At 73.0% G+C, this 55,689-nt stretch carries 54 protein-coding genes and 1 pseudogene (1 of these 55 cut by a window edge); 24 read left to right on the top strand and 31 right to left on the bottom strand.

Annotated features, from left to right (window positions below; all coding sequences use genetic code 11):
• Positions 1-142: 142 nt before the first annotated feature.
• The 3 genes from ACZ4XJ_RS04695 (at position 143) to ACZ4XJ_RS04685 (ending at position 2,447) form a co-directional block, all read left to right on the top strand.
• Positions 143-505, top strand: coding sequence for an STAS domain-containing protein (locus tag ACZ4XJ_RS04695; protein ID WP_362875790.1), 363 nt, complete (start codon positions 143-145; stop codon positions 503-505).
• Positions 506-571: 66 nt separating this feature from the next.
• Positions 572-1,033, top strand: coding sequence for an ATP-binding protein (locus tag ACZ4XJ_RS04690; RefSeq protein ID WP_362875791.1), 462 nt, complete (start codon positions 572-574; stop codon positions 1,031-1,033).
• A gap of 364 nt (positions 1,034-1,397) precedes the next feature.
• Positions 1,398-2,447 (top strand): enoyl-CoA hydratase/isomerase family protein, encoded by a 1,050-nt coding sequence (locus tag ACZ4XJ_RS04685; RefSeq protein WP_468495308.1) that lies wholly within the window; start codon positions 1,398-1,400, stop codon positions 2,445-2,447.
• Between the two features lie 19 nt (positions 2,448-2,466).
• On the opposite strand, the gene ACZ4XJ_RS04680 is transcribed toward ACZ4XJ_RS04685, so the two are convergent.
• Positions 2,467-3,210, bottom strand: coding sequence for a TetR/AcrR family transcriptional regulator (locus ACZ4XJ_RS04680; RefSeq protein WP_362875793.1), 744 nt, complete (start codon positions 3,208-3,210; stop codon positions 2,467-2,469).
• Between the two features lie 75 nt (positions 3,211-3,285).
• Positions 3,286-5,553 (bottom strand): ATP-binding cassette domain-containing protein, encoded by a 2,268-nt coding sequence (locus tag ACZ4XJ_RS04675; protein ID WP_468495307.1) that lies wholly within the window; start codon positions 5,551-5,553, stop codon positions 3,286-3,288.
• Positions 5,554-5,651: 98 nt separating this feature from the next.
• Between ACZ4XJ_RS04675 and ACZ4XJ_RS04670 the strand changes: the two genes are divergently transcribed.
• Positions 5,652-6,410 (top strand): TetR/AcrR family transcriptional regulator C-terminal domain-containing protein, encoded by a 759-nt coding sequence (locus tag ACZ4XJ_RS04670; RefSeq protein WP_468495306.1) that lies wholly within the window; start codon positions 5,652-5,654, stop codon positions 6,408-6,410.
• 48 nt (positions 6,411-6,458) lie between these two features.
• On the opposite strand, the gene ACZ4XJ_RS04665 is transcribed toward ACZ4XJ_RS04670, so the two are convergent.
• The gene (locus ACZ4XJ_RS04665; protein ID WP_362875796.1) at positions 6,459-7,382 is read right to left on the bottom strand and encodes an SDR family oxidoreductase; all 924 of its coding nucleotides are present in this window, start codon (positions 7,380-7,382) and stop codon (positions 6,459-6,461) included.
• A 101-nt stretch (positions 7,383-7,483) separates the two neighbouring features.
• Here ACZ4XJ_RS04665 and ACZ4XJ_RS04660 point away from each other — a divergent pair, with 101 nt between their 5' ends.
• The gene (locus ACZ4XJ_RS04660) at positions 7,484-8,776 is read left to right on the top strand and encodes a cytochrome P450 family protein (protein ID WP_468495305.1); all 1,293 of its coding nucleotides are present in this window, start codon (positions 7,484-7,486) and stop codon (positions 8,774-8,776) included.
• A 71-nt stretch (positions 8,777-8,847) separates the two neighbouring features.
• Here ACZ4XJ_RS04660 and ACZ4XJ_RS04655 read toward each other — a convergent pair whose 3' ends face one another.
• The 4 genes from ACZ4XJ_RS04655 to ACZ4XJ_RS04640 form a co-directional block, all read right to left on the bottom strand.
• Positions 8,848-9,612, bottom strand: a complete 765-nt coding sequence (locus ACZ4XJ_RS04655; RefSeq protein ID WP_362875798.1) for an anti-sigma factor — start codon at positions 9,610-9,612, stop codon at positions 8,848-8,850.
• Complete coding sequence (gene sigK / locus ACZ4XJ_RS04650) at positions 9,612-10,181, bottom strand: ECF RNA polymerase sigma factor SigK (protein WP_468495304.1); 570 nt, start codon at positions 10,179-10,181, stop codon at positions 9,612-9,614. Before sigK ends, ACZ4XJ_RS04655 begins: the two co-directional genes overlap by 1 nt.
• Complete coding sequence (locus ACZ4XJ_RS04645; protein ID WP_468495303.1) at positions 10,174-10,422, bottom strand: hypothetical protein; 249 nt, start codon at positions 10,420-10,422, stop codon at positions 10,174-10,176. Before ACZ4XJ_RS04645 ends, sigK begins: the two co-directional genes overlap by 8 nt.
• Positions 10,423-10,693: 271 nt before the next feature.
• The gene (locus ACZ4XJ_RS04640; protein WP_468495302.1) at positions 10,694-12,400 is read right to left on the bottom strand and encodes a ricin-type beta-trefoil lectin domain protein; all 1,707 of its coding nucleotides are present in this window, start codon (positions 12,398-12,400) and stop codon (positions 10,694-10,696) included.
• Positions 12,401-12,581: 181 nt separating this feature from the next.
• On the opposite strand from ACZ4XJ_RS04640, the gene ACZ4XJ_RS04635 reads away from it, so the two are divergent.
• A complete protein-coding gene (locus tag ACZ4XJ_RS04635; protein ID WP_468495301.1) occupies positions 12,582-13,232 on the top strand; it encodes a TetR/AcrR family transcriptional regulator in 651 nt (216 codons plus the stop codon).
• 98 nt (positions 13,233-13,330) lie between these two features.
• Positions 13,331-14,275 carry a serine/threonine dehydratase gene (locus ACZ4XJ_RS04630; RefSeq protein ID WP_468495300.1) on the top strand — a complete coding sequence of 315 codons (945 nt, stop codon included), beginning with the start codon at positions 13,331-13,333 and terminating at the stop codon, positions 14,273-14,275.
• A 17-nt stretch (positions 14,276-14,292) separates the two neighbouring features.
• Here ACZ4XJ_RS04630 and ACZ4XJ_RS04625 read toward each other — a convergent pair whose 3' ends face one another.
• The gene (locus tag ACZ4XJ_RS04625) at positions 14,293-14,736 is read right to left on the bottom strand and encodes a universal stress protein (protein ID WP_362875804.1); all 444 of its coding nucleotides are present in this window, start codon (positions 14,734-14,736) and stop codon (positions 14,293-14,295) included.
• Between the two features lie 201 nt (positions 14,737-14,937).
• Between ACZ4XJ_RS04625 and ACZ4XJ_RS04620 the strand changes: the two genes are divergently transcribed.
• From ACZ4XJ_RS04620 to ACZ4XJ_RS04590, 7 genes are all read left to right on the top strand, one after another.
• Positions 14,938-15,297 carry a hypothetical protein gene (locus ACZ4XJ_RS04620; protein ID WP_362875805.1) on the top strand — a complete coding sequence of 120 codons (360 nt, stop codon included), beginning with the start codon at positions 14,938-14,940 and terminating at the stop codon, positions 15,295-15,297.
• Positions 15,298-15,641: 344 nt separating this feature from the next.
• Positions 15,642-16,982: an ABC transporter substrate-binding protein gene (locus ACZ4XJ_RS04615; RefSeq protein WP_468495299.1), complete on the top strand. Its 1,341-nt coding sequence runs from the start codon at positions 15,642-15,644 to the stop codon at positions 16,980-16,982.
• The gene (locus tag ACZ4XJ_RS04610) at positions 16,979-17,893 is read left to right on the top strand and encodes a carbohydrate ABC transporter permease (protein WP_468495298.1); all 915 of its coding nucleotides are present in this window, start codon (positions 16,979-16,981) and stop codon (positions 17,891-17,893) included. Before ACZ4XJ_RS04615 ends, ACZ4XJ_RS04610 begins: the two co-directional genes overlap by 4 nt.
• On the top strand, positions 17,890-18,801 hold the full coding sequence (locus ACZ4XJ_RS04605) for a carbohydrate ABC transporter permease (protein WP_362875807.1): 912 nt from the start codon (positions 17,890-17,892) through the stop codon (positions 18,799-18,801). The genes ACZ4XJ_RS04610 and ACZ4XJ_RS04605 overlap by 4 nt, the downstream gene beginning before the upstream one ends.
• A 90-nt stretch (positions 18,802-18,891) precedes the next feature.
• Positions 18,892-21,915 carry an alpha-mannosidase gene (locus tag ACZ4XJ_RS04600; protein ID WP_468495297.1) on the top strand — a complete coding sequence of 1,008 codons (3,024 nt, stop codon included), beginning with the start codon at positions 18,892-18,894 and terminating at the stop codon, positions 21,913-21,915.
• A gap of 201 nt (positions 21,916-22,116) precedes the next feature.
• A complete protein-coding gene (locus ACZ4XJ_RS04595; protein WP_362875809.1) occupies positions 22,117-24,141 on the top strand; it encodes an NADPH-dependent 2,4-dienoyl-CoA reductase in 2,025 nt (674 codons plus the stop codon).
• A 62-nt stretch (positions 24,142-24,203) separates the two neighbouring features.
• The gene (locus ACZ4XJ_RS04590; RefSeq protein WP_362875810.1) at positions 24,204-24,617 is read left to right on the top strand and encodes a PaaI family thioesterase; all 414 of its coding nucleotides are present in this window, start codon (positions 24,204-24,206) and stop codon (positions 24,615-24,617) included.
• Between the two features lie 43 nt (positions 24,618-24,660).
• Here the strand turns inward: ACZ4XJ_RS04590 and ACZ4XJ_RS04585 are convergent, their stop codons facing one another.
• Positions 24,661-25,593, bottom strand: coding sequence for an SDR family oxidoreductase (locus ACZ4XJ_RS04585; RefSeq protein WP_468495296.1), 933 nt, complete (start codon positions 25,591-25,593; stop codon positions 24,661-24,663).
• Between the two features lie 110 nt (positions 25,594-25,703).
• Here ACZ4XJ_RS04585 and ACZ4XJ_RS04580 point away from each other — a divergent pair, with 110 nt between their 5' ends.
• Positions 25,704-26,396 (top strand): TetR/AcrR family transcriptional regulator, encoded by a 693-nt coding sequence (locus ACZ4XJ_RS04580; RefSeq protein ID WP_468495456.1) that lies wholly within the window; start codon positions 25,704-25,706, stop codon positions 26,394-26,396.
• 83 nt (positions 26,397-26,479) lie between these two features.
• Positions 26,480-26,950 (top strand): SRPBCC family protein, encoded by a 471-nt coding sequence (locus ACZ4XJ_RS04575; protein ID WP_362875812.1) that lies wholly within the window; start codon positions 26,480-26,482, stop codon positions 26,948-26,950.
• 248 nt (positions 26,951-27,198) lie between these two features.
• Here the strand turns inward: ACZ4XJ_RS04575 and hypE are convergent, their stop codons facing one another.
• The 16 genes from hypE to ACZ4XJ_RS04495 form a co-directional block, all read right to left on the bottom strand.
• Positions 27,199-28,263 (bottom strand): hydrogenase expression/formation protein HypE, encoded by a 1,065-nt coding sequence (gene hypE, locus ACZ4XJ_RS04570; RefSeq protein ID WP_362875847.1) that lies wholly within the window; start codon positions 28,261-28,263, stop codon positions 27,199-27,201.
• 46 nt (positions 28,264-28,309) lie between these two features.
• Positions 28,310-29,452: a hydrogenase formation protein HypD gene (gene hypD / locus ACZ4XJ_RS04565; RefSeq protein ID WP_362875813.1), complete on the bottom strand. Its 1,143-nt coding sequence runs from the start codon at positions 29,450-29,452 to the stop codon at positions 28,310-28,312.
• Entirely contained in the window at positions 29,449-29,802 is a 354-nt protein-coding gene (locus ACZ4XJ_RS04560; RefSeq protein ID WP_468495295.1) for a HypC/HybG/HupF family hydrogenase formation chaperone, read from the bottom strand. The genes hypD and ACZ4XJ_RS04560 overlap by 4 nt, the downstream gene beginning before the upstream one ends.
• Positions 29,771-32,158: a carbamoyltransferase HypF gene (hypF, locus tag ACZ4XJ_RS04555; RefSeq protein WP_468495294.1), complete on the bottom strand. Its 2,388-nt coding sequence runs from the start codon at positions 32,156-32,158 to the stop codon at positions 29,771-29,773. Before hypF ends, ACZ4XJ_RS04560 begins: the two co-directional genes overlap by 32 nt.
• Positions 32,158-33,003 carry a hydrogenase nickel incorporation protein HypB gene (hypB, locus tag ACZ4XJ_RS04550; protein ID WP_468495293.1) on the bottom strand — a complete coding sequence of 282 codons (846 nt, stop codon included), beginning with the start codon at positions 33,001-33,003 and terminating at the stop codon, positions 32,158-32,160. Before hypB ends, hypF begins: the two co-directional genes overlap by 1 nt.
• A 3-nt stretch (positions 33,004-33,006) precedes the next feature.
• Positions 33,007-33,408 carry a hydrogenase maturation nickel metallochaperone HypA/HybF gene (locus tag ACZ4XJ_RS04545; protein WP_362875817.1) on the bottom strand — a complete coding sequence of 134 codons (402 nt, stop codon included), beginning with the start codon at positions 33,406-33,408 and terminating at the stop codon, positions 33,007-33,009.
• A gap of 129 nt (positions 33,409-33,537) precedes the next feature.
• Complete coding sequence (locus ACZ4XJ_RS04540) at positions 33,538-33,642, bottom strand: DUF6893 family small protein (protein WP_383998126.1); 105 nt, start codon at positions 33,640-33,642, stop codon at positions 33,538-33,540.
• The gene (locus ACZ4XJ_RS04535; protein ID WP_468495292.1) at positions 33,639-34,208 is read right to left on the bottom strand and encodes a hydrogenase maturation protease; all 570 of its coding nucleotides are present in this window, start codon (positions 34,206-34,208) and stop codon (positions 33,639-33,641) included. The genes ACZ4XJ_RS04540 and ACZ4XJ_RS04535 overlap by 4 nt, the downstream gene beginning before the upstream one ends.
• Complete coding sequence (locus tag ACZ4XJ_RS04530; RefSeq protein ID WP_468495291.1) at positions 34,205-35,650, bottom strand: hypothetical protein; 1,446 nt, start codon at positions 35,648-35,650, stop codon at positions 34,205-34,207. The genes ACZ4XJ_RS04535 and ACZ4XJ_RS04530 overlap by 4 nt, the downstream gene beginning before the upstream one ends.
• Positions 35,647-36,369: a DUF6084 family protein gene (locus ACZ4XJ_RS04525; protein WP_362875820.1), complete on the bottom strand. Its 723-nt coding sequence runs from the start codon at positions 36,367-36,369 to the stop codon at positions 35,647-35,649. Before ACZ4XJ_RS04525 ends, ACZ4XJ_RS04530 begins: the two co-directional genes overlap by 4 nt.
• Positions 36,366-37,040 carry a DUF5947 family protein gene (locus ACZ4XJ_RS04520; protein ID WP_468495290.1) on the bottom strand — a complete coding sequence of 225 codons (675 nt, stop codon included), beginning with the start codon at positions 37,038-37,040 and terminating at the stop codon, positions 36,366-36,368. Before ACZ4XJ_RS04520 ends, ACZ4XJ_RS04525 begins: the two co-directional genes overlap by 4 nt.
• Positions 37,037-37,591, bottom strand: a complete 555-nt coding sequence (locus ACZ4XJ_RS04515; RefSeq protein WP_468495289.1) for a hypothetical protein — start codon at positions 37,589-37,591, stop codon at positions 37,037-37,039. The genes ACZ4XJ_RS04520 and ACZ4XJ_RS04515 overlap by 4 nt, the downstream gene beginning before the upstream one ends.
• The gene (locus tag ACZ4XJ_RS04510; protein WP_362875823.1) at positions 37,588-39,375 is read right to left on the bottom strand and encodes a nickel-dependent hydrogenase large subunit; all 1,788 of its coding nucleotides are present in this window, start codon (positions 39,373-39,375) and stop codon (positions 37,588-37,590) included. Before ACZ4XJ_RS04510 ends, ACZ4XJ_RS04515 begins: the two co-directional genes overlap by 4 nt.
• Before the next feature lie 63 nt (positions 39,376-39,438).
• Complete coding sequence (locus ACZ4XJ_RS04505) at positions 39,439-40,494, bottom strand: NADH-quinone oxidoreductase subunit B family protein (protein WP_362875824.1); 1,056 nt, start codon at positions 40,492-40,494, stop codon at positions 39,439-39,441.
• 84 nt (positions 40,495-40,578) lie between these two features.
• Positions 40,579-42,396, bottom strand: coding sequence for a hydrogenase maturation protein (locus ACZ4XJ_RS04500; protein ID WP_468495288.1), 1,818 nt, complete (start codon positions 42,394-42,396; stop codon positions 40,579-40,581).
• Between the two features lie 225 nt (positions 42,397-42,621).
• Positions 42,622-42,993 carry a hypothetical protein gene (locus ACZ4XJ_RS04495; RefSeq protein WP_362875826.1) on the bottom strand — a complete coding sequence of 124 codons (372 nt, stop codon included), beginning with the start codon at positions 42,991-42,993 and terminating at the stop codon, positions 42,622-42,624.
• Between the two features lie 100 nt (positions 42,994-43,093).
• On the opposite strand from ACZ4XJ_RS04495, the gene ACZ4XJ_RS04490 reads away from it, so the two are divergent.
• Entirely contained in the window at positions 43,094-43,603 is a 510-nt protein-coding gene (locus ACZ4XJ_RS04490; RefSeq protein ID WP_362875827.1) for a hypothetical protein, read from the top strand.
• Between the two features lie 20 nt (positions 43,604-43,623).
• Here the strand turns inward: ACZ4XJ_RS04490 and ACZ4XJ_RS04485 are convergent, their stop codons facing one another.
• On the bottom strand, positions 43,624-45,045 hold the full coding sequence (locus tag ACZ4XJ_RS04485) for an NAD(P)/FAD-dependent oxidoreductase (RefSeq protein ID WP_468495287.1): 1,422 nt from the start codon (positions 45,043-45,045) through the stop codon (positions 43,624-43,626).
• 398 nt (positions 45,046-45,443) lie between these two features.
• Between ACZ4XJ_RS04485 and panD the strand changes: the two genes are divergently transcribed.
• The 4 genes from panD (at position 45,444) to ACZ4XJ_RS04465 (ending at position 48,775) form a co-directional block, all read left to right on the top strand.
• Complete coding sequence (panD, locus tag ACZ4XJ_RS04480; protein ID WP_468495286.1) at positions 45,444-45,863, top strand: aspartate 1-decarboxylase; 420 nt, start codon at positions 45,444-45,446, stop codon at positions 45,861-45,863.
• A gap of 14 nt (positions 45,864-45,877) precedes the next feature.
• Complete coding sequence (locus ACZ4XJ_RS04475) at positions 45,878-46,219, top strand: GNAT family N-acetyltransferase (RefSeq protein WP_468495285.1); 342 nt, start codon at positions 45,878-45,880, stop codon at positions 46,217-46,219.
• Positions 46,213-46,830 carry an aspartate/glutamate racemase family protein gene (locus ACZ4XJ_RS04470; protein WP_468495284.1) on the top strand — a complete coding sequence of 206 codons (618 nt, stop codon included), beginning with the start codon at positions 46,213-46,215 and terminating at the stop codon, positions 46,828-46,830. The genes ACZ4XJ_RS04475 and ACZ4XJ_RS04470 overlap by 7 nt, the downstream gene beginning before the upstream one ends.
• Positions 46,831-47,359: 529 nt before the next feature.
• Positions 47,360-48,775: a transglycosylase family protein gene (locus ACZ4XJ_RS04465; RefSeq protein ID WP_362875832.1), complete on the top strand. Its 1,416-nt coding sequence runs from the start codon at positions 47,360-47,362 to the stop codon at positions 48,773-48,775.
• A 54-nt stretch (positions 48,776-48,829) separates the two neighbouring features.
• On the opposite strand, the pseudogene ACZ4XJ_RS04460 reads toward ACZ4XJ_RS04465, so the two are convergent.
• Positions 48,830-49,612: pseudogene (locus ACZ4XJ_RS04460) on the bottom strand (DMT family transporter); the annotation flags it as partial.
• A gap of 331 nt (positions 49,613-49,943) precedes the next feature.
• Between ACZ4XJ_RS04460 and ACZ4XJ_RS04455 the strand changes: the two are divergent.
• Positions 49,944-51,407: an SDR family NAD(P)-dependent oxidoreductase gene (locus tag ACZ4XJ_RS04455; RefSeq protein WP_468495283.1), complete on the top strand. Its 1,464-nt coding sequence runs from the start codon at positions 49,944-49,946 to the stop codon at positions 51,405-51,407.
• 101 nt (positions 51,408-51,508) lie between these two features.
• Here the strand turns inward: ACZ4XJ_RS04455 and ACZ4XJ_RS04450 are convergent, their stop codons facing one another.
• Positions 51,509-51,814 (bottom strand): hypothetical protein, encoded by a 306-nt coding sequence (locus tag ACZ4XJ_RS04450; protein ID WP_468495455.1) that lies wholly within the window; start codon positions 51,812-51,814, stop codon positions 51,509-51,511.
• A gap of 332 nt (positions 51,815-52,146) precedes the next feature.
• Between ACZ4XJ_RS04450 and ACZ4XJ_RS04445 the strand changes: the two genes are divergently transcribed.
• Positions 52,147-52,317, top strand: a complete 171-nt coding sequence (locus ACZ4XJ_RS04445) for a hypothetical protein (protein ID WP_362877147.1) — start codon at positions 52,147-52,149, stop codon at positions 52,315-52,317.
• Positions 52,318-52,476: 159 nt separating this feature from the next.
• Positions 52,477-53,460 carry an NAD-dependent epimerase/dehydratase family protein gene (locus tag ACZ4XJ_RS04440; RefSeq protein ID WP_468495282.1) on the top strand — a complete coding sequence of 328 codons (984 nt, stop codon included), beginning with the start codon at positions 52,477-52,479 and terminating at the stop codon, positions 53,458-53,460.
• Here the strand turns inward: ACZ4XJ_RS04440 and ACZ4XJ_RS04435 are convergent.
• The 3 genes in view from ACZ4XJ_RS04435 to ACZ4XJ_RS04425 are tightly spaced (at most 28 nt apart) and all read right to left on the bottom strand, a layout consistent with a single transcriptional unit that may run on beyond the window.
• Complete coding sequence (locus ACZ4XJ_RS04435; RefSeq protein ID WP_468495281.1) at positions 53,446-54,885, bottom strand: lipase maturation factor family protein; 1,440 nt, start codon at positions 54,883-54,885, stop codon at positions 53,446-53,448. The two genes, ACZ4XJ_RS04440 and ACZ4XJ_RS04435, sit on opposite strands and share 15 nt — an antisense overlap.
• Before the next feature lie 11 nt (positions 54,886-54,896).
• Entirely contained in the window at positions 54,897-55,427 is a 531-nt protein-coding gene (locus tag ACZ4XJ_RS04430; protein WP_468495280.1) for a DUF1990 family protein, read from the bottom strand.
• A 28-nt stretch (positions 55,428-55,455) separates the two neighbouring features.
• On the bottom strand, positions 55,456-55,689 hold the 3' portion of the coding sequence (locus tag ACZ4XJ_RS04425; RefSeq protein WP_468495279.1) for a YndJ family protein. It continues 702 nt past the right edge of the window; the window shows 234 of its 936 coding nt (coding positions 703-936); the start codon falls outside the window, past its right edge; the stop codon is at positions 55,456-55,458.

Raw genomic sequence — 55,689 nt, 5'->3', positions numbered from 1 at the left:
GCGGTACCGTCGCGGGCGTGGCGGAACCGCCCGGTGGCGCGTGGACCGGCGGGCCGGGGGCCGCAGGTGGCCGGAAAGCGCGCATATCCCGCGGTGACGCGGGCATGCGCAGCACGAGCAGGACGAAAAAAGGTGATGCCGGATGGTGCTGGGAACGGACAACGGACGCTTCACCGTCGCGGTACGGGCGGTGGACGGTGCGGTCGTCCTCACACTCGCCGGGGAGCTGGACCACGACACGGCGGCGCCGCTGAAGGACGCGCTCGAAACGGCGGCGGCGAGCGGCGGGAGGCTGCTCGTCGACATGGCGGGACTGGAATTCTGCGACTCCACCGGACTGAACGCGTTGCTGCACAGCCGCATCACGGTGCAGGAGGCGGGCGGCACGCTGGAACTCGCCGGCCTCGGCGGACCGGTCGCCCGCATGTTCCGCATCACCGGCGCGGACGGGGTGTTCCCGGTCCACGCGGACGTGACGCGGGCGCTGGAGCAGCCTTCGACATGACGGCGCGGCCGGGCGAGCTCCGGCCCGCGCGGGCGGGTACGCAACGGCAGCAGGGATCGGAGGGTCATGGAGCAGCAGCCGGCGCCGAGGGACCGGAACTGGCTCCTGGTCCTCGACGGTCTCCCCGACCCGGTCTCCCGCAGCCGTGACTTCGCCCACCGGGCGCTGACCGCGTGGCACTGGCTGCCGACCGAGCGGCCGGCCGTGCGCGACGCCGTCGAGGACGTACTGCTCCTGGTGTCGGAGGTGGTGGCCAACGCCTGTCTGCACGGCGGAGGCCCCGGCGCCCTCGTACTGGACTGCACGGACGAGCGCCTGCGGATAGAGGTGACGGACGCGAATCCGCATCCGCCGGTGGCCGCGCCCGCCGCCTCGGCGGATCCGGGCCGGCCCGGCGGGCACGGGTTGCTCATCGTGGACCGACTGACCCGCTCCTGGGGTTCCCGCCCGGGCGCGTCCGGCAAGTGTGTCTGGCTGGAGGTGCCCTGCCCCCCGGAGGGCCTCGGCGCCCCGGCCCCAGGCTCCTGACCGGGCACGGTTTCTCGTACGCCGGTGGAGTGCGGGTGGAATCGAGCGGGCGCGTGGGAGCCGGCGGGTCGGTGCGCGTCCGGCCGGATCCGGGCGAACCAGGCGACCGCCGCGACCGTGTCGAACCGGGTGTCCGCCGCTCGCGTCCGGGACCGCCCGGACGTCCGTCATCAGCGGGTGCGTGAGGCGACCGCCGCGCGATCACCCCGTGGCCCGCGGCGGGTCCGGCGCGGTGTCGGCCCCGAACCGCTCCGACGGGCGCCGGCCGGAATTCCCGATCGGGCCGAGCGAACTGGCCTCCGGGGGACACCGGGGACAAAAGAACGATCTTGCGCACCGGTACAGAAGCTACATACTGACCGGTGTGAATGCCGACAAAGACACTGTTCTGACCGAGGTCCGTGGCTGTACGGGGGTGGTCACCCTCAACCGCCCCGCCGCCCTCAACGCCCTCACCCACTCCATGGTGCTGGCCGTCACCGAGGCCCTCGCGGCGTGGGAGCACGATCCCCTCGTCCGGCAGGTCCTGGTCCGCGGTGCCGGCGAACGGGGCCTGTGCGCGGGCGGTGACATCCGGGCCATCCACGCCGACGCGTCCACCGGCGGCAAGGCCTCGTTGGACTTCTGGCGCGACGAGTACCGGCTGAACGCGCGCATCGCCCGCTATCCGAAGCCGTACGTGGCCTACATGGACGGCATCGTCATGGGCGGCGGTGTCGGGATCTCCGCCCACGGCAGCGTCCGGATCGTCACCGAACGCTCGCGCGTCGCGATGCCCGAGACCGGCATCGGCTTCGTGCCCGACGTCGGCGGCACCTACCTCCTGTCGAGGGCTCCGGGAGAACTCGGCACCCACCTCGCGCTCACCGGCACCGCCGTGGGCGCCGCGGACGCCCTGCTGTGCGGGCTCGCCGACCACTACGTGCCCTCCGCCCACCTGGACGAACTCACCCACGGCCTCACCGGCGCCCCCGCGCGGGAGATCCTGGGCCCGTACGAGGGGGGCACCGTGCCCGGGGGCGAACTCGCCGCCGAGCGGGAGTGGATCGACCGCTGCTACGCCGCCGACACCGTCGAGGAGATCCACTCCCGGCTGCTCGGCAGCGGCCTCGCCGCGGCCCGCGAGGCCTCCGAGGTGCTGCGGACCAAGTCGCCCACCGCCCTCAAGGTGACGCTGGCCGCGCTGCGGCGCGCCCGTGAACTCGGCTCCCTGGAAGCGGTGTTGGAGCAGGAGTACCGGGTCTCCGGCGCCGCGCTGGCCTCTCCGGACCTGGTGGAGGGCATCCGCGCCCAGGTCATCGACAAGGACCGGATGCCGCGCTGGTCGCCGCCCGCCCTGGCGCAGGTCCGACCGGCTCAGGTGGAGCGGTTCTTCGACCCGGCCGAGGGCGCGGGCGGGCCGATCTTCCCGTAGGGGTGTCGGCGGGTCGGCGTCAGCCGCGCGCGATCCGGGTCGCCAGGCCGTCCAGGACCCGCTGGAGTCCGTAGTCGAAGGTCTCCTCGCGCACGCGCGCCGGGTCCTCGTGCCGGATCGCGGTGTGGCCCCGCGTCAGCGGGTGTTCGGCGAGCGCGCTCCGGTCCGCCGGCACCAGGGAGTGCAGCCACTCCGCTTCGTCGCGTCCGCTGCGGGCGAGCAGGGAGAGGTAGGAGGCCTCGCTGGTCGTGGCGCCGCTGACGTACGAGATGACCGCCTTGATCGCGAGGTCCGCCTCACCGGGCGGGAATCCGGCGCCCAGGGTCAGCTCCAGCATCCGCTCCGACATGCGCATCAGGTTCGGGCCGAGGTGGGCCAGGCCCACCTGTCCGAGGACCGAGGCCACCCACGGGTGGCGCAGGATCATGGCGCGCAGGCTGTGGCCGCTGTGGGACAGGGCGGTGCGCCAGCCCTCCGGGCCGCCGGCCTCCGGCAGTTCCAGTTCGCCGTACACCTCGTCCACGACGAGTTCGATCAGCTCGTCCTTGTTGGCGACGTGCCGGTAGAGCGAGGTGGCCGCCGTCCCCATCTCCGTCCCGAGCCTGCGCATGCTCAGCGCCTCGATGCCCTGGGCGTCGAGCAGGCGCACGGCCGCCGAGACGATCTGCTCCTGGCTGAGCGCCGGCTGTTCCTTCCGTCGGCGGGGCCTGGTCCAGACGGACGGTACGGCGGGGGCGGGGCTCTGCTGGTCGGGTGAGGACATGCCCCCACCCTAACGGCATGCGCACGGTGTACGCAGGTGGTGCGCGGGCGGGCGCGCGGCCCGCCCGCGCGTCCCTCAGCCCCCGACGTACTCCCGTAGGTGACGGGCCGTCAAAGTGTCAGCCTCCGCCACCAGTTGGGCCGGAGTTCCCTCGAAGACCACCCGGCCCCCGTCGTGGCCCCCACCCGGACCGATGTCGATCAGCCAGTCGGCGTGGGCCATCACCGCCTGGTGGTGCTCGATCACGATGACCGAGTTCCCGTCGTCGACCAGCCGGTCGAGCAGGGCGAGCAGCTTGTCCACGTCGGCGAGGTGCAGGCCGGTCGTCGGCTCGTCCAGGATGTACGTCGAGGACTTCTCCGCCATGCTGATGGCCAGCTTGAGCCGTTGCCGCTCACCGCCCGAGAGCGTGCTCAGCGGCTGACCGAGCCGTACGTAGCCCAGCCCCACGTCCGCCAGTCGGCCCAGGACGGTCCGCGCCTGTCCGGTGGTGAAGAACGCGTGGGCCTCCGCCACCGGCATGTCGAGGACCTCGCTGATGTTCTTCCCGTTCAGCCGGTACGTGAGCACCTCGGGCGTGAACCGCCGCCCCTCGCACTGCTCGCAGACCGAGGCCACCGCGCCCATCATCGCCAGGTCGGTGTACACCAGCCCCAGGCCGTTGCACTTCGGGCAGGCGCCTTCCGAATTGGCGCTGAACAGCGCGGCCTTGACCCCGTTGGCCTTGGCGAAGGCGGCCCGGATCGGGTTGAGGAGACCGGTGTACGTGGCCGGGTTGGAGCGCCGCGAACCGCGGATCGGTGACTGGTCGGCCACCACCACCCCCTCCCGCCCCGCGAGGTAGCCGTGGATCAGCGAACTCTTCCCGGAGCCCGCCACCCCCGTCACCACGGCCAGCACCCCGAGGGGCACCTCCACGTCGACGTCCTTGAGGTTGTGCAGGTTCGCGTCCTTGATCGACAGGTGCCCGCGCGGCGTACGGACCGTATCGCGCAGCCGCGCCCGGTGGCCCAGGTGCCGGCCGGTGAGCGTGTCGGAGGTGCGCAGCCCCGCCACGTCGCCCGCGTAGCAGAGCCGTCCGCCCCCGGTGCCCGCGCCCGGACCGAGGTCGACGACGTGGTCGGCGATCGCGATGACCTCCGGCTTGTGCTCCACGACCAGCACCGTGTTGCCCTTGTCGCGCAGCCGCACCAGCAGGTCGTTCATCCGCCGGATGTCGTGCGGGTGCAAGCCGGTGCTCGGCTCGTCGAAGACGTACGTGATGTCCGTCAACGAGGACCCGAGGTGGCGCACCATCTTCACCCGCTGCGCCTCGCCGCCCGAGAGCGTGCCGGACGGCCGGTCCAGGCTCAGGTAGCCCAGGCCGATCTCGATGAGGGAGTGCAGCAGCTCGCGCAGGCCCGTCAGCATCGGCGCCACGCCGGGGTCGTCGATCCTGGCGATGACCGCGGCCAGGTCGCTGATCTGCATCGCCGAGCACTCCGCGATGTTCAGCCCGTCGATGCGCGAGGACAGTGCGGCCGCCGCCAGCCGGGTGCCGCCGCAGTCCGGGCAGTCGGCGAAGACCACGGCCCGGTCCACGAACGCCCGGATGTGGGACTGCATCGACTCGCGGTCCTTGCCGAGGACGGTCCGGTCGATCTTCGTGATCAACCCCTCGTAGGTGAAGTTGTTCGACCCGACCTTCACCTTCACCGCTGGCTTGTGCAGGAAGTCGGCCCACTCCTGCTCGGTGAAGTCCTTGAGCTTGGTGTCGGGGGAGTAGAACCCGGAGTTGGCCATGATCTGCCAGTACCAGGAGTCGACGGCGAACCCGGGGGCCGTGATCGCGCCCTCGTTCAGGGAGAGTTCGCGATCGACGAGCTGGTCGACGTCGACATCGGAGACCTGGCCCATCCCCTCGCAGCGCGGGCACATGCCGTCCGGGGTGTTGAAGCTGAAGGCGGAAGAGGTCCCGACGTGCGGCACGCCCAGCCGGGAGAAGATGATCCGCAGCATCGTGGAGGCGTCGGTGGCGGTGCCCACCGTCGAGCGCGATCCGGTTCCCATCCGCTCCTGGTCCACGACGATGGCGGCGCTCAGGTTGTGCAGCGCGTCCACGTCGGGGCGGCTCGGGCTCGCCATGAAGGACTGGATGAAGGCGGTGTACGTCTCGTTGATCATGCGCTGCGACTCGGCGGCGATGGTGCCGAACACGAGCGAGGACTTGCCCGAGCCGGACACGCCGGTGAAGACGGTCAGTCTGCGCTTGGGGATGTCCAAGGAGATGTCCGCGAGGTTGTTCTCACGGGCTCCGCGGACCTGGATGTCCTGGTGGCCGTCTGCGGGGCGGGCCGGATTCACGCGTGTTCCCCCTGGGTGTCGGTGTCGTCTCCGAGTTACTCTATACGCCGTACTCTGTACGGTGTATCTAATTGACGAGCGGGGCGGAAGGGCCGGAGATGGCGAAGGAACGCAGCGGCGCGGGCGACCCCGTCCGCACGCTGGAACTCCTGTGGCGCGAGCCCGGACAGGGGCCCGCCGGCGGGCGCCGGGGTCCGCGCCAGGGGCGCACCGTGGACGCCGTCGTCGCGGCCGCCCTCGCCCTCGCCGACGAAGCGGGGGCTGCCGCGCTGACCATGCGCGCCCTCGCCCAACGCCTCGGCGTCACCCCGATGAGCGTGTACACGTACGTACCCGGCAAGGCCGAACTGCTCGACCTGATGCTGGACCAGGCCTACCGGCACATGCACCGCCGGGAACCGGCCGGGCAGGAGCCATGGCGGCAGAGGGTCACCCGGATCGCCCACGACAACCGGGACCTGCTCGTACGCCACCCGTGGATCGCGGACCTGGCCGGCACCCGCCCGCCGCTGGGCCCCGGGGTGATCGGCAAGTACGAGCACGAGCTCGCCGCCTTCGACGGCATCGGCCTCACGGACACCGAGATGGACGCCGCGCTCACCCACCTCCTGGGCTTCGTCCAGGCCAACGCCCTGGCCGCCGCCGATGTCGCCGAGCACCAGCGGCACCGCGGCGACGACGAGTGGTGGGCGCTGGTCGGGCCCCTGCTGGAGCGGGCCATGGACCCGGAGCGCTACCCGCTCGCCGGCCGGGTCGGGGCGGCCGTCGGCGCCTTCGACCCGGAGGCCGTATGGGACTTCGGCCTGCGCTGCCTCCTCGACGGACTCGCCCGCCGGATCGGCACGGACACCCCGTGAACCGCGCCACCGGCACCGGCGGCCGGCGCGGGGTCTCCCGAGGCCCGGTCAGCGGTATCCGGTCGCGTCCGCCGGTCGGCCCGGGTCCTGCACCTCGACCATGTACCGCCAGGCGTCCGGCCGGCTGCCGTCCAGGTCCGTGAAGCCGTACACCCCGGCGAGCCCGCCGCTGGACAGCGAACGCCCGTTCCAACGGGACACCTCGGGGTCGGCGGCCAGCGCCGCGACCGCCCGGCCGACGTAGGAGGGGGTCTCGGAGATCGCGAAGTGCGGCACCCTCTCCAGCGCGTCGCGCCAGTTCGCCTCGCTCACACCGAAGGCCTCCAACATCATCTCCGAACGCAACCAACCCGGGGTCAGCGCCACCGCGGTCGCACCCCGGGGCCCCAGCTCGTGCCCGAGCGCGAACGCCATCCGCAGCACCGCCGACTTGGCGATGTCGTAGAAGAACGACACCCGATAGCGGTCCGTGTTGTAGTCGACGGTGCCGTCGGTCATCTCCACGACCAGCCCGCCCGGAGCGCGCAGCAGCAGCGGCACCGCGTAGTGGCTGGTGATGGCATGGGTGTCCACCGCGAGCCGTAGCAGCCGCAACCCGTTGTCCAGATCGTGCTCCCAGACGGTGCTGTCCCACTCGAAGAGCCGCTCACCGCCCCAGATGTCGTTCACCAACACGTCGAGGCGTCCCTGCTCGGCGTCGATGCGTGCGACGAGCGCCTCCACCTGCGCGGGCACCAGATGGTCGGCGACCACCGCGACACCCCGCCCACCGGCCGCCGTGACCAGCGCGGCCGTCTCCTCGATCGTCTCCGGCCGGTCGTACTCGGACCGGCCGGCCGCGCTGCTGCGCCCCGACACGTACACGGTGGCGCCGCACGCACCCAGTTGGACGGCGATGCCCCGGCCCGCACCCCGCGTCGCGCCCGCCACCAGGGCGACCTTGCCTTGCAGGTTCCGCTCGGATTCGGACATGGCCCGACCCTACGTCGCGCCCGTGGCGGCAGGTCTTGTACAACACGCGCCGCAGGCCCCACTGTTGACCGGACTGCTTCCACCAGGTCAGGAGAGCCGGCGTGTCGTTACCCCAGCCGTCCGTACCGCCCGTGCAGCCCGAGCCGACCGCCGTCGAAGCCCCGTACGTCATCGATCCGGCCGGAGGATGCCCGCACGCCCTCAACGCCCGGCTGCGCGGCCGGGGCGCCGTCGCCGAGGTCGTCCTGCCGGGCGGGGTGCCCGGCGCGATCGTCCTCGGGCACGAGGCCCTCAAGGAGTTCCTCGCCCACCCGGACACGGCCAAGGACTCCCGGCACTTTCCCGGACTGCGCGACGGCACCGTCCCCGCCGACTGGCCGCTGCGGGTCTTCGCCGACGCCCAGGGCATGCACACCGCCGACGGCGCCGACCACCGCCGCCTGCGCGCCCTCGTCGGCAACGCCTTCACCGCCCGCCAGGTGGAACGCCTGCGCCCGCGCGTCGAGGAACTGACCGACACCCTGCTCGACGACCTCGGCCGGGCCGCCGACGCCTCGCCCGACGGCGTCACCGACCTGCTCACCCACTTCGCGCTGCCGCTCCCGATGGGCGTCATCTGCGAGCTGCTCGGAGTGGACCCGGAGCACCGGGACCCTCTGCACCGGCTGTCCCACACGGTGATCGTCTCGACCGTCAGCACCCCGGCGCAGAAGACGGCCGCCGTACGCGAACTCGTCGAGCTGATGGGCACCATCGCCGCCACCCGACGCCGGGACCCGGGAGAGGACCTCACCAGCGCCCTGATCGCCGCGCGCGACGCGGACGGCGACCGGCTCAGCGAGGCCGAACTCATCGGCACCCTGCGCCTGGTGCTCGTCGCCGGACACGAGACCACGCTCAACCTGATCAGCAACGCCGTCCGCGCCCTGTGCACGCACCGCGACCAGCTCGCCGTCGTCCTGGCCGGACAGGACGGCAAGGCCGGTTGGTCGGACGTCGTGGACGAGACCCTGCGCTGGGACTCCCCGGTCAGCTGGTTCCCGTTCCGCTACCCGGCCCGCGACCTGAGCATCGACGGCACGGTGATCCCGCGGGGCACCCCCGTCCTCGCCGGGTACACGGCCGCGGGACGGGACGCGTCCTTCCACGGCCCGGACGCCGACCGCTTCGACGTGACCCGCCCCGGCGCCGGCCGCCACCTCGCCTTCGGGCACGGCGCCCACTACTGCGTGGGAGCCCCGCTCGCCCGACTGGAGGCCGGCATCGCCCTGGAACGGCTCTTCGCCCGCTTCCCCGACCTCGACCTCGCCGTTCCGGAGGCCGACCTCCCGCGCCAACGCAGCTTCATCGGCAACGGCGTAGAGGCCCTCCCGGTCCGCCTCTCCCGGGCGTAGGCCGTCTCAAGGCCCTCGCGACGGGGCCGGTACGGCCATCGGGTAGACCCGTGGGCGCGGGCCCACGGGGTCTACGCCGCCGGGAAGGCCAGCACCACCAAGGGGTCCGACGTCGGCGCGGGCGAGCCGCCCGCCGGCTCCACCGTGACGCCGATCCCGGTCGCTCCGCCCACCGGGCCCACCAGCGGCGCCGGGGCGTCGGGACGGGCCGGGTCCATCAGCCCCGCCGGGCGCATGCCCTTGCCGGGGTCGGCGTACCACAACTGGTACACCCGCCCCGGCGGTGGGGCCGTCATCCCGGAGGGCACGAACACGGCCCGGTTCCGGTCCCGGGAGACCACCACCGTGCCCGTCCCGCCGTCCGCGATCCGGCCGCTCGTCAGCCGGGCGTCGGGGGCCGACAGCACCTGTGTCAGCGACGTCGCCCGGGCCTCGGCCCGCCGCGCGTCCTGGCGGGCGCCCTCGGCCTCCTGGAACTGCCCGATCGCGACCCCGCCGAGTCCGACGGCCGCCGCCACGCACGCCGCGAGGGCGTACCGCGCCCACGGCCGACCGGCCCGGGCCGCGTGCCGGGCCGCCGCCGGCCTCGAAGCCGGGGTCTCGTCGGCGCCGGCCGGCGCCTCCCGGATCCGGCGCAGCACCTCGTCCCGCAGCCCGGGCGGCGGCTCCACCGCCACGGCCGCGCCGAGCAGCGCCGCCGTCGCCGCGAATTCCCGTACCTCCCGGGCGCAGTCCGGGCAGGTCGCCAGGTGCGCCTCGAACGCGGCGCGCTCGGCCGGTGGCAGGGCGTCCAGGACGTAGGCGCCCGTCGCCTCGTGCACGCTTTCCGTACTCATCAGCCGCTCACCCCGAGACAGTCACGCAGCCGCAGCAGGCCGTCCCGCAGACGGGTCTTGACGGTGCCCAGCGGCACGGACAGCGCCTCGGACACCTCGCGGCAGGTCAGGCCCCGGTAGTAGGCCAGTGTCACCGACTGGCGTTGGATCCCGGTCAGCGAGCCCAGGCAGCGGCGCACCCGCGCCGCCTCGTCGCGCTCCAGCGCCGCCTCGCTGACCTCGTCGAACTCGGGCAGCGCCGAGTCCAGCCGGGCGGCCCGTCGTTCCCGGTCGGTCGACGCCTGGGCCGACCGCACCCGGTCCACCGCCCGGCGGTGGGCCATCGTCAGCACCCAGGTCCGTACGCTGCCCCGGTCGCTCCGGTAGCGGCCGGCGGTGCGCCACACCTCGACGAACACCTCCTGGGTCACCTCCTCGGCCTGGGCCCGGTCGCGCAGGACCGCGAGCGTCACGCCCAGCACCCGCCCGCACACCGCTTCGTACACCGAGCCGAAGGCCGTCTCGTCGCCCTCGGCGACCCGGCCGAGCAGCACGGCGAGGCCTTCGCCGGCCCGTGTCGCGTCATTCACCGACCGATCCTCCGGGATCCGCACCCATTGCCTCGCATCCACAGGTCTCGACGGCGATTCGGAGCCGGTGGGCCGCCGGATTGGCCCCGGCGGGGTCGTCCGCCAGGCCCGACGGCCGCCGCTTGCGCAATTCCACCACGCCGTCGGCGTGCCGGTCCCACAGATCGCCCATCCGGGCCGGCGGCCGGCTCGCCCCGGACTGCTCCGGGCCGGTCCCGGACACCTCTGGCACGTCGGTCACGTCGGTGCGCTCCTGTCGGCCGGTCGGCCTCGCGGCCCGTTGACGTCGCAAAGGGGCGGGCACCGGATCGCTCCGCTACCCGCCCCTCACATGGCCGGGCCAGTGAACCCAGTGCCCCGCCGCACGGCCGGCCGTTCGCTCACGGCTCCCCCGCACGGGGAGCGTGATTCCCCCGGCAGGGTGATCACGCCCCGACTGGCGGGCCGGAGGACGGCGCGTCGTGTACGGGCCGGAGCGCGGCCGGTGGGACCCGATGGCCGGCCCCCGACCCTCAGACGGGCAGCGACCAGGCCTGATCGGGCCGGTGGTCGCCGCAGTCGGCCAGCCGCAGCCGCTCGGCCGGTGCGTCGGGGGTCGTCGCGGTCGGCGGCGCGGTCAGGCACAGCCCGCTCGCTCCGTGGACCAGCGCCCCGTCGCGCCGGTGGTTCCAGCGCTGCTCCGGCTGCGGCCCGTTCCCGCAGCCGGCCAGCTCGACGAGGCCGTCCCCGTCGGCCGCCAGGCACTCCCCGGCCAGCAGCAGCCGACCCTGCTCCCCGAGGGTCCAGCGCTGGTCGGCGCCGGCGGTGCAACCGGCCAGGACGAGCGCGCCGACACCGGTGGTGTTGGCCCCGTCGACGCACTTGGAACCGGTACCGACGACCTGGCCGGTCGGTACGGCGTCGCCGCAGCCGCGCGGGGTGAGCCGCCAGACGACGGTGTCGTGCGCGGCGAGCCGGCCGGTCAGCGAGGTCGAGACCTCGGTGCTCTTCCCGTCCCACAGGTTCTTCGCGTCCACCGTGCAGGCGTGCAGACCGACGTCGGCCAGCGGTACGGAGATGTCCCGATCGGCGGCGGAGCGGTTGAGCACCGCCACCGCGCGGTCGCCGTTCGCCAGCGGCCGGGCCAGCACCTCGAAGGTGGCGTTGGAGGAGACCACCGCGCCCTGCCGGCCGAGCCGGTCCTGGTCCAGGGCGATCAGATCGGTGTTGCCGAGCGCGGCCAGCCCGGCCGGGGTGAGCTCCGCGACCTCGGAGGACAGGATGAAGGGGGCCGCCATCATGGCCCACAGCCCGACCTGGCTGCGGCTCTCCGCCTCGGTCAGCCCGGGGGCCCCCGCGATCAGGAAGTCGGGGTCGTTCCAGTTGCCGGGGCCCGCGTACCGGCCGAGCCAGCGGTTGTAGCCGTAGTTGCCGAGGACCGAACTCCACCGCGAGGTGTCGGGAGCGGCCGGGTTGTAGACCTTGATGTCGCGGCCCTCACGCCACAACTGCCCGGTCCCGCCGACCCAGTCGAGCACCTTGTGCCAGTCGGAGCCGCCCCATTCGCCCTGCTGGAAGTAGGCGGGCGCGGAGGCCGAGAGCACCATGGGCCGGCCGGTGTCGCGCAGCGCCTTCGCGACGGCGTGGTACGCGTCCCGGTAGGCCTCCTCCTTGGTCCTGCCCGGCGGCACCCACAGGTTGCAGCCGTCCATCTTCACGTAGTCCACGTTCCACGACGCGAACAGCCGGGCGTCGCGCGCGTAGTTGTCCTCGCCGCCGCCGTTCGGGGCGCCGCTTCCCGGGTACTTCTCGCACGTCAGGTAGCCGGCGTCCTCGTAGATCCCGAACTTGAGCCCCTTGGCGTGCAGGTACTCGCCCAACCAGAGCATGCCGTGCGGGAACTTCTCCGTGTCGACGACCAGATCGCCGTCCGCGTCACGGCTCTTGAGCATCCAGCAGTCGTCGATGGTGACGGTGTCGTACCCCTTGGCGGCGAGTCCGGTCGATACGAGCGCGTCGGCGTTCGCGACGACGGTGGCCTCGTCGATGTCGCACATGTGGTGCGCCCAGTTGTTCCATCCCATGGGCGGGGTGAGCGCCAGCGGGGTGTCCGAGGTCGCGGTGGGGTCCGCCGGGGCGGGAGCGGCCGGTGAGGCGGAGGCCGGGGCGGGGCACAGGCACAGGGCGAGCAGGGCGGCCGCTGTCAGGCAGGGGAGCGACGCACGCAGGCGAGGCGGCACGGGGTCTCCTTGACGTGGGGGAGGTACCGACGGGCAGTCGTGGGCCCAGTGCAGCGATGTGACTACCCGCTGTCAACACAAGTGACGGGATATGGCGTGATGACCAGCAATATGGCCGTAGTGAGCATCACGCGAACGTGGTGATACGCCGTATGTGTCGGTGGCTGATACGGTGTATCTCATGCCGAGAAGATCAGCCTCCCTCGACCGCGCGACCCCCGACGCCATCGCCGTGGCCGCCCTGCGGATCCTCGATGAGGAAGGCCCCGGGCAGCTGAGCTTCCGCGCCCTCGCCGGCCGGCTCGACGTCTCCCACGCCACCGTCCAGCGCCGCTGCGTCGACCTCGCCGGCCTGCTGGACCTCTGCACCGAGCACCTGGCCGCCCAACTCCCCGACGTCCCCGCCGGCACCGGCTGGGCCGAGGCCACCGAGCTGCGCTTCGGCGCCCTGTACCGGCTGCTGACCGCGCACCCCGGGCTGCTGGTCCTGCGCGGTGGCCGCCCCTGGCTCGGCCGGCACCTGCTGGCCCGGCTCGTCGAGCCCGCTCTTGCCGACAACGTCGCCACCGGGATGAGTCCCGCCGAGGCGATGACCGTCTACCGCCGCATGTACCTGCTCACGCTGGGCAGCGCCGCCTTCGTGGACCACCGCGATCCGGCCGCCGCCGTCGCGGCCTCCCGGGCCGCGCTGGCCGCGCTGGATCCGGCCGAGTTCCCCGTGCTGGCGGGCGCGACGGCCGACGTACTGCCCCCGCTGACCGACCACGAGGTCTACTACGGCGCCCTGCGCCAACTCATCGCGGCGGCCGCGCCGACCGCATCGGCTCGCTGAGAGCCGACCGCATCGGCCGCTGGGGCCCGACCGCATCGGCTCGCCGGGGGCGGTCGGCCCCCGCTCCCCGAATCCCGTCACCAGAAAGGCAGTCAGCCATGGAAACGCAGCTCGACCACGCCGCCGTCCGCGCCGCCGCGGAGCGACTGGCAGGCGTCGTCCGGCCCGTAGCCGTCGTGCCCGCCGCCGAAGGCGTCCGGTACGCGCTGGAATACCTCCAGCACACCGGTTCCTTCAAGGCCCGCGGCGCCCACAACTTCTTCGCCGCGCACCGCGCCGCCGGGACCCTGCCCGCCGCCGGCGTGACGATGGCCTCCGGCGGCAACGCCGGCATCGCCTGCGCCTGGGCGGCCCGCGCCCACGGCGTGCCCGCGACCGTGTTCCTGCCGGCCAACGCCCGACCCGTCAAGGTGGCGCGGCTGCGCGGTTACGGCGCCGACGTGCGCCTCGTCGGCGACCGGTACTCCGAAGCGCTCGCCGCCAGCCAGGAGTTCGCGGCCGCTCACGGGGCGCTGGCCGGCCACGCCTACGACCATCCCCTGATCGCCGCCGGCGCCGGAACCCTGCTGGAGGAGATCCGCGACGCCCTGCCCGGATTGGACGCGGTCGTCGTCGCGGTCGGCGGTGGCGGACTCTTCGCGGGCATCGCCACGGCCGCGCGCGAGCACGGCGTCCACGTCACCGCCGCCGAACCCGAGAACTGCCGGGCCCTGAACGCCGCCCTGGAGGCGGGCCGCCCCGTCGACGTCCCCGTCGAGTCTGTGGCCGCCGACTCCCTCGGCGCCACCCGGGTTTCCGCCGACGCGCTGGCCGCCGCGCAACGCGGCGACGTCGACTCGGTGCTCGTCACCGACGCGCAGATCATCGCGGCCCGACGGGAACTGTGGGAGGAGCACCGGATCGTGGTCGAGGCCGGCGCCGCCACCGCCCTCGCCGCGCTGCGCTCCGCACGCCGGTTGCCGGGCAAGCGGGTCGCCGTCGTCCTGTGCGGGGCCAACACCGACCCCGCCGACCTGACGGCTCCCGTACCCGGGGACGCGTAAGCGGCCCCCACGGGCCGTCAGTCCTGGTGACGGACCACGACGACACTGCAGGCCGCGTACTGGACCACCTGCTGGCTCACCGACCCCAGCAGCGCGCCCTTGATCCCGCCGTACCCGCGCGTGCCCACCACCGTCAGTTCCGCCTCCCGCGAGGCCTCCACCAGGACCTGGGCCGGCGCGCCCCGCTCGACCCGGCGGAACACCGGTACGCCGGGCGAGGTGCCGACGGCCTCGGCGACGGTGTCCGACAGCTTCTGCCGCGCCGCGTCCTCGGCGTGCACCAGGTCGGCCTGCTCGGCGGTGCCCACGGCGAACGGATTGGTGTTCCAGTCCCAGCTCATGACGGCGTGTACGCGGCCCCCGGTGGCCTTGGCCTGGGCGACGCCCCAGCGCAACGCTTCCTTCGAATGGTTCGAACCGTCCACACCGACGACGATCAGGGGCTCGACGGGCTCACTCACAGGGGTTCCTCTCGTTTCGTCCGGATCGTCCTTCTCCTCCTGTATACACGCCCCCGGGGGCGCGACCGCGAACGGCGGCGACGAACGACGATCGTTGCGGCAGCCCGAGACTTTCGGGGACGGCACGCCGAAGGCGCCCACTGCGAAGGTCGTCACGTCACGGTGAAGGGCACCGGGCACGGCGGACTCGGAGGAACGGGCGTGGCTCAGCGCAAGGGTTGTCTGATCGGTTGCGGCGTGGCGTTGGTGGTGGGCGTCGGCCTCGTCGTCGCGGTCCTCTTCGGCGCGGGGAAGCTCCTCGACGTCGCCGACAAGACCCTGCTCGACCCGAAGGTCTACGAGGCCGTGCGGATCGGCGATCCCGAGACCGAGGTCCGCGCCAAGCTCCCGTCGGGCGACAGCTTCGTCAAGGACGCCCTCAAGGACGGCGGCCCGGCCGAACCCGTCGGCGGCACCTGTGCCTGGTACCTCTCCAGCACCGACAACAGCAGCTCCGACGTACTGCGCCTGTGCTTCAAGGACGGCAAACTCGCCGACAAGGCCGCCTACCGCATGAAGTAGCCACGTCGCGTCGGCCCCGGGCGGCGGCTGTGCGGGCGCAACCGATAAACCGCGCGAGTGCGACTGCTTCCGGACCGGCGACAAGAGGTCAAACCGCGCCCGCAATTCGCCTCGGAAATCGCATCGTGCCGCGCCGGAAAGGATCAGGACTAAAGCGCATCAGTCCAGGTGGGCGCCGTCCGGTACGGGGACCCGGGGTGACGCGTCGGTTATCCGGCGGCACAAGGGAAGCGCGTCCCGTCGGCCAATGGGATTTCGGGCACGTTGACGGGCCCGGGGATTGCGGACAGCGTGGGCACCGCCCTCCGGCCGCAGGGTCGGAACTTCCCCCGAAGGCGGCGGAGATGACTCGTTCCCAGGCGGTGCGCACGACCCTCACCACCCTGCTCGCGGGCGGCCTCCTGTCGCTGTCCGCGTGCGGGCTGGGCGGCGGCGGGGGAGCGGCGGACGGCAAGGACGCGGAACGGACGGGGACCGTGTCCGGTGGGATCACGTTCCGCACCCTCCAGCTCAAGCCGAAGTTCACCGGCTACGTCCAGGGCGTCATCGACTCCTTCGAGCAGCGGTACCCCGACGTCACGGTGAAGTGGGAGGACGTACCCGGAGACGGCTACAACGAGAAGCTCGTCGCCGACGCCGGCGCGGGCGCCCTCCCCGACGTGGTGAACCTCTCCACCGACTCCTTTCAATTGCTCGGTGAACGAGGGCTGTTGGCCGACGTCTCGGCGTGGGACGCCGAGGTCGCCAAGGAGTACGTTCCCGGCGCCTGGGAGCAGTTCGAACTTCCCGGCCGGGGCGACGGCGTGTACGCCTACCCCTGGTACGTGACCCCCGAGATCCTCACCTTCAACGCGGACCTCTTCGAGAAGGCCGGTCTCGACCCCGCCCGACCACCCACCAGCGTCGAGGAGTTCTTCGACCAGGCCGAGCGGATCGCCGCCCGCTCCGGCGGTCGGTACGCCGCCTTCATGGCCGACCCCAAGAGCCGGCTGCCCGGGGACTGGCAGAAGATGGGCGTCCCGATCCTCAACGAGCGCCGGGACCGCTTCACCTTCGACACGGACAAGGCCGTCGAGTGGGTCGACCGGATGAAGGACCTGTACGCCAAGGGCGCCATGCCGAAGGAGTCCCTGCTCAAGTCGGACGACATCAACCAGCTCTACGGCGCCGGAAAGCTGGTCTTCGGCCCCGGCTCCCCGGGCTTCGTCAAGGACATCCGGCAGAACGCTCCGCAGGTCTACGAGCGCACCCGGGTCGTCGGCGCCGTCACCGGCCGGCTCGGCCACATCGGCATCTACGCCCAAGCCCTCGGCATCCGAAAGGACACCGAACACCCGGACGCGGCGGCCGAGTTCGCCAAGTGGGTGACCAACGGCCCCAACCAGGTGGAGTTCTCCCGGAAGGCCACCATCTACCCGTCCAACGCCCGGGGCCTGGACGACCCGTACTTCTCCGACCGCGGCGACGGCAAGGACGCCGAGACGGTGGCCCGCGCGATCGGCGCCGAACAGCTGAAGAGTGCCGGGCTCGACGCCAACACCCCGGTCCAGTGGACCAGTCAGGTCGGTGACGCGGTGGTGCGCGAGATGCAGAAGGCCATCCTGGGGGAGCAGGATCCGAGGACGGCGGTGCGCAGGGCCCAGGAGGCGGCCAACGCGCTCCTGTCGGCCGCGGCCCGCCCGTGACGGCGAAGGGGTCCGCTGCGGGAGGTGACGCCGGTCTGCCCCACCGAACGTGGTGGGCGCCCTACCTCTTCCTCGCCCCCGGGCTGGTCATGGTGGCCCTGTTCAGCGTCTGGCCGTTCGTCAACACCGTGATCCTGTCCTTCACCGACGCCCGGATCCTGCGCGGCGGGGACTTCGTCGGCCTCGACAACTACACCCGGGCCCTCGGCGACCCCGACTTCTGGCTGGCCACCGGCAACAGCGTCCTCTACCTCGCCGTCGTCGTCCCCTGCCTGGTGCTGCTGCCGCTCGCCCTCGCGGTCCTCGTACGCGCGCGGATCCCCGGGATCGGGCTGTTCCGTTCCGCGTTCTACACGCCCGTGATCGCCTCCGCCGTCGTCGTCGGCCTGATCTGGCAGTGGGTGCTGCGCAGCGACGGGCTCGTCAACACGGTGTTCCGCCGGCTCGGTGTCGTCTCGGAGCCGGTTCCGTTCCTGACGGACAGCACCATGCTGCTGCTCTCCGCGATGATCGTGACGGTGTGGAAGGGCCTCGGCTACTACATGGTGTTCTACCTGGCGGCCCTCGGGAACGTCCCCGCCTCCCTGTACGAGGCCGCCGCCCTCGACGGCGCCGGCCCCGTACGCCGCTTCTTCAGCATCACCGTCCCCCAGGTCAAACCGATGATGCTGCTGGTCGGCACCCTCTCCGCGATCTCGGCGCTGCGCGTGTTCACCGAGATCTACATCCTCGGCGGCGAGAGCGGCGGCCCCGGCGGCGGCGCCCGTACCCTGCCGTTCCTGATCCGGCAGGTGGGCCTCGGCTACTCCGGCGAGACCGGCTACGCCTCGGCCATCTCCCTCCTGCTGTTCCTGCTGACCCTGGCCTTCAGTCTGCTGGGCCACCGGCTGTCCCGGGGGGACGACGCGTGAACGCCCCCGCCGACCGCGCCCCGGCGACCACCCCGACCACCGCGCCGGCCCGGCGCCCGCCACCGGACCCGCGCGTCCGCGCCGACCTGCGCCGCCGCCTCCTCGGCCGCACCGCCCGGTACGCGACGCTGATGCTGATGCTCGTGGTCATGGTCGGCCCGATCGTCTGGCAGTTCCTGACCTCGATCCGCGGCCGCACCGAGAACGTGTACGACGGCCTGTTGCCCTCCCGGCCCACCCTGGACAACTACGCCTTGGTCGCCGAGTCGTTCCCCCTGCTCCAGTACGTCGGCAACACGCTGATGGTGGCGGCCTTGTCCGTCACCTCCAACCTGCTGTTCGCGGCCATGGGCGGCTACGCCCTGTCCCGGGCCGGTTGGAAGGGCCGCCGGAGCGTCTTCACCGTCCTGGTGGCGACCCTGATGTTCCCCTTCGAGTCCGTGATGATCTCGATGTTCCTGACGGTGCGGGGGATGGGTCTCATCGACACCCTCATCGGGGTCTGGCTGCCGGGAGCCGTCTCCGTCCTCAACATCATGATCATGCGGGCGGCCTTCCTGGCCGTGCCCCGGGAGATCGAGGAGGCGGCGGTCCTGGACGGGGCGGGCGAATGGACCCGTTTCACCCGCGTCTTCCTACCCTCCGCCAAGGGCGCCCTCGCCGTCGTCTGCATCACCAGCTTCATGGGCGCCTGGGACGACTTCCTGTGGCCGTTGCTCGTCCTCACCGACAGCGAGAACCACACCCTCCAGCTCGGCCTGAAGACCCTCGCCGGCGCCACGACCACCAGCGACCAGCGGACCATCGCCGCCGGGGCGATGACCGCGCTGATCCCGATGATGCTCCTCTTCTTCGCCCTCCAGCGTTACTTCTTCAAGGGCGTGGCCGAGGGGGCCGTCAAGACCTGACGCGGGCCGCCGACCGCTGCCCGCTGCCCACCATCCCTGTTCCGGTCCCGCAGCCCCGCCCGCCCGACCCCTCCTCCTGGAGCCGCCGTCATGCACGACGACCGCAGCATCGCCGAACACCGCCTGCGCCGCGTCCTCGCGCAGCGGATCAAACCCGCCGTCCGCTCCCGCTCGCTGCCGCTCACCGTCGAGCGCTGGGAGGCGCCCGGCGAACCGGTGCCCGTCGCCGAGGGCCTGGCCGCCCCGTACGGGCCCTGCGCGACGGGTGACGCGTGGGGCCCGGCCTGGGGCACCACCTGGTTCAAGGTCACCGGCTCGGTACCCGCCGACTGGGCGGGCCGCACCGTCGAGGCCGTGCTCGACCTCGGCTTCGAGCGGATGATGCCCGGCTTCCAGTGCGAGGGCCTGGTCCACCGCGCCGACGGCAGCGAGGTCAAGGGGCTGAACCCGTACAACGACTGGGTCCGGGTCGCCGACCGGGCGGCGGGCGGCGAGCGCGTCGAGTGGTACGTCGAGGCCGCGTCCAACCCGGTCCTGGTCAGCCACTCGCCCACCTACGAGGGCGACCGGCCGACGAGCGGGGACCAGCCCCTCTACCGCCTCGCCCGGATGGACCTCACCGTCTTCGAGACCGAGGTCTGGGAACTCGTACAGGACCTCGAAGTCCTCCAGGAGCTGATGACGCAGCTCGACGGGGCCGACGCCCGCCGGTACGCGATCCTGCGGGCCGTCGACTCCGCGCTGGACGAGGTGGACCTCGCCGACGTCCCCGCCACGGCCGCCGCCGCCCGCGCTCGCCTCGCGCCGGTCCTCGCCGCACCGGCCACCGCCTCGGCGCACCGGATCAGCGCCGTCGGGCACGCGCACATCGACTCGGCCTGGCTGTGGCCGCTGCGCGAGACCGTCCGCAAGGTGTCCCGGACCACCTCCAACGTGCTCGCGCTGATGGACGAGCACCCGGAGTTCGTCTTCGCCATGTCCCAGGCCCAACAACTGGACTGGATCAAGACCTACCGTCCCGAACTCTTCGAACGGATCAAGAAGAAGGTCGCGGACGGCCGGTTCGTGCCGGTGGGCGGCATGTGGGTCGAGTCCGACACCAACATGGTCGGCGGCGAAGCGATGGCCCGCCAGTTCCTCTACGGCAAGAAGTTCTTCCTCGACGAGTTCGGGATCGAGACGAGGAACGTGTGGCTGCCCGACTCCTTCGGCTACACCGCCGCCATGCCGCAGCTCGTGAAGCTGTCCGGCTCGCACTGGTTCCTGACTCAGAAGATCTCCTGGTCCCAGGTCAACAAGTTCCCCCACCACACCTTCTGGTGGGAGGGAATCGACGGCACCCGCGTCTTCACGCACTTCCCGCCCGTCGACACCTACAACAGCGACCTGGGCGGCGCCCAACTCGCCCACGCCGCACGCAACTACCAGGAGAAGGGGCGGGGTTCGCGCTCGCTGGTGCCCTTCGGCTGGGGTGACGGCGGCGGCGGACCCACCCGCGAACACCTGGCCCGCGCCCGGCGCCAGCGCGACCTCGAGGGCTCCCCGCGCGTCGAGGTCGAACGGCCCGACGCCTTCTTCGAGAAGGCGCACGCCGAGTACCCGGACGCGCCCGTCTGGGCGGGAGAGCTCTACCTGGAACTGCACCGGGGTACTTACACCTCCCAGGCCCGCACCAAGCAGGGCAACCGGCGCAGCGAATCCCTGCTCCGGGAGGCCGAGTCGTGGGCCGCGACGGCCGCCGTGCGCGTTCCCGGCTTCGCCTACCCGTACGAGGACCTGGAGCGGCTCTGGAAGACCGTACTGCTCCACCAGTTCCACGACATCCTGCCGGGCTCCTCCATCGCCTGGGTGCACCGCGAGGCCCGGGCGACGTACGCGGCCGTGCGCGAGGAACTCCTCGCGATCACCGGGGCGGCGCAGGCGACCCTGGCGGGCGAGGGGACCGAGGAACTCGTCTTCAACTGCGCCCCGCACGCCCGGCGCGGCATCCCCGCGGGCGGCGCGGGCCGTCCCGAGGCGGCGACGCAGCCCGTCACCATCGAGGAACGGCACGGCGGCGGGCACGTCCTGGCCAACGGCCGACTGCTGGTGGAGGTCGACGGGCGCGGGCTGCTCGTCTCCGCCTACGACCTGGAAGGGGGACGCGAGGCGCTCGCCCCGGGGAGCGCGGCGAACCTGCTCCAGATCCATCCCGACTTCCCGAACATGTGGGACGCGTGGGACATCGACGCGTTCTACCGCAACAGGGTCACCGACCTCGTCGCGCTGGACTCGATGGAGGTGACCGAGGCCGGGCCGGACGCGGCGAGCGTCACCGTCACCCGTTCCTTCGGCTCGTCCACGGCCGTGCAGACGATCACGCTGCGGGCGGGCGCCCGGACCGTCGACCTCGGGGTGGACGTGCGGTGGCACGAGAGCGAGAAGTTCCTCAAGGCCGCCTTCCCCCTCGACGTAGCGGCGGAACGGTCCGCCGCCGAGACCCAGTTCGGCCACGTTCACCGCGCCACCCACACCAACACCTCATGGGACGCGGCCAAGTTCGAGATCTGCGCCCACCGCTGGATCCAGGTGGAGGAGCCCGGCTGGGGCGTGGCCCTGCTCAACGACTCCACCTACGGGCACGACGTCACCCGGGACGTACGCCCCGACGGCGGCCGGACCACCACGGTCCGACTGTCCCTCCTGCGCGCGCCCCGCTACCCCGACCCGGAGACCGACCAGGGGCGACACACCCTGCGGTTCTCCCTCGCACCCGGCGCCACGACCGGGGACGCGGTCCGGGAGGGCCACGCCCTGAACCTGCCCGAACGGGTCGTGACGGGGGCCGGCCCGGTCGAGCCGCTGCTGGCGGTGGACGAGGACGCGGTCGTCGTCGAGGCGGTCAAACTCGCCGAGGACCGCAGCGGCGACGTCGTCGTCCGGCTGTACGAGTCCCGCGGCGGCCGGGCCACGGCGCACCTCACGCCCGGCTTCGCGATCACCGCCGCCGTCGAGAGCGACCTCCTGGAGCGGCCCCTGGCGGGCTCCGCCGTCGCCGCCCCGGCCGCCGACGGCCGGATCGCCCTGACGCTGCGCCCGTTCCAGATCGTCACCGTACGGCTGCGCCGCACCTGACGTTCACCGTCACCGTGCCCGGTTCCGTCACGTCGGCGAGGGTGTCCGGGCCGTGAACTGCGCCACAGGGAGGGGCGGACCGGGCCGGTGGGAGGCGGGGAGGGTGTCCGAACCGCCCCCATCTGGTTATGCACCTAGTTGCAAAACCGCCCGAGCCTCGCTAGAACATGTTCATCACCCCCGCGCGAGGAGGCGCCCCCCATGAGTTCCCAGAGCCGCTACCCGCACCTGATGAGCCCCCTGGACCTCGGCTTCACCACCTTGCCGAACCGGGTGATCATGGGCTCGATGCACACCGGCCTGGAGGAGCACGAGGGCGGCTTCGAGCGCCTCGCCGCGTTCTACGCCGAGCGCGCCCGCGGCGGCGTCGGCCTCATCGTGACCGGCGGCATCGCGCCCAACGACGCCGGACGTCCCTTCGAGGGCGGCTCCCGCCTCACCACCGAGGAGGAGGCCGCCGAGCACCGGGTGATCACCGACGCGGTGCACGCGGAGGGCGGGAAGATCGCGATGCAGATCCTCCACTTCGGCCGCTACGCCTACCACAAGGACCTCGTCGCCCCCAGCGCGCTCCAGGCCCCGATCAGCCCGTTCGTACCGAACGAGCTCTCCGACATCGAGGTCGAGCGCACCGTCGAGGACTTCGTACGGGCGGCCCGCCTCGCCAAGCTCGCCGGCTACGACGGCGTCGAGATCATGGGCTCCGAGGGCTACCTGATCAACGAGTTCATCGCGGCCGCGACGAACAAGCGCACCGACCGCTGGGGCGGCGCGTACGAGAACCGCACGCGCTTCCCGCTGGAGATCGTCCGCCGCACCCGACAGGCCGTCGGCGAGGAGTTCATCCTCGTCTACCGCCTGTCCATGCTCGACCTGATCCCCGGCGGCTCCACCCTGGAGGAGGTCGTCCGCCTCGCCAAGGAGGTCGAGGCGGCGGGCGCCACCATCATCAACACCGGCATCGGCTGGCACGAGGCCCGCATCCCCACCATCGCCACCTCCGTGCCCCGCGGCGCCTACACCTGGGTCACCAAGCGGCTGATGGGCGCGGTGAGCGTGCCGCTCGTCACCAGCAACCGGATCAACACCCCGGAGGTCGCCGAGGAGTTGCTCGCCGACGGCCGCGCCGACCTGGTCTCCCTCGCGCGTCCCTTCCTCGCGGACGCCGACTTCGTCGCGAAGGCCGCGGCCGGTCGGTCCGAGACCATCAACACCTGCATCGGCTGCAACCAGGCCTGCCTCGACCACACCTTCAGCGGCAGGATCACCAGCTGCCTCGTCAACCCCCGCGCCTGCCACGAGACCGAACTCGTCCTCGCGCCCACCCGACTGAAGAAGCGCGTCGCCGTCGTCGGCGCCGGCCCCGCCGGTCTGGCCTGCGCCGTCTCCGCCGCCGGCCGCGGCCACGACGTCACCCTGTACGAGGCCTCCGGCCGGATCGGCGGCCAGCTCGACATCGCCCGCCGCATCCCGGGCAAGGAGGAGTTCGAGGAGACCATCCGCTACTTCGGCACCCAACTCGTGGACAGCGGCGTCGACGTCCGGCTGAACACCGTGGCCGACGTGGCGACCCTGCGGGAGTACGAGGAGGTCGTCGTCGCCACCGGCGTCAGCCCGCGCACCCCCGCCATCGAGGGCGTGGACCGGGACAACGTCGTCAGCTACCTCGACGTACTGCGCGACGGGGCCCCCGTCGGCGAGCGCGTCGCCGTCGTCGGCGCGGGCGGCATCGGCTTCGACGTCGCCGAGTTCCTCACCGACAGCGGCGAGGGCGCGGCCCAGGACCCCGAGGTCTGGTTCCGCCACTGGGGCGTCGACACGGCCTACACCGGCCCCGGCGGCCTGACCGCCCCCGAGCGGCCCGCCCCGCCGCGCCGGGTGCACCTGCTCCAGCGCAAGACCACCAAGGTCGGCAGCGGCCTCGGCACCACCACCGGCTGGATCCACCGCGCGGAGCTCAAGCACCGCGGGGTGGTCTCGGTCGCCGGGGCGACGTACGAGCGCATCGACGACGAGGGCCTGCACATCACCGTCGACGGCGAGGCGCGGCTGATCCCCGCCGACACCGTCGTGCTGTGCACCGGCCAGGAGCCCCGCCGCGACCTGTACGAGGAGCTCCGCGCCGCCGGCGTCGAGGCGCACCTCATCGGCGGAGCCGACGTGGCGGCCGAACTCGACGCCAAGCGGGCCATCCGGCAGGGCACCGAGCTGGCCGCCGGGCTCTGACCGAAAGCCCCTTCGCGGCGGCGGTGTTGTGGCGGCCCGGCCCGGGCCGTCACAATCCTCGGGTGACGCTGACACCGGCAGAAGCCGACAGGATCCTGGCAGACAACTTCGCGCCCTGGGTGCTGGCCCTGGGCCTCACCGTGGAGGAGACGGGAACCCGGCACGCCGTGCTGCGGCTGCCCTGGTCCGCGGACCTGGCCCGCGACGGCGGCGGGCTGAGCGGCCAGGCCCTGATGGCCGCCGCCGACACCGCGACCGTCATCGCGATCTCCGCCGCCCGCGGCGGCTACGGGCCGATGACCACGGTCCAGCAGTCCACCAGCTTCCAGCGGCCCGTGACCGGTACGGACGTGCTGATCGCGGTGAGCGTCACCAAGCTCGGCAAGCGGATGGCCTTCGCCGACGTCACCATGACCGCGGACGGCGCCGACGAACCCGCCGCCAAGGCCTCCGCGGTCTACGCCCTCCTCGGCTGACCCGGCCGCCGGGGGCGCCTCGCGCGCGGGAGTCCCCGGCCCGTCAGTGGTCCGCGGTGACGGCCCGGACGCCCGTGAGGCGTTCCGCCGCCTCCCAGAGCCGGGCGTTGGCCGCGCGGTCCAGGGCCCGGCGGGTGACGCGGGCCGCGGTGACCGGGCCGACCAGCTCGAACGGGCCGCTCGGGCCGTAGTAGCCGCCCGCGACCGCGTCCGGGCTGGTGGCCGCGTACAGCAGGGGCTCGGTGCCCGGGCCCACCTCCTGCTTCGGGAGGAAGTCGACGGAGCTCACGAGCCGGTGCAGCCGCGACGGCTTTCCCCGGCCCAGGCTCGCTCCCGCGGTCTGCAGGTTCGTCCTCGTGTAGCCGGGGTGGGCGGCGGTGCTCCGCAGCGGCCACCCCTGGACGGCGGCGAGTTCGTCCAGGTGCCGGGCCATCATCAGGTCGGCCAGCTTGGACTGGGCGTACGACAGCATCGGGTGGTAGCGGCGGCGCTCGTACTGGAGGTCGGCGAGGTCCACCCTGCCGAAGTTGGCGGTGCCGCTGCTCATGGTGGTCACCCGCGGGGCCGGGGCGGCCAGCAGCGCGGGCAGCAGCCGTACGGTCAGGGCCAGCGGGCCGAGGAAGTTGCTGCCGAACTGCAACTCGAAGCCGTCGGACGTGGTCATCCGGGTCGGCGGGGCCATCACGCCCGCGTTGTTCACCAGCAGGTCGAGCGGGTCGCCCTCGGCCAGGATGCCGTCGGCGAAGGCCGCCACCGAGGCGAGGTCGGCCAGGTCGATCCGGCGCACCTCCAGCCGCGCGCGCGGATGGCGGGCCAGGATCTCGGCGCGCGCCCGCTCGCCCTTGGCCGGTGTGCGGACGGCCAGCACGACGCGGGCGCCCGCCTCGGCGAGTCGGCGCGCGGCCTCCTTGCCGGTGCCGCTGTTGGCGCCGGTGACGACGACGGTCTTGCCGGACTGGTCGGGGACGGCGTACATGACGGCTCCTTGGGGCGGCGGCAACAGACCGACGGTCCATTGCTTTCGAAGCTAGCAGACCGCTGGTCTGATAACAACAGACCGCAGGTCTGTACGCTGGGCGCGTGTCCATTCCCAGTAAGTTCCAGCGGGCCCGGAGCGAGGAGCAGCGCGCGGCCCGCCGCCGGGCGATCCTCGACGCGGCGGCCGACATGCTCACCGAGATGCCCGTCTCCCAGGTCACCCTGAACGAGCTCAGTCGCCGGGTGGGCCTCGCCAAATCGAACGTGCTGCGCTACTTCGAATCCCGCGAGGACGTCCTGCTGGAACTCCTGGCCACCGCCTCGGGCGAACTCGTCGACCATCTGGAGCAGACCCTCCCCGGCGCCCTGGACGCCGTCCCGCCCGCCGAGCGTCCCGACCGGCTCGCCGACCGCCTCGCCCGAGCCCTGGCCGAACGGCCCGTCCTGTGCGACCTGATCAGCGCCCAGTCAGCCGTGCTGGAACGCAACGTCTCCCCGCAGGTCGCCGCCCAGTACAAGCGCGCCGCGATCGCCCACGCGAGCGCCCTGGCGGCCCTGGTCGCCGCCCGACTGCCCGCCCTGGGGGAGTCGGACGCCTTCCGGTTCGTCGCCGGGTCCCTCATCGTCACCGGCGCGGTCTGGACCCACGCCCACCCCTCCGCCGCCATGATCGCGGCCTACGAGGCGGACCCGGCGCTGGCCGTGCTGCGCCTCGACTTCGCCGACACCCTGCGCGAGACGTTGGAGGTCCTGTTGTCGGGGCTGCTGGCGCGCGCGGGCGGGCCCGGTCTGGGATCGTGACCGCGTAGGAGAGTGATCACGCACGATCGTGATCGCGCGGAGAACGCGGAGAACGCGGCGGACGCACGGCGAAGGAGTCTCACATGGGTGGACGGTTCGAGGCGACGGTCGAGATCGACCGGCCGGTCGAGGCGGTGTTCGCCTACCTGGCCGACGGCCGCAACGACCCCGAGTTCAGCCCGCGCGTCCAGCGGATCACCAAGGTCCCGGAGGGCCCAACGGCCGTCGGCACGGTCTTCCGAAGCACCGTCAAGGACGCCGGGATGAAGACGGGCCGGGAGTTCCGCATCACCGCGATCGAGCCGCCGGGCCTGATCCGCTGGAGCGAGCAGAGCAAGAACCTCGTGACGGCCGAGGGCGGTTACGACCTCGAAGCCCTGCCCGGCGGCCGCAGCCGGGTCCGCGTCTTCAACACCCTCGAAGGGCACGGCGTCGGCAAGCTCCTCGTCGGCCTCGCGCTGAGCGCCGCCCGCAAGGACGCCCCGGCCTTCGGTGCCCGGATCAAAGCGGCGGTCGAGGCGTCGTCCCGTCCGGTCCGAGGCGTCGATCCGTAGGGCCCGAGCCGATCATCCGTACGGTCCGGGTCGTCGTCCCGTACGGTCCGGGCCGTCGATCCGTACGGTTCCGGCGGCGTCGGTTCGGTACGGCAGGTCAGGTAGGACGCCTACACCGCTCCGATCAGGCCCTCCGTCAGCGCACGCCCCCAGCGCGATCCGCGCGGGGGTCCGCGGCGGTCGCCCTGACCGCCGTCGGACCGGTACGGGGCCCCGCCGGCGCGGGGCCCCGTACCGGCTTCGCCGGGTCAGCAGATGCGCGGCAGCTGCTCCCCGATGGGCAGGTCGACCACCCGCGTCCCGCCGAGGCCGGTCCGCGCCACGACGAGCCCGGGATGCGCCTCGACGGCCTCCCCGATCACCGCGGCGTGCCGGCCCAACGGGTGGGCGCGCATGGCGTCGAGCACCGCGTCGGCGTGCTCGCGGGGCACGAAGGCGACCAACTTGCCCTCGTTGGCCACGTACAGCGGATCGAGGCCGAGGATCGCGCACGCGTTGGCGACGGCCGGGGGCACCGGGACCTTCGACTCGTGCAGGACGACGCCGGTGCCGGAGGCGGCCGCGATCTCGTTCAGGGAGGCCGCGAGGCCACCCCGTGTCGGGTCGCGCAGGACGTGCAGGTCCGGGGTGACCGCGAGCATGCTCCGCACGAGGCCGCCGAGAGCGGCGCAGTCGCTCAGGACGTCCACCCCGAACTCGAGGCCCTCGCGCACGCTCATGATCGCGACCCCGTGCAGCCCGATCTCACCGCTGACGATCACCACGTCGCCGGGGACGACGCGCTGCGGACGCAGGTCCACGCCCGTCGGCACGAGCCCGATGCCGGAGGTGTTGACGTAGATGCCGTCGCCGTGCCCGGCCTCCACCACCTTCGTGTCACCGGTGGCGACCTCCACGCCCGCCGAGCGCGCGGCCGCGCCCATGGCCTCGGCCACCCGGGCGACCGTCGCGATCTCCACGCCCTCCTCCAGGATGAACCCGCAGGACAGGTAGGCCGCGGTGGCCCCGCTCATGGCCAGGTCGTTCACCGTGCCGTTGACGGCGAGGTCGCCGATGCTCCCGCCCGGGAAGAACAACGGGCGCACCACGTAGGAGTCGGTGGAGAACGCGAGCCGGACCCCGCCGAGTCGGACGGACGCGGAGTCCCCGAGCTGCGCCAGCACCTCGCCGCCGAAGGCCGGTGCGAAGAGGTGCTCGACGAGCTCGGCGGATAGCGCACCGCCGCCGCCGTGGCCCATCACCACCCGGGGGCGGTCGCGCAGCGGCGCCGGGCAGGTCCAACCCGTGATGTCGAGCGCGGTGTCGGGCCCCATGTTGACGGGTACGGGGTCCGGTCGTGCGGTGTCGGGTCGTACGGTCTCAGGCAACGGGGCTCGCCTCCAACGGGGCGGTCGGGGCGGCCGGCGGCGTCGGGAGGTCCAGCCGCCGGTACAGGTAGTACGCCGCGCAGGCGCCCTCGCTCGACACCATCGTGGCGCCCAGCGGATTGCGCGGGGTGCACAGCGTGCCGAACGCCTCGCACTCGTGCGGCTTCAGCAGCCCTTGGAGCACCTCGCCGCTGCGGCACTCCGCCGGCTCCAGGGTGGTGATGCCGGTCACCGAGAAACGGTGCTCGGCGTCGTACTCCCGGTACCGCGGCGACAGCCGCCAGCCGCTGTCCGGGATGACCCCGATGCCGCGCCAGGCCCGGTCGGTGACCTCGAAGACGTCCTGGAGCATCGCGAGCGCCGCCGGGTTGCCCTCGGGGCGCACGGCGCGCGCGTAGGCGTTGTCCACGGTGTGCTCGCCGCGCTCCAACTGTCGTACGGCGCGCCGTACGCCCTCCAGGATGTCCAGCGGCTCGAAGCCCGTCACCACGATCGGCACCCGGTGGCGCTCGGCCAACTCCGGGTACTCGCCCGTGCCCATCACGCTGCACACGTGCCCGGCGGCCAGGAAGCCCTGGACCCGGCAGCTGGGCGAGCGCATGATCGCCTCGATCGCCGGAGGGACCCGGACGTGCGACACCAGCAGGCTGAAGTTGCGGATGCCGAGCTTCTTCGCCTGGTGGACCGTCATCGCGTTCGGCGGCGCCGTGGTCTCGAAGCCGATGCCGAAGAACACCACCTCGCGCTCCGGGTTCTCCTGCGCGACCTTGAGCGCGTCGAGCGGGGAGTACACCACCCGTACGTCGCCGCCCTCGCTGCGCACCTGGAAGAGGTCACGGCCCGTCCCGGGGACGCGGAGCATGTCCCCGAAGGAGCAGAAGATGACGCCGGGACGGGAGGCGATCTCCAGTGCCTTGTCGATGACCTCCAGTGGGGTCACACACACCGGACAACCCGGGCCGTGAATCAACTCAACCTGCTCGGGGAGAAGTTGATCGATGCCGTGGCGGATGATGGTGTGGGTCTGGCCGCCGCACACCTCCATCAGCGCCCAGGGTCGGGTCACGGTGGCGTGGATGTCGTCGAGCAGTTTGCGGGCGAGTTCCGGGTCCTGGAACTCCTCGATGTACTTCACTGCGGGATCTCCTCCTGCCGGGTCGCGGTGGGCGCCGCGTCCGTGGCCGGCTCGTCGTCGGTGAAGGGCCACGAGGCGCCACCCGCCTCCGCGGCCATCTCCCAGGGGTCGCCGAACTCCGTCTGGAGCATGCCGAGTTGCTCGAACAACTCCAGGGTCTGCCGGGCCGATTCCTCATCCAGGCGCTGGAGCGCGAACCCCACGTGGACGATGGCGTACTCGCCGACCCGGAGGTCCGGCAGGTACTCCAGGCACACCTCCTTGCGCACCCCGCCGAAGTCGACGGTGGCCATGCGGGTGCCGTCCTTCTCCGCGATCTCAAGCACTCTGCCGGGTACCGCGAGGCACATGGGCTTCTCCTTGCTGTGGGTGGTCCGTGGCGCGGGCGGCCCCTGCGGCCCCCGCCACCACGAGCTGGCCGAGGGCCAGGCCGCCGTCGTTCGGCGGGACGCGGTGGTGCCGCAGGACGGTGAAGCCGCGTCCGCGCAGGTCGTGCGCGCAGGCCGCGGAGAGCAGGGTGTTGGCGAAGACCCCGCCGGTCAGGGCGACCGTGTCCAGGCCGTGCCGGTCGCGGGCGAGCCCGCACAGCGTGCCGACGAGGGCGGCGACCCCGGCGTGGAAGCGGGCGGCGATCACGGGCCCGGCCGTGCCCGCCCGTACGTCGGCCACCACCGCGGCCAGTACGGGCGCCGGGTCGGCGACCACGGGCCCCGCGCCGGCCGCCGCGGGCGGGCGCAGCCCGAAGGCGTAGCCGCGGCCGTACCCCGTACCCGCCTCCAGGGCGGCGCCTTCCAACTCGATCGCGGCCTGCGCCTCGTAGCCGGCGAGGTGGCGGACGCCGGCCAGGGAGGAGACGGCGTCGAAGAGCCGGCCCATGCTGGAGGTCGGCACGCAGTTCAGCCCCCGCTCCAACTGGCGCTCCAGCACACGGAGTTCGTCGGGCGGGCAAGCGGCCGTGCAGGGCAGGTCCGGGGCCCGGTCCAGCCCGGCGGCCCACAGGTGGGCCAACGCCATCCGGTACGGCCGCCGCACGGCGGCGTCCGCGCCCGGCAGCGGGACGTACCCCAGGTGCGCGAACCGGGTGAACCCGGCGTAGTCGGCGAGCAGTACCTCCCCGCCCCAGACCGCACCGTCGTCCCCGTACCCGGTCCCGTCGAAGGCGACGCCGATCACCCGCCGACCGCCGTCGAGGCCGTGCTCGGCCATCGCCGAGGCGACGTGGGCGTGATGGTGCTGGACGAGCACCAGGGGCCGCCCGTCCGCGTGCTCCCGCGCCCACCGGCCCGACCGGTATCCCGGGTGCCGGTCGGCGGCGAACAGGACGGGACGTACTCCGGTGACCGACTCCAACTGCCGCCGCGCGCCCGCGAACGCGTACTGGGTGGCCAGGTCGTCCATGTCGCCGATGTGCGCCGACAGCCAGGCCCGACGGCCCTCGCCCAGACAGAACGCGTTCTTCAGGTCCCCGCCCACGGCGAGGCTCGCCGGCACCTCGACCGGCAGCGTCACGGGCAGCGGTGCCCAGCCGCGCGAGCGCCGGACGGTCAACTGCTCGCCCTCGCACACGCGCACCACGGAGTCGTCGCAGGGCACGTGGATGGGCCGGTCGTGCGTGAGCCAGGCGTCGGCGAGAGCGGCGAGCCGCTCCAGCGCCTCCGCGTCGTCCGTGACGATGGGCTCGCCCGAGAGGTTGCCGCTGGTCATCACCAGCAGCCGGAGGCCCGCCGGGTCACCGGGCAGGCCGAGCAGCAGGTGGTGCAGGGGCGTGTACGGGAGCATCACGCCGAGGTCGGGGCTGCCCGGCGCGACACCCTCGGCCACGCCCGTGGCTCCCGGGCGGCGGCGCAACAGGACGATGGGCCGCACCGCGCCGGTGAGCAGGCTCCGCTCCTCGGGGCCGACGTGGGCGAGCCGTTCGACGTCGGCGAGCTCCCGGGCCATCAGGGCGAACGGCTTGCCGCCGCGGTCCTTGCGGCGGCGCAGCTCGGCGACGGCGCCCGCGTGGCCCGCGTCGCAGGCCAGGTGGTATCCGCCGAGCCCCTTCACCGCGAGGACCGCCCCCTCGGCCAGCAGCCGGCGTGCCCCGGCGACGGGATCGACGTCGGTCACCTCCTGGACCGGCCGACCGGACAGCAGCCGCAGGCGGGGCCCGCAGGCCGGGCAGGCCACCGGCTGGGCGTGGAAGCGCCGGTCGGCCGGGTCTGCGTACTCACGGGCGCAGTCGGCGCACATCGGGAAGCCGGCCATGGTGGTGTGGGCCCGGTCGTACGGCAACCCGGTGACGATGGTGAAGCGGGGCCCGCAGTGCGTGCACGTGATGAAGGGATGGCGGTGACGCCGGTCGGTGGGGTCCGCGAGCTCGGCGAGGCAGTCGGCGCAGGTGGCGACGTCGGGGGAGACCAGCGTGCGGGCCGGCCCCCCGGTGTGCGAGGCCACGATGCTGAACCCGGAGCCGCCCGCGAGCGGCACGGCGCAGTGGTCGACGGCGTCCACCACGGCCAGCGGGGGCGCGTCCGCCGCGAGCCGCTCGCAGAACCGCAGCACCGCCTCCGCCGCGCCCTCGACCTCCGCGACGACGCCCTCGGGCGTGTTGGTGACGTGCCCGGCGAGGCCGAGCCCGGTGGCGCGGGTGTACACGTACGGGCGGAAGCCGACGCCCTGGACCACGCCCCGGACAGTGATCCGGCGGCGCTGCACGGCCTCCATCAGCGGGTCCGCGCCACGGAGTCGTGGGCGTGCGGGTGGACGTGCCCGTCGGGGCCGTGGTGGTGGTCGGCGCCCCCACCGTGAACGTGGTCCCCGTCGTGGTCGTGCACGTGCCCGTCGTCATGCGGGTGCGGCCGCGGGTGCCCGTGCGCGTGTCCCGTCCGGGCCATGACCGGCGTGTGCGCGGCCGTTCCCGTACCGACGGCCAGGGCCCGCTCCAGCAGGAGGCCCGCGCCCGTGCCCGCGCGGGCGGAGGTGAGCACCACCTCCACCCCCGGGTTGACCTGCTCGACGTTGCGGCGGAAGGTGGCCTCGTCGAAGTCGACGGCCTCGGCGATGTCCGTCTTGGTGACGACCACCAGCTGGGCGAGCCCGAACGCCGTCGGGTACTTCAGCGGCTTGTCCTCGCCCTCGGTCACCGAGGCGAGCACCACCCGGAGGTTCTCCCCGAGGTCGTACGAGGCCGGACAGACCAGGTTGCCGACGTTCTCCACGAACAGCAGCCGGGTTCCTTCGGGCAGCCACCCGTCCAGGTGACGGCCCATCATCCCGGCCTCCAGGTGACACAACCCGTCGGTGAGCACCTGCTTGACCGGTACGCCGGAACGTGCCAGCCGCACCGCGTCGTTCTCGGTGGCCAGGTCGGCGGTCAACGCGGCCACGGCCACGCCCCGCTCCCGGGCCAGCAGCAGCTCCTGTTCCAGCAGGGCGGTCTTCCCGCTGCCCGGACTGGACAGCAGGTTGACGACGGTCGTTCCGCGGGCGGTGAGTTCGGCGCGCAGCACCTGGGCCGCCAGATCGTTCTTGGCGAGCACCGCCTGTTGCAGGTCCACCACTCGGCACATGGGTCAGGCCTCCTCGGAGATCGGTTCACGGGTACGGCCCGGGCCGCCGTCCGGGTCGTCCTCCCAGGTCACGCTGAGGATCCGCAGTTCGCGGCCCGACACCAGCTCCACGCCGCCGGCCCGGCCGCAGTCCGGGCAGCACAGCCGCGGCGGCATGCCGACGGCCCATTCGTCCGGGCAGTCCGCGCAGCGGGCACGGCCCGCCTCGGAGACGGTGACCAGCTCGGCGCCTTCGAGGACGGTGCCGGCGCAGGCGAGTTCGAAGCAGAAGGCGAGGGCGTCCGGCACCACGCCGGCCAGCTCCCCGACCTGGAGCCGGACCAGGGTGACGGCGTGCGCCCCGCCCGCCTCGGCGGCCTCTTCCACCTGGCCCACGACGGCCATGGCGATCGACATCTCGTGCATCGGGACTCCGTCCTACCGGGGCTCATTACAGCGGCCGGACCCGGGCGCCGCGGTCGGGCACGCCGACGCCCCGCACGCCCCGTACGCCGTTCGGGTGCGCCGGGGCGGCCGGCCGGAGGGTGGCGGGTGTCACATCCTGCGCAGCCGCAGGTAGCGCCGGATGTCGGGCAGCACCTGGGTGAGCACGGCGACGAGCGCGGCGGCGGCAGCTCCGCCGACGAAGGCCTTCTTCATGGGGTCCTCCTCAGTTCGCGCGCGGTGTGCGCGGTGGTCCGTGCGTCCGGGGCCGCCCCGGGACGCGGGGCGTCCCGCACGAGCTCCAGGACCGTCCGTACGGCCTCCGGTACGGCGGCGGCCACCGGGGCGCTGAGCCCGACGCCCTCCTCGACCGAGGCGGGTTCGCAGCCGACGACCAGGGTGCGCCGCGGCGGAGCGGACCCGGTGCCCGCGCACAGGGTTCCCAGCAGGGCCAGTACCGCGTCGGGCGACATGTGGTGACCGTCGAGCACGGCGCCGCCGGCGGGCGGGTCGGCGCCCGCTTCCCCGGCGCCCGCTTCCCCGGCGTCGATCAGGTACACGGTGCCGGGGGCCCCGCCGCGGGCGGCGGCGTCGATCAGGACGAGCGTGTCGTAGCCGTCCAGCAGTTGGTAGGCCAGGTGGACCCCGCGCACCCCGAAGTCCACCACCTCGACGTGGTCGGGCAACGGGTGCGCCGACAGCGCGCGCACCACCTCGACGCCGAAGCCGTCGTCGCCGAGGAACAGGTTGCCGATGCCCGCGACCAGCACGCCGCCGCTCACGCGCCCTCCAGGGGAGTGACCTCGTCGGGTTGGAAGTACAGGAACCGGCCCTGCTCGCGCCGGATGTCGGCGCCCGGATCGCCCTCCACCGTGACGGCCAGGTGCACCCCGCCGTCCACGTCGTGCAGGACCGCTTCGACGAGGGCGGGCCGGTCCCGCAGGAACAGGTCCTGGGCGTCGGTGGGCCGCAACCCGGGGCGCAGCAGCACCCGACTGCCGACGCCCACCGTGACGCCGTCGATCGTGATCCGCTCCGGAACCGGGTCGAGGGCGTCCGGCCGGGCCGGGTCCCACCACGGCGTGTCCGGGCTGAACACCGCTTCCTCCGGGGGGAGTTCGAGGATCTCCGGCGGTCCTTCGCCAGTGACCTCCCGGAGGGCGCGGACGGCGCCGTGCAGTCGCTCCAGGACCTCCGGCGGCATGGACTCCGCGAGGTCGATCACCGCGGCCGCCCGCGGATCGGTACCACGGGCCTCGCGCTTCTCCTGGTCGGTGAGGGCCGCCGTGCGCAGGGTGAGGATCTCGTCGATCTCCAGGGCGTCGTACATGGCCCCGGCGCTCTCCGGCGCGATGGCCGGGTGGTCCTCCAGGATGATCGGGGAGGACAGCGCCACGTCGGCGCGGCCTCCGGCGCCCGCGAGGACGGGCCAGGTGTGCTCGTTGACGCAGTCGGCGACGGCGCCCTTGGCCCATTCCGGCGGGTCGGTCATCGACAGGAAGGACCCGGCGTCGAGCCCCAGCATGAGGTGCGCGGCGACGAGCGAGCGGGGCAGGGCGGCTTCGCGGGCGTCCCGTTCGCCGTTCGGGGCCCACGGGCTCGTGTTCTCCACGACCGCGGTGAGCCGCGACACCCGGTAGGGGCCGTCGAGTTCCGCGGTGCGGATCCGTACGAGGCCACTGACCCGCTCGGTGCGCCGCACCAGCCGGCCCACCGTCCGCCCGTCGGCGTCCAGGACCTCCTCGGTGTCCTCGCGGGCCGGCCGCGAGAAGGGCAACACGAGCCCCTCGCCGCTGAGTTCGGCGACGGGGATCGCGTGGACGACGCGTTCCTCCGTCCCCTCGTCCCACGGCACCAGCACCCGGTCCGCCAGGTGCAGTTCGTCGGTCGTGGTGAACGAGCCGTCCTCCCGCACCCGTTGGACGGTCCGTCGCCGCGCGTGCAGGAACCGCAGCTCCAGGCGAAGGGTTGCCGCGCCGCGCGGCTCCATCAGCAGCTCGGTCCGCTGGAAGCAGTGTTCCTCGTGCGCCGGGGCCCAGGTCGGGGGCACGAGCACGCCGAACTGCCAGCGCATCCGGTTCTTCGCGGCCGACGCCCGGTACGGGTAGAGGACGTAGCCCTCGAACAGGACGGCGTCGGCCACCTGCCGGGCGGTGGCGAAGTGGTCCTCCCGGGCGGGGGCGCCGGTGGTCGCGGTCGTCGCGAGCGGGGTCGTCGCGGTCACGGGGCGGTCCTCTCCGAGGTGCGCGGCAGGACGGCACCGGCCCAGGCGGGCCGGTCGGGCGCGCGCCCGACCGGCGGGGGAGCGTCGGCTGCCGCGTCGAGCAGCGCCCGTACGGTCGCCTCCCAGGAGGACAGCGCGTGGCGCGAACGGTAGGCGAGCAGCTCGTCCATGACGTCGCGCGGAAGCCGCAGCCAGCCGCAGCCCGGGAAGTGCTGTTCGACCATCTCGCGCCACACCGAGACGGGCATCCGGTACGAGGCCTCCCGGTCCCAGGGCACCGGCTCGACCCGGAAGCCGCCGTCGCCCGTGAAGGCGGTGCCGGAGAACAGCATCAGCAGCGGGGCCTCGCCGTCCTGAAGGGCGTTGAAGTAACGGGTCGCCGCGATGTCCATGTCATAGGTGCAGGGCACCACCAGGTCGATCTCGGTCTCCCCGGTGAAGCTCGGCACCATCACCGGCACCTGCGCGAACTGCACGGGCTGGAGGGTGTTGCCCCACCGGGAACGGGCGCCGAAAAGGTCCGCCAGCCCGTCGGCCTCGCCGCTCGCGTACCCGCGCCGGGCCGGCTCGATCCGCAGCTGACAGCGCAGCGCCAGGGCGTGCACCCGCACCCCTGGACCGGCCGTGATGCCGAGCCGGAACACCAGCGTGGGCCCGGCGGCGTAGCCGTCGGCCCGCACGCCCCGGCAGGTGAAGGTGAAGTCCGTCGTCGCCGTCATGATCCCGACGCCCCTTCCCCGGCGGCCCCGGCCGGGACCTTCGCCCGCCGTACCACCTGCGCGAAGAAGGCGTCCAGCGCGGCCCGGGCCTCGGCCCCGCCGTCGAAGCCCTGCCACAGCAACCGCATCCGCCCCACCAGCTCGTAGCAGATGTCGATCGGCACCAGATGGCACTCGGTGCGCCCCTCGACGCGGCGCAACAGCAGTGCCTCCACGTCCGGTTCGAGCAGCGCGGCCAGCCGGCTGGAGCCGAGTACGCTCTGCCAGGTCTGCGGGTCGAGTTCGCTCTCGGTGGCCCCGGCCGGGCTCGGGTACAGGGCGACCAGCCGGTCGAGGGCGGCGTTGCGGAAGAAGAACGCGACGCCGACCGGGATCTGCAACAGTTCCCAGGCGTTGTCGTCCAGCCGGTGCCCGGGGTCGGTCAGGTAGCGGTCCGGGACGGCCCGGAACCGCCCGGTCACGGCGCCCGGCCGGTCGAACAGCAGGGCGCAACCGGTGCAGGCGCAGACCAGCGCCCGCCGCTCGGTCTCCACCAGGTGGCGGTGAGCGTCCTCGGGCACCACCACCCCGCACAGTTCGCAGGTCTCGGGGCGGGGCGTACGGGGCCCCGCGAACCGACGCAGGCCGCGCGGGGCGACCTGCGCCGGGCCGGCCGCGGCGGGCCCGTTCACGGGACCCGCGCCGGTGCCGGCGGGCGGGCGGAGATCTGCAGCAGCGCCGGCTGCGGCGCGACCGCCTCCGACTCCACCCGGGTCACCTCGGGCGCGAAGCAGGCGAGGGTGTCCTCGACCGTCCGCCGGGCCGCGTCGGCGGTCCCGGAGGAACAGCCGCAGCCGGAGGCGGCCGCGGGGCGCAGCCGCAGCACCCCGGTGCCCTCGTCGAAGTCGATCAGCTCCACCGGGTCGCCCGCGTGGTCCAGGGCGCGCGCGATGCGGGTGCGCACGTCCTCCGGGTGCAGGTCGTGCAGGGTCAGCAGGCTCGCCACCAGCTCGTCGTCGAGCAGTTCGGCGGGCAGCCCGCCCGGCGCTCCTCCCGGCCGGGCGCCGGCCGCGGCGCCGAGCCGTTCCACGATCCGGGCGAGCCCGGCCCCGTAGAAGTCCATGAGGACGCGCACCAGTTCCTCGGCCGCCGCGCACGCCTGACGGTCCCCGGACCCGGCGAGCCGGTCAAGCACCTCGTCCACCCGCAGGCCCGCCTGCCGGGCGTCGGTCGGGGCGCTCATCCGCCCAGTCCGCTCAGGCCGGTGGGTACGTGCATCGTCTTCACGGTCTTGCCGCCGCCCACGTACATGTGGACCCCGCACGGCAGACAGGGGTCGAAGCTGCGCACGGCCCGCATGATGTCGATGCCCTTGAAGTTCTCCGGGGTGTTCTCCTCGAAGATCGGGGTGTTCTGCACCGCGTCCTCGTAGGGGCCCGGTGTGCCGAAGGTGTCGCGGGTGCTCGCGTTCCACGGGGTCGGCGGGTACGGGTGATAGTTCGCGATCTTGCCGTCGCGGATCACCATGTGGTGCGAGAGGACGCCGCGCACGGCCTCGGTGAAGCCGACGCCCAGACCCTCGTCCGGCACCTCGAACTTCTCCCAGGTCTGGGTGCGCCCGGCGCGGACCTCGGCCAGCCCCTTCTCCGCGCAGTGCAGGGCGATCGCGGCGGCGTACGCCTGGAAGTACGTGCGGGCGCGGTTGCGCTCCAGCGCGTTGCTCCACTTCGGGATCTTCCACTCGAAGCGGGTCTCCGGCTTGGTCATCGTCCGGGGCAGGGTGATGACGACGCTGTTCCCGGTGGCCTGCACGTAGTCGGTGTGCACGAGCCCGGACAGGGCCGTGGACCACAGGCGGGCGAGGGGGCCGCCGCCGGTGTCCAGGGCGAGGTGGTCCTTGCCGTCGAACCAGCGGGGCGACATCACCCAGCTGTACTTGTCGTCGAAGTTCCGCTTCTGCGGCGCCGGGATGGTGTGCTGGTTCCACGGGTGGCGCGGGTCGACCGGGTTGCCGAGCGGGTCGTGCGTGACGAACTGCTCCCGGCCCTCCCAGTCGTCGTAGTACGAGCTGCCCAGCAGGATGCGGATGCCGAGGTTGATCTCGGTGAGGTCGTTGGTGACCAGCTTGCCGTCCACCACCACGCCCGGGGTGACGAACATCTTCCGTCCCCAGTCGGTCATGTTGGCGTACGTGAAGTCGCAGTGCTCGGGGTCGTTGAGCGCGCCCCAACAGCCCAGCAGCACCCGGCGCCGGCCGACCTCCTCGTAGCCCGGCAGGGCCTCGTAGAAGAAGTCGAACAGGTCGTCGTGCAGCGGCACGACGCGCTTCATGAACTCGCAGTACCGCATGAGGCGGCTCATGTAGTCCGTGAACAGCTGGACCGAGGCGATCGTGCCGACACCGCCCGGGTAGAGCGTGGAGGGGTGCACGTGGCGCCCCTCCATCAGGCAGAACATCTCCCGCGTGTAGCGGCTCACTTGGAGCGCCTCGCGGTAGAACTCGCCCTCGATGGGGTTGAGCGAGCGCATGATGTCGGCGATGGTCCGGAAGCCGTGCTCCCCGGCGTGCGGAGCGGGCGTGCGCTCGGCCAGTTCCAGCACGCCGGGGTTGGTCTCGCGGACCATCTTCTCGCAGTAGTCGACCCCGACCAGGTTCTCCTGGAAGATGTTGTGGTCGAACATGTACTCCGCCGACTCGCCCAGGTTGATGATCCACTCGGCGAGGTGGGGCGGCTTCACCCCGTAGGCCATGTTCTGCGCGTACACCGAGCAGGTCGCGTGGTTGTCCCCGCAGATCCCGCAGATGCGGCTGGTGATGAAGTGCGCGTCACGGGGGTCCTTGCCGCGCATGAAGACGCTGTACCCGCGGAAGACCGATGAGGTGCTGTAGCACTCGGCGACCTTCTTCTGCTTGAAGTCGATCTTCGTGTGGATGCCGAGACTGCCCACGATCCGGGTGATCGGATCCCAAGCCATCTCCACCAGACCGCTGCCGTCCGCGGCTGCCTTCGTCTTCGGTGTCGCCATCGTCTGTGCCGTGACCCTTCTTCGGTGCGGAGTTCCTGAACGGGAGGGGGAGGCGCCGGGCCGTCACCAGGGCGGGCGGTAGCCCGTGGTCAACTTCTCGCCGGTGTGGCGCCACTTCGGTTCCTGGTCCACGGTGTGCGCCGTGATCGCCCGCAGCCTGCGCACGACCGCCCCGTACGCGCCGCTCGCCTTGCTGGAGACCTTCGCGCCGGGAGGCTCGTCCATGAACGGCATGAACTTGTCGGGGAAGCCGGGCATCGTGCAGGCGATGCAGATGCCGCCGACGTTCGGACAGCCGCCGATCCCGTTCATCCAGCCGCGCTTGGGCACGTTGCACTTCACGACCGGACCCCAACAGCCGAGCTTGACCAGGCACTTGGGCGAGTCGTAGGTGTGCGCGAACTGGCCCTGCTCGTAGTAGCCGGCCCGGTCGCAGCCCTCGTGGACGGTCGCCCCGAACAGCCAGGTGGGGCGCAGCTTGTCGTCCAGCGGGATCATCGGGGCGGAGCCGGCCGCCTGGTACAGCAGGTACGTGAGCGTCTCCGAGAAGTTGTCCGGCTGGATCGGGCACCCCGGTACGCACACGATCGGGATGCCGGCCTTCGACTTCCAGTCCCAGCCCAGGTAGTCGGGCACGCCCATGGCGCCGGTCGGATTGCCCTCCATCGCGTGGATGCCGCCGTACGTGGCGCAGGTGCCGATGGCGACGACCGCCAGGGCCTTGGGCGCCAACCGGTCGAGCCACTCGCTGGTGGTGATGGGCTGGCCGGTCTCCGGGTTGTCACCGAACCCGCACCAGTACCCCTCGGGTTTGATGCTCTCGTTCGGGATCGAACCCTCCACGACGAGCACGAACGGATCGATCTCGCCGCGCTCGGCCTTGAAGAACCACTCGATGAACGTGTCGGCGCCGCCGACGGGACCGCACTCGAAGTCGATCAGGGGCCAGTGCACGGCGATCTTGGGCAGACCGGGCAGCACCCCCATCACGATCTCCTCGATGCTCGGCTGCATCGCCGCCGTCAGCGACACGGAGTCGCCGTCGCAGCTCAGCCCCGCGTTGATCCAGAGGATGTGGATCGGGGGGTCCTCGACCGGGTCCTGCGTTGCTGCATCCACGGGGATGCCTCCTTGGTGCTCCTCGGGGAGAAGATCGGGAAGGGGGAGCGGAGGGTCCGGCCTCTCCGGATCCCACCTTTCTTGCTAACAGCCCGCGGGGCCGGGTGCTCCGTCATGTACGGCCAGTCCAGTGACACGGGCGGGGCGGTCACCGATGACACGGGCGGTGCGGTCTCGGGCGCCCGGTCCGTCGGCAGGAGTCGTCACGTGCCGGTCCGGTACGGGCCGCGCGAGGTGCTCGGGCGTGCCCACCGGGGCCTCCTTGCGCACGAACGCCCGCCGCAGCGCGTGGTACGGCGCCTGCGGGTCGAAGAAGGTCCGGCGCATCACCGCCAGCTCCGCCTCCCGATAGGCCGCCAGCGGTCGGGCCGCCTCGTCCCGCTCGCGCCGTTCCTTCTTCGCCGCGATCCGGGACCGGGTGGCGGGCAGCGCGGCGAGCTGCGCCGCCAGCCGCGCCGCCTCGTCCGCGAACCCCGTCGGCGAGCAGAGGAGCGTACGGTCGACCAGCCCGAGCCGGAGGGCCGCGTCCGCGCTCAGCGGGAGCGCCCCGCCGGTGAGCCGCTCCGCGACGGCCGCGCCGACTCGCCGCGGCAGGGTGTACGTCCAGTACTCCGAGCCGTGCAGTCCCATCAGGCGGTAGTGCGGGTTCAGCACCACCCCCGACCTGCACCACACCTCGTCGGCGGCGAGCGCCAGCAGCGCCCCGCCGGCGGCCGCGTTGCCGCCGACCGCGGCGACGACCAGCCGGTCCGTGGTGGTCAGGACGGCCTCCACCAGGTCGTCCATGGCGTTGATGTTGGCCCAGGACTCCTCGGCCGGGTCCGGCGCCGCCTCGATCACGCCGAGGTGGATGCCGTTGGAGAAGAAGTCCCGGCCGCCGCCCAGGACCAGCACCGAGGTGGGACGGCCGCAGGCCGTCCGGTACGCCTCCAGCAGCCGCCGGCACCGGTCCGTGCTCATGGCTCCGCCGGGGAACGAGAAGGACAGGAAACCCGTCTGCCCCTCCTCCCGGTAACCGATGTCCGACCACGTGCGCCGCCCCGGGTTGACGTGCAGCGGCGCCGGGCGTTCGCGCAGCGCGGGCAACCGGTCGCCGAGCGCGACGGTGGCCGGCAGCTTGACCGGCGCCGGGCCGCCCGGGGTGCGGACGGCCCGCAGTTCCGGGATCCACACCGCCCCGTCCGTGGTGGCCCGGCACACCGCCCCCGCCCGGGTCGCGAGCAGCTCCCCGGGCCGGCCGCGCAGCCGGTCCTCCGGGTGGCCGCCGTGCAGGTACCACTCGGCGCCGAGGAGCTCGTCCCGTACGCCCGGCCTGGAATCGGCGGCACGCAGCACGCGCAGCACGCGCTCGGTGGAATCCACCTCCCAGTCGAGGCGACGGCACTCCTGCCGCAGGTAGGGGCGCGTCCGGACGGTCGCCGGATCCTGTGGCCGCGGCGTGTGGTCACCGGAGGCGAAGCGGTCGACCGCGAGGAGGACGGCCCGCAGGGCGGCGTCGGCGATCTCACCCCGGTACAGGTCGCTCTTGCCGACCGGCGGTACGGCGCACTCCACCGAGGCCCACACGTCACCGGCGTCCATCTCCGCCCCGGCTTCCAGGACGGTGACGCCCCAGCGCGGCACCCGCTCCTGCACGGCCCGGTCCAGGGACGAGGGGCCCCGGTCACCGACCGGCCCCGGATGCACGATCAGACAGGTGTGGGACGCCCACACCTCCTCGGGCAGCGCCGTCCGGAGCATCGGCGCGATCACCAGGTCCGGCGCGTGGCGACGTACCGCGTCCGTCAGGTTCACGCCGGGCAGGGCCAGTTCGACCGCCACTCGGTGGCCGTGGTCCCGCAACTCGGCGTGGACCCGCTGCGTCAGGCTGTTGAAGGCACTCGCGACGAGCAGGACGTACACGTGATCTCCCAGCGACGGCCCGATGCCGGGACGGCATGACGCCCGGCCTGATTCACGGTTCGTGACCGGAACATGACCGGCCGCCTGAGATGGTCGGGTACGGGATCGGCGCGGCGCCCGCAGCCGTGCGGGAGGAGTCACTCGAAAGCGCGTCCACAGAGGGCCGCTCGGCCCTGGGACGCGACGGGCGGCGGGGAGGGCGGGGCGCGTGCTCCGCCCGCCGTGCTACTCCCGCTCCTCCACGCGGATGGCCCGCCGAAGGTCCTCGTGCGCCCGGCCGCCCTTGCCCTCCTGCTGCTCCAACAGGGCCGCGGCGATGGCGTCGAGCTTCTGCTGGATCGCGTGCTCGGCCCGGCGCTCGGAGTTCTTCAACAGGGACAGCAACAGCAAGGAAACCGCCGCCATCGCGTCCCCCACGAGGTGCTGCCAGATCACCGGCAGGTGGAGGGCGTGGACGACGAGGAACGCCAGCACGAGGCCGACGCAGAGGACGGAGAAGCCGGCGGAGCTGGTGAAGTTGGAGGCCAGCTCGGCCAGCTTCTCGAAGCGACCGAGCCTGCCTCTGCCGCTTTTTTCGGAAGGGTGCTCGAAAGTCATGACGGGCGCCTGCCCCGACGCGGGTGGGCCAATCCTGCCCGTTGCCGGGCCGCCGGCGTGGTTCCCCCGGCCGGCCGGGGTCGCGCCGTACGGTGGGCCGGTGGCGCGACGTACGGCAGACGAGGTGGACCCGAGCACGGCCGCGGCCCACCTCAAGGAACGGCTCTACGCGACGATCACGATGATCTCCGTCGTCATCGGGCTCGCGGGCAGCGGCCACGTGGACGCCCTCGGCGCCGCCCTGACGGTGGTCACGGCCTCGGCCGGCCTGTGGTTGGCCTCGCTCGTCGCCGACCAGCAGGCCCACCGGGTGACGCACGGAGTCCTCGCCCGGGGCCGTGACCTGCGCACCATGCTGTTCGTCAGCAGCCCGCTCCTGCTGTCCGCGGTCGGCCCGCTGATCCTCATCGGCCTCGCCGCACTCGACGTGATGCACGTCGAGACGGCCCTCCTCACGGCGGCCGCGGTCAACGTCGCCACCCTGTTCGCCTGGGGCTGCTACGGCGGCATCCGCATGGGTGGCGGCACCGCCTTCGCCCTCCTCGCCGGGGGCATCGACGCGGCGATCGGCACGGCGGTCGCGGCGGTCAAGGTCGCCGCCGGCCACTGACCCCGGGGCGTGCCCGGCGCTCAGGTACGCGGATTCCCGCGCTCCGGCAGGCCGTTCAGGAGGTCGTGCTCGGCCCGGGTGAGCGGAGGGCGGAGGAGTTGAGGGCGTGAGGGTCCCATGAGCGCGGTCAACAGCACGCTGGGCCGGACGAGGGACGTGGGCCGCGCCTGGAGGGCCAGTACGTCGGTCAGGGCCGTGGCCGCCAGGAACGATCCGGTCGCGGTGCGGGACAGCCGGCTGACGTAGCGGTGCAGGAGACGGTCCCCCAGGTGCGGCTGCTTGCCCCTGGTGGGGGAGAAGTGGATGTCCTGACCGACGGCGAGGGCCCAGGCGATGTCGACGGGAGCGGCGATGGCGCGCTGCGCACGCCGGGCCAGGCCGGGAGCCGGGCGGGCCGCGAGGGCGTCGCGCAGGGCGACGGCGCCCAACGCGGCCACCGACATGCCTTGGGCGTAGACGGGGTTGAAGGTCGCGACGCAGTCCCCGAGAGCCACCAGGCCCTCGGGCCACGAGCGCAGCCTTTCGTAGGAGTGGCGCCGGTTCGCCGTGCTGTGCGAGACGCTGACGTCGGTGAGGGGCTCGGCGTGCTTCAGCAGGTCCGCCAGTACCGGGTCGCGCAGCGTCCGGGCGAAGGGTTCGAAGTCCTCCGGGTCCCGGGTGGGTCGGCCCCCCGCGGCGCCCATCAGGCCGGCGTGCCAACGATCGCCCTCGATCGGGAGGATGCCGCCGGCCTTGGCGGGACCCGGCGCACGCGGGTCGGCCTGCACGCCCACCACGGGCCAGCCACGCGTGGGGACCGGTGCCCGGTAGATCCGGCTCGCATAGGTGAGGCCGGCGTCCACGCGGTCCTCGACGAGTCCCCGGACGCCCAGTTTCCCGAGCCATTCGGGCAGGCGCGAGGACCGGCCGGACGCGTCGATGACCAGGTCGGCGCGCAGCTCGGTCTCCGCGCCGTCGGCCGCGCGCACCCTGACCCCCGTGACGGTGCGGCCCTCGCGGAGCAGCTCCACCACCCGGGTCCGCGTTCGAACGCCGACCCGGGGGTCCGAGAGGACCTGCCGGCGGATGACGAAGTCGATCAGGTCCCGGCTCGCGGTGATCACGACATGGGTGGCGCGCTCCCAGCGCCGGTACCACCCCTCCGGAGAGTTGATGACCATGTCGGTGGTCACCGGTACGCGGTGGGCGCCCGCGGCCGTCAACAGGTCGATGGTGCCCGGCACCAGGGAGTCGATGGCCTCGGCCCCGCCGCCCTGGAGCCAGTGGATGTGCGCCGCCTGGGGAACGCCGGTACGCGGTCCGGGCCCGTCGGGCAGTTCGTGCGCCTCGATGACCTCGACGGAATCGACGTGCTCCTTGACGGCGGCCGCGGCGAGCATGCCGGCGATGCTGCCCCCGATGACGAGTACGCGCCGGGGAGGCCGGCTCGTGCCCTCACCCATGACGGGCTTCACCGAGCCGGCGCATCGCCTTCTGCCGCGTCCTCATGGGTCTCCTTCGCGTTCGTCGATGTCCCGCAGCGCGTTCTCGGACGACCGCGTCGAGGCGCGTGAGCGTCTCGGGCGGCAGCGCCTCGGGCGCGAGCGGGGCGGGGTCCATCCGGGGATCTCCCGGCGCGGCGGACGGAAGCGGTGGTGCGCAGGGGAGCCTAGTGCGCCACCACCGCCGTTCCACGATCATTTATGGCCAATCGGCGATCTTCGACGCGCCCTTGCGCGGGGGTGTCGAGCCGGGCGACGGCGCGATCGGCCGGGACGGGAGGCGGGCCATGCCGTAGGCTGCGGGCGGGCCCTTGACCTGCGAGAAGCAGGCAGGGAGCAGACATCTCGGGAGTTTCTTCATGCTTCGTACCATGTTCAAGTCCAAGATCCACCGGGCCACGGTGACCCAGGCCGACCTGCACTACGTCGGGTCCGTCACCATCGATGCCGATCTGCTCGACGCGGCCGACCTGCTGCCCGGGGAACTCGTGCACATCGTGGACATCACCAACGGGGCGCGCCTGGAGACGTACGTCATCGAGGGCGAGCGCGGCTCCGGCGTCATCGGGATCAACGGCGCCGCCGCCCATCTCGTGCACCCCGGGGACCTCGTCATCCTCATCAGTTACGCGCAGGTCGAGGACGCCGAGGCGCGGGCGCTCGTGCCGCGCGTCGTCCACGTCGACGCCGACAACAGGATCGTCGAGCTGGGCGCGGATCCGTCCGCCCCGGTACCGGGAACCGAGCAGCGGCGCAGCCCGCACGCAGTGGCCGGCTGAGGGAGCAGGGGACGATGGCGATCGAACTGCGGGACGCGCGCGCGGCGGGACGGCTGCTGGCCGTCGAGGGCGGCGAGACGGTCGGGCACATCGCCTACTTCGTCCTCGCCGACGCGCCCCACGCGCTGGTGGCGGTGCACACCGTGGTCGAGGCGGGCCACGAGGGCAAGGGCATCGCCGGGCAGTTGGTGCGGCACTTCTACGGGACGGCCGCCGCCGAGGGCGTGCCGGTCGTACCGCTCTGCCCCTACGCCGCGAGCTGGGCGGCCAAGCACCCCGACGAGGCGCCCCAGGCGCCGGCCGAGGTCGTCGCGGCCGCCAAGGCGCAGCTGAAGGCCGACCCCCAGCTGTGGTGAGGCGGCTGACGCTGCTGCACACCTCACCGGTCCACGTACCGGTCTTCGACGCCCTGCGCGACCAGGACCATCCGGGCGCCGCCCTGCGGCACCTGGTGGCCCCGGAACTCCTGGACCGGGCCCGGGCGCTCGGGCCGGGGGCGGTGGTCGCGGACCTCGTGGCGCGGCTCGACGGCGCCGAGGATCCGGTGCTGGTGACCTGTTCCACGATCGGAGCGGTCGCGGAGTCCCTCGCCCCCGCCCTCGGCGTTCCGGTGCTGCGCGTGGACCGTCCGATGGCAGCCGAGGCCGTCCGGATCGGCCCGCGGATCGCCGTACTGGCCACCGTGGAATCGACGCTCGCCCCGACGGTGGAACTGCTGACCGAGGTCGCGGCCGGCCGGCCGGTGTCCGTCCGTACGCACCTCGTCGACGGGGCCTGGGCGCTGTTCGAGGCCGGGGACGACGCCGGCTCCCGCGCCGCCGTCGCGGCGGCCGCGGACGCCGTCAGCGACGCGGACGTCATCGTCCTGGCCCAGGTCTCCATGGCCGGGGCCGTGCCCCTCGTACGGACCCGGCTGCCCGTGCTCACCAGCCCCCGCCGGGGCCTCGCCGCCGGCCTGGGCGCGTAGGCGTCGGGGGCTCGGGCGGGGCCCGGGCGGAATACCCCGTTCGGGTGAACGCGGACGGCGGATCCGGTCGGGCCCCGCGGACCGTGGCCGTTCGTCCGGGTTCGGGGGCGTGCCCCGCCGGATCGGGGGCAGGCGGGACCCATGGTGCGCAACGCAGAGCAGACCCAGCCCCCGGTGCCCGGCCCCGACCCGGTACCCGTGCCGGCCCCGCCGGTTCCGGGCCCCCCGCCCGTACCGCGCCCGGCGCCGCCCGTTCCCGGGCCGGTCCCCGAGCCCGATCCGGTGCCCCCGCCGCCCGGCCCCGCGCCGATCCCGCAGCCCGGCCCCCTGAGCTAGGCGACCGGGGCGCCCGACCCCCGCCGCGACGGACGCGGCGGGGCGGTGTTCCGGCGCGGGGAGGACGGACGAAGCCGGACGGAGCCGGAGGTAGCGGTCAACTTCCCTTTGAGGGCGGCCGGTTGTGGCCCTTGTCAGAAATGTGGCACGCCGTTAGGTTGTGCGGTTCCTGATGTCTTCGAGGGGGCTCCCCATGGGTGTACGGGGCCGGCACCGCCGGTACCAGCCGAGCAGCATCAACCGGGCTTCGCTCGCCGTCACCGCCGGTGGCGCCGGGATCGCCCTACCGTTGATCGGCGCCGGGGTCGCGAACGCCGCCTCCGTGGACACGTGGAACAAGGTCGCCCACTGCGAGTCGACCAACAACTGGAAGATCAACACCGGCAACGGCTACTACGGCGGACTCCAGTTCAGCCAGAGCACCTGGCGCGAGTTCGGCGGCACGGTCTTCGCGCCGCGTGCCGACCTCGCCACCCGGGAGCAACAGATCGCGGTGGCCGAGAAGGTCCTCAAGGGCCAGGGGCCCAAGGCCTGGCCCGCCTGCGGCCCGCAGGCGGGGCTCAGCCGCAGCGGCCCCGCCCCCGTCCTCGGCTCGACGGCCACGCCGCAGAAGCCGACCGGGCAGAAGCCCGTCGCGCAGACGCCCGCGCCGCCGAAGGCGCAGCAGTCGCAGGCACCCGAGTCCCAGGCGCACAAGGACCGGATCCAGGCGACCAAGGCCACCACCGGCCCGCCGGTGGCGCTGCCCCGTCCGACCGGGACCTCCGTCCTGCCGAACCCGTACGTCGTCGCGCCCGGCGACTCGCTGTCGGCCATCGCCACCGACCAGCGCGTCGAGGGCGGCTGGCAGGCCCTGTACGAGACCAACCGGGCCACCGTCGGCGGCAACCCCAACCTGATCTTCCCCGGGCAGCGGCTGACGCTGCGGATCACCGCCGCACCGCCCGTCCAGAACCCGGAGAAGCCGCCGCGCACGGCGGAGCCCGTCAAGCCCGTGGAGCCGGCCGCGCCCGCGCCGGAGCAGAGCAAGCCGGCGGAGAAGCCGACGCCGAAGCCGACCCCGGAGCAGAGCAAGCCCGCCGAGAAGCCGAAGCCCGCAGAGAAGCCGAAGCCCGCCGAGCAGGCCAAGCCCGCCGAGAAGCCCAAGCCGAAGCCGGAGCCCGCCTCCAAGCCGGCCGCGAAGCCCGTCCAGCAGCCCGCCGCCGGCGGGTTCTCCGCACCGGTCGACGCCGGCCTGGGCACCGCCTACCGCGTCTCCGGCTCGTCCTGGTCCAGCGGCTACCACACGGGCGTCGACTTCCCGGTGCCGACCGGTACCACCGTCAAGTCAGTGGGCCCCGGCACGGTCCTGTCGGCGGGCTGGGCCGGCGCCTACGGCTACCAGGTCGTCATCAAGCACTCCGACGGCCGGTACTCCCAGTACGCCCACCTCTCCGCGCTCGGCGTGAAGGCCGGCCAGCAGGTCTCCGGCGGCCAGCGCATCGGCCGTTCCGGTTCCACGGGCAACAGCAGCGGCCCCCACCTGCACTTCGAGATGCGTACGGCTCCCGGGTACGGCTCCGACATCGACCCGTTGAAGTACCTGCGCGGGCACGGAGTCCGCATCTGACCCCCGCACGTGCGGCGGCACGGCCGTGAGCAGGACCAGGCCGGCCGCCGCCAGCACGCCGCTCGCCGCCGCGGCCGCCGCGCCGGCGGCGCCGTGCCGGAACCCCTCGTCGAACAGGGAGATCCCGACCGCCGCCGCCGCCACCGGATTGACGACCGTCACGGTGGCCAACGGCGCGGTCAGCCCGGCGCCCCGGTAGGCCGCCTGGGACAGCAGCACTCCGCACGCCGCCAGCAGGGCGATCGCCACCAGGTCCGGCCACGGCGCGGCCGGGTCGGCCGGCGTGAAGCTCTCCGCGACCGCCTTCGTGAACACCGATCCCATGCCGAAGGCCGTGCCGGCCGCCGCGGCCAGCAGCACGCTGCGCAGCACCGGCCGGACCACCCGGTGCGCGGCCAGGAACAGCGCCGCCACCACGCCCCCCGTCACCACCAGCAGGAGCAGCCGCTCCCCGCCCGCGAAGGCCTGCCGGCCCGCGCCGTCCCCGCCCGTCAGGGCCAGCAACCCGGCCAGGCCCGCCGTCGCCATGACCGCGCCCCGCCACGCCGCCGCACCCGCCCGGCGGCGTACGAACACGGCCGCCATCGGCAGCGCGAAGACGATCGTCAGCGCGCCGAGGGGCTGGACCAGGCTCAGCGGCCCGTACGCCAGCGCCACCACGTGCAGTAGCGCGCCGAGGCCGTTCAGCCCGACCGCCACCCACCACCCGGTCCGGCGCAGGGGCGCGTAACCATGACCCGGCGAGGTCGCCGCGACACGTTCCTGGACGATCGCGCCGCCCGCGTACGCGACGGCCGACACCAGGCAGAGCAGAACCGACAAGGCCAAGGCACTCATGAAAGCCACCATGCCCCAGCTCGACGGGCCGTTCATCCGCCCGGAGGAGTCATGATCGCCGTCCGTGTCATCCTCCGGGCATACACCAGGAGGAGTACGCCGAGTCATCGCTCATACGCGAGCGGTACGGGGTATCGGGTATCGGCCCGCCCATCGCCGCGCCGGCGCCGGGTGCGGAGCGTCGTCGAACCATCCATACCGTGACGATCCGCTCGCGGTGCGTGAGGTGTGCGGTCACGGGTTTGGTGCCCGGCGTGTCGGCTCCGTACAGTGGCGGTTTTGAGGACTTCCGCAGCACGCGGACGCGGACGAACGAGGAACGGCAGCGGCCATGACGGTGACCGAAGACAACCACGCATACGGGCCGGGCATCGACCCCGAGCGGCTTGCCCTCTGCCTCGGCGTGATCGACGAGCTGGACAAGCTGGACGTCGACCACCCGGACGCCATCACCGTACGCCGTGCCACCGCCGGCCTCTACCGGACGGTCAAGCAGCGCCGTCGCCAGGAGCGCCGCGCCGCCAAGACCGCCAACGACAAGGCCGTCACGGAGTCGACCGCGACCGGTTCCGCCGAACGGATCGACGACGAGACCCAGGGCAACGCCCTGACGACCGCGACCAAGGGGCCGATCGCCGGAATACTCCAGCGACCCCGGTCCTGCTACATCTGCAAGACCCGCTACGTCGAGGTCGACGCCTTCTACCACCAGCTCTGCCAGGACTGCGCCGCCTTCAACCACGCGCGCCGCGACGCCCGCACCGACCTGACCGGCCGGCGCGCCCTGCTCACCGGCGGTCGCGCCAAGATCGGCATGTACATCGCGCTGCGGCTGCTGCGCGACGGCGCGCACACCACCATCACCACGCGCTTCCCCAACGACGCGGTCCGCCGCTTCAAGGCGATGCCCGACAGCTCCGAATGGCTGCACCGCCTGAAGATCGTCGGGATCGACCTGCGCGACCCGGCCCAGGTCGTCGCGCTCGCCGACTCCGTCGCCGCCGAGGGCCCGCTGGACATCCTGATCAACAACGCGGCCCAGACCGTACGGCGTTCCCCCGGCGCCTACAGTGAGCTGGTCGCGGCGGAGAACGCCCCGCTGCCGGCGGGCGAGCTGCCTTCCTCCGAGGTCATCGGCACCTTCGGCAGTGGCACCGTCGACCGGGTGGCCGCCCTGACGTCCGGTTCCGGCGAGAAGCTCACCGCCCAGGACGTCACCGAGCTCGCGCTGGTCTCCGGCTCGGCCTCCCTGGAGCGGATCGCGGCGGGCACCGCCATCGACGCGGGCGGCCTCGTCCCCGACCTGCACGATACGAACAGCTGGATCCAGACGGTGTCCGAGGTGGACCCCGTCGAGCTCCTCGAAGTGCAGCTCTGCAACTCCACCGCGCCGTTCATCCTGATCAGCAGGCTCCGCCCGGCGATGGCCGCGGCCGGGGCGGAACGACGCTACGTCGTCAACGTGTCCGCCATGGAAGGGGTGTTCAGTCGCGGCTACAAGGGCGCCGGCCATCCGCACACCAACATGGCGAAGGCCGCGCTGAACATGTTGACGCGCACCAGCGCGCAGGAGATGTTCCAGAAGGACCGGATCCTGATGACCGCCGTCGACACGGGCTGGATCACGGACGAGCGCCCGCACCCGGACAAGATCCGCCTGGCGGAGGAGGGCTTCCACGCCCCGCTGGACCTGGTCGACGGCGCCGCCCGCGTCTACGACCCGATCGTCCGCGGCGAGCTCGGCGAGGACCTGTTCGGCGTATTCCTCAAGGACTACGCCCCCGCCAACTGGTAGACCGGCCGACCGAGGGGGCCCACCGCCGGGTGGGCCCCTTCGGCGTCCCCGGCGTCCTCGGTGTCCCAGGCGTCCTCGGTGTCCTCTTCCGGGGGCGGCGGTCAGCCCGTTCCGCGCACGCGCGCGGCGAGTAGTTCGAGGACCGGACGCCAGTCCTCCATCACCCCCGCGTTCAGACCCGCGGTCGCCGCGCTCTCCGAGGCCTGACGCAAGGTCTCCGCGTCCGGAGCCGGGCGCAGCCGGGCGAGGCCCGCCACGCGGGCGCCCAGGAGCGGACGCACCTCACCGGCCAACCCGTGCGGCAGTCCGGCCACTTGGAGTTCCTTGTCGGACGGGTGCGAGCGCCGCAGCAGCGCCGCCGTCCGCAGCCCGTGATCGCGGCCCCGGTGCGTGTCCAGCCGTTCCATCAGTTCGTCGATACTGCCGATCTCCGGCACGTCCGCCACCGTCACCGCCGCTCCTTCCGTCGTGCCGGCGCGCGTGTCACCGCCGTCGAGCAGATCGGTCCGGGGCGACACGCCGGCCCACAACTCACTGAACTCCGGGCGAAAACATGCGGTCCAGCGTGGATTTTACCCTTCCATCGAGCGGGGCCCCGCTCATATGTGTACCCTGACCGCAAGGAGCCCCACCCGGGCACCGCTCCACCAAGGCGCCACCGCGTCCGGAAACTCTTATATTTCCCTATCTCCGGCGTGCGGTCGTGCTCGCCGGGTTACGCGACACAAGGGAGTGCGCGGTGACTGAAACGAAGAAGCCCGAACAGACCATGGAGCGAACCGGTCGGGGGGCGCACACGAAGTCCGACGAACTCGGCAGCCTCGAAGTGTGGGCACGCTCCGCGCCGATCCGGCTGGCGGGCTACGAGGACGACCTGGCCGAACCCCACATCCTGCCCGGCATCGACTAGAAGTCCTCCGGACGGCCCCGTCCGGGGCACCGGTCCGCGCCCCCGCGCCGAGAGCGACGGGGGCGCGAGCGGAGTTCCCGTTCCGCGTCCGCCCAAGGCGTGATCGCTGATGGCGATCAACACTTCCCCGTCCCACCCGTGGCCGTGCAGTCTCGACCCATGAAACTGTTGATGCTGGGTGGGACCGAATTCGTCGGGCGTGCGATCGTCGAGGACGCCCTCGACCGGGGCTGGGACGTCACCGTCTTCCACCGCGGTCGCCACGCCGCCCCGCCGGGCACGAGCGCGCTCCACGGGGACCGTACCGCCCCCGACGGGCTCACGGCCCTGGCCGAGGGCGAGTGGGACCTGGTCGTCGACACCTGGAGCGGCGCCCCCGTCGTGGTGCGCGACAGCGCCCGCCTGCTGGCCGGCCGGGTCGGGCAGTACACGTACATCTCCAGCCGTTCGGTCTACGTCTACCCGTCTCCCGCCGGACTCGGTGAGGCCGGCCCGGTCGTCGAGGGATCACCGGACGCGGAGGCCGTCGCCTACTCCGAGGACAAGCGCGGCGGCGAACTGGCCGTCGAGGCCGCCTTCGGGGACCACGCGCTGCTGGTCCGGGCGGGCCTGATCATCGGCCCCTACGAGAACGTCGGCCGGCTGCCCTGGTGGTTGAACCGGGTGGCCCGCGGCGGCCCGCTGCTGGCCCCGGGTCGGCCCCACCTGCCGCTCCAGTACATCGACGTCCGCGACCTCGCGCGCTGGACCCTGGACGCCGCGGCGGCAGGCCGCGGCGGCGCCTACGACGTGGTGTCCCCGAGGGGCCACGCCACCATGGGCAGCCTCATCGCGGCCTGCGCCGCGGCCACCGGAGGTGCGGTCGAGCCGCGCTGGACGGCGGACGACGTGATCGAGAAGGCCGGCGTCGAGCCGTGGACGGAACTGCCGATCTGGCTTCCCGAGGGCGAGCTGCACGACTACATCTTCGGCGCGGACGTCACCAAGGCGCTCGACGCGGGCCTGACGTGCCGGCCCGTCGAGGAGACGGCCGCGGACACCTGGGCCTGGTTGCGGAGCCTCGGCGGCGTCGCCCCGCACCGGCCCGACCGCCCGAAGAAGGGCATATCCGCCGAGCGGGAGGCCGCCCTACTCGGGCTCTGAGGCGGCGGCGTCCGTGAGTCGGGTCGGCGGCAGGTACTCGCGCACCAACGTGCGGTGCCACCACGCGCCCGTCTCGCGGAACTCGCTCCGGGTGGTGAACCGGTAGCGGTACAGCCGGGCCCGTACGAAACGGGGCGGGGCGTCCGGGAAGGGGTTGTGGCGCAGCAGGCGCAACGTGTCCCGGTCGCCCGCGAGCAGCCGCTCGACGAACGGCCCGAACCAGTCCCGCGCGTAGCCGGGGGAGAGCGCGGCGAACCACATGAGCCAGTCGAGGCGCAGGTGGTACGGGGCGAACTGGCGCGGCATCCGCCGGAGTTCGCCCGGTTTGCCCTTGAAGCCGTACTCCCGCCAGGCGCCGTCCGGGCGCGGCGTCCGGTCGTCGGTGCCCTCCACCACGACCTCCTCGCGGATCCGGCCGACCGAGCCGAAGGCCCCGTAGGTGTTGACCAGGTGGAGCCCGTCGTAGGAGCGGTTCATCACCTGGCGCCGCGAGACCATGTTGGCGACCGGGTGCCGACTCAGCACCAGGACCAGGACGGTCACCGCGCACACCAGGACCACGTACCAGAGCGGCGCTCCGCGCGAGGCGGCGGCGGCCGGCGCTGCGGTGAACCGGGTGAAGTCGACGGCCGACAGGGCGAGCGCGATCGTCAGCCAGTTCAGCCAGGCGAAGTTGCCGGACAGCACCAACCACAACTGGGTGGCGATCATCACGGCGGCGGCGTACGAGGCCACCGGCTGAGGGATGAAGAGCAGAAACGGGACGACGAGTTGGGTCACGTGGTTCGCCGCGCACTCCACCCGGTGCAGCGGCTTCGGCAGGTGGTGGAAGAACCGGCTGAGCGGTCCCGGCATGGGTTGCGTCTCGTGGTGGTGGTAGAGGCAGGTGAGCTTGCGCCAGCAGGCGTCGCCCCGCATCTTGATCAACCCGGCGCCGAATTCCACCCGGAACAGCACCCACCACAGCAGCCACAGCACCAGCACGGGCGGCCCGGTCCGGGCGTTGCCCAGGAAGACGGCGAGGAAGCCCACCTCCAGCAACAGCGACTCCCAGCCGAAGGAGTACCAGGTCTGCCCCACGTTGACGACGGACAGGTACAGCAGCCACAGGACGGCCCACGTCGCCATGGCCGCGCCCAGCGGAACCCTGTCCCCGGCCCCCGCCGCGAGCGCCGCCGCGAGCAGCGCGCCGGCCCAGGCGCAGCAGGCGAAGAGCCGGTCCGAGTAGTGGATTTGGAAGAGGCTCGGGGCGTTGCGGAAGGGCACGTACCGCACGTACTGCGGGACGGGCAGCATGCCGCGGGCTCCGATCAGGGCCCGGAACTGCAGGGCGGCCCCGACGAAGGCGAGGACGTAGACACCGGCGAGGGTCCGCTGGAAGAAGATCCGGGCCGGCCAGTAGGCGGGTGCGGTGAACCAGTCCATTCCCTCCAGTATCAGCCGGTCGCGGCCGGCCCGCGCAGGTGGTGGGTCAGCAGCCGGGCGTAACCGCGCTGCAGGACGGGGACGAGCGGGCCGGCGAGACGGGTGTACCAGACGGCGGGCCGGCTGAAGGCGGTCACCTCGAACCAGACGGTGCCGTCCTCGGCGAGTTCCACCAGGAACGATTCCTCGCCGCTCTCGGGGTGCCCGGTCCGGGTGCCGTAGGCGAATCCGGCCCGGTCCGGGGCGTCGGGTACCCAGATCACCTCGCAGGGCACGGTGACGCGCAGCGGGCCGACGCCCAGCCCGATCTCCACCCGCACCCCGGGGGCGGCGGGGCCGTCCGTCCGGACGCGGGCCCCGGTCGCCCGGTGCATCGCGAACTCCGAGACGGCTCTGCCGGCCGCCTCGAACACCTCGCGCCCGCGCCCGACGCGGGCCCGGTGGTGCAGGTGGTGGTAGCCGTCGGGCAGGGGTCGGTGCAGGGTGGCGCCGCGGTCGGGGTAGTTGAGGACGTCCCGGCCGGTGCTGGTGAGGCGGGTCATGGGGTGGTCTCCGTTCGGGGGTGCGCGGTCAGCGGGTCGCGGCCGGCGGTGCCGGGGTCATCGCGGGGGCGGTCGGAGCGGGTACGGCGGCCGGGGCAGTGGGCACGGCGGCCGGCGCGGTCGGGTCGGTCGGCCCTGCCGGAGCGGTCGGGCCGGCGGTCAGGCGGCGCCAGGCCAGCAGCGAGCAGAGGGCGAAGCCGAGCGCGTTGCCGAGGCCGTGCGTCGCGGCCATCCAGGTCAGGGTGGGGTGCGCGATCCCGGT

The organism is Streptomyces sp. NPDC029836, assembly GCF_055574495.1.
This window is presented reverse-complemented; position numbering and strand designations above follow the sequence as displayed.

What these genes read in the sequence shown, in the direction of transcription:
- ACZ4XJ_RS04515 (WP_468495289.1), bottom strand. Translation starts at nt 37,591, where the DNA reads ATGAGCGCCCCGACCGACGCCCGGCAGGCGGGCCTGCGGGTGGACGAG.
- hypB (WP_468495293.1), bottom strand. Translation starts at nt 33,003, where the DNA reads ATGTGCCGAGTGGTGGACCTGCAACAGGCGGTGCTCGCCAAGAACGAT.
- ACZ4XJ_RS04690 (WP_362875791.1), top strand. Translation starts at nt 572, where the DNA reads ATGGAGCAGCAGCCGGCGCCGAGGGACCGGAACTGGCTCCTGGTCCTC.
- ACZ4XJ_RS04680 (WP_362875793.1), bottom strand. Translation starts at nt 3,210, where the DNA reads ATGTCCTCACCCGACCAGCAGAGCCCCGCCCCCGCCGTACCGTCCGTC.
- ACZ4XJ_RS04670 (WP_468495306.1), top strand. Translation starts at nt 5,652, where the DNA reads ATGGCGAAGGAACGCAGCGGCGCGGGCGACCCCGTCCGCACGCTGGAA.
- ACZ4XJ_RS04595 (WP_362875809.1), top strand. Translation starts at nt 22,117, where the DNA reads ATGAGTTCCCAGAGCCGCTACCCGCACCTGATGAGCCCCCTGGACCTC.
- ACZ4XJ_RS04585 (WP_468495296.1), bottom strand. Translation starts at nt 25,593, where the DNA reads ATGTACGCCGTCCCCGACCAGTCCGGCAAGACCGTCGTCGTCACCGGC.
- ACZ4XJ_RS04575 (WP_362875812.1), top strand. Translation starts at nt 26,480, where the DNA reads ATGGGTGGACGGTTCGAGGCGACGGTCGAGATCGACCGGCCGGTCGAG.
- ACZ4XJ_RS04695 (WP_362875790.1), top strand. Translation starts at nt 143, where the DNA reads ATGGTGCTGGGAACGGACAACGGACGCTTCACCGTCGCGGTACGGGCG.
- ACZ4XJ_RS04465 (WP_362875832.1), top strand. Translation starts at nt 47,360, where the DNA reads ATGGGTGTACGGGGCCGGCACCGCCGGTACCAGCCGAGCAGCATCAAC.
- ACZ4XJ_RS04540 (WP_383998126.1), bottom strand. Translation starts at nt 33,642, where the DNA reads ATGAAGAAGGCCTTCGTCGGCGGAGCTGCCGCCGCCGCGCTCGTCGCC.
- ACZ4XJ_RS04455 (WP_468495283.1), top strand. Translation starts at nt 49,944, where the DNA reads ATGACGGTGACCGAAGACAACCACGCATACGGGCCGGGCATCGACCCC.
- hypE (WP_362875847.1), bottom strand. Translation starts at nt 28,263, where the DNA reads ATGGGGCCCGACACCGCGCTCGACATCACGGGTTGGACCTGCCCGGCG.
- ACZ4XJ_RS04485 (WP_468495287.1), bottom strand. Translation starts at nt 45,045, where the DNA reads ATGGGTGAGGGCACGAGCCGGCCTCCCCGGCGCGTACTCGTCATCGGG.
- ACZ4XJ_RS04495 (WP_362875826.1), bottom strand. Translation starts at nt 42,993, where the DNA reads ATGACTTTCGAGCACCCTTCCGAAAAAAGCGGCAGAGGCAGGCTCGGT.
- hypF (WP_468495294.1), bottom strand. Translation starts at nt 32,158, where the DNA reads ATGGAGGCCGTGCAGCGCCGCCGGATCACTGTCCGGGGCGTGGTCCAG.
- ACZ4XJ_RS04525 (WP_362875820.1), bottom strand. Translation starts at nt 36,369, where the DNA reads ATGACGGCGACGACGGACTTCACCTTCACCTGCCGGGGCGTGCGGGCC.
- ACZ4XJ_RS04545 (WP_362875817.1), bottom strand. Translation starts at nt 33,408, where the DNA reads ATGCACGAGATGTCGATCGCCATGGCCGTCGTGGGCCAGGTGGAAGAG.
- ACZ4XJ_RS04475 (WP_468495285.1), top strand. Translation starts at nt 45,878, where the DNA reads ATGGCGATCGAACTGCGGGACGCGCGCGCGGCGGGACGGCTGCTGGCC.
- ACZ4XJ_RS04630 (WP_468495300.1), top strand. Translation starts at nt 13,331, where the DNA reads ATGGAAACGCAGCTCGACCACGCCGCCGTCCGCGCCGCCGCGGAGCGA.
- ACZ4XJ_RS04430 (WP_468495280.1), bottom strand. Translation starts at nt 55,427, where the DNA reads ATGACCCGCCTCACCAGCACCGGCCGGGACGTCCTCAACTACCCCGAC.
- ACZ4XJ_RS04655 (WP_362875798.1), bottom strand. Translation starts at nt 9,612, where the DNA reads ATGAGTACGGAAAGCGTGCACGAGGCGACGGGCGCCTACGTCCTGGAC.
- ACZ4XJ_RS04665 (WP_362875796.1), bottom strand. Translation starts at nt 7,382, where the DNA reads ATGTCCGAATCCGAGCGGAACCTGCAAGGCAAGGTCGCCCTGGTGGCG.
- ACZ4XJ_RS04435 (WP_468495281.1), bottom strand. Translation starts at nt 54,885, where the DNA reads ATGGACTGGTTCACCGCACCCGCCTACTGGCCGGCCCGGATCTTCTTC.
- ACZ4XJ_RS04560 (WP_468495295.1), bottom strand. Translation starts at nt 29,802, where the DNA reads ATGTGCCTCGCGGTACCCGGCAGAGTGCTTGAGATCGCGGAGAAGGAC.
- panD (WP_468495286.1), top strand. Translation starts at nt 45,444, where the DNA reads ATGCTTCGTACCATGTTCAAGTCCAAGATCCACCGGGCCACGGTGACC.
- ACZ4XJ_RS04450 (WP_468495455.1), bottom strand. Translation starts at nt 51,814, where the DNA reads ATGGAACGGCTGGACACGCACCGGGGCCGCGATCACGGGCTGCGGACG.
- ACZ4XJ_RS04440 (WP_468495282.1), top strand. Translation starts at nt 52,477, where the DNA reads ATGAAACTGTTGATGCTGGGTGGGACCGAATTCGTCGGGCGTGCGATC.
- ACZ4XJ_RS04510 (WP_362875823.1), bottom strand. Translation starts at nt 39,375, where the DNA reads ATGGCGACACCGAAGACGAAGGCAGCCGCGGACGGCAGCGGTCTGGTG.
- ACZ4XJ_RS04600 (WP_468495297.1), top strand. Translation starts at nt 18,892, where the DNA reads ATGCACGACGACCGCAGCATCGCCGAACACCGCCTGCGCCGCGTCCTC.
- ACZ4XJ_RS04615 (WP_468495299.1), top strand. Translation starts at nt 15,642, where the DNA reads ATGACTCGTTCCCAGGCGGTGCGCACGACCCTCACCACCCTGCTCGCG.
- ACZ4XJ_RS04635 (WP_468495301.1), top strand. Translation starts at nt 12,582, where the DNA reads ATGCCGAGAAGATCAGCCTCCCTCGACCGCGCGACCCCCGACGCCATC.